This is a genomic window from Clostridia bacterium (assembly GCA_024653205.1).
Lineage (GTDB): Bacteria > Bacillota > DSM-521 > Neomoorellales > SLTJ01 > JANLFO01.
The window spans coordinates 1-57,413 of record JANLFO010000006.1 but is presented as its reverse complement, the minus strand read 5'-3'; the positions used below and the strand labels follow the sequence as shown (position 1 = coordinate 57,413).

The following is a 57,413-nucleotide window of genomic DNA, read 5'->3' as shown; positions in this document are numbered from 1 at the left end:
AGCCCCCGGATTTCCAGTTGCTGCCGGGCCCGGGTGTGGAGATAAGCGCGGACGGGCTGGAAGCCGTGGCCATCCAGGCAGGACGGCCCTACCTTCAACGGCTGCGCAAGGCGGTCCGGCTGGGGATATTGCCCGTGCTGGAGCATCCGGGCGACGTTGACCTCAGATGTGGCAATGTTTTCTTCCAGGGCGACGTGCGTATCCGGGGAAGCGTGCAGGAGGGCATGGAGGTGAAGGCTACCGGGCGGGTGGAGATACTCGGGCAGGTGGCTTCCGCCACCATTGAGGGTGGAGCCACAGTAGTGGTGGCCGGTAACGTCCTGTCCTCCGCGGTAGTCGCCGGCGGCAACGCGGCTTTCTTTGGCGAAATTCGCCCCCGGCTGGAAAACCTCCACCGCGAGGTCGCCAATATAGTCGCCGCCATGGAGCAGGTCACGGCCAACCCGGCGTTCAAGACCGCGGACCTCAAGGCAGGCATAGGCCCGCTCCTGCTTCTCCTACTGGAAAAGAGGTTCCAACGTCTGCCTCTCTTGGTTCAGGCCCTGGACAAGAGTATAAAGGCGCTGCCGCCGGAAATGCTCCCGGAGCCCCTGGCACCGTTGCTACGCGAGATGGAAAGCCATTTCATCGTTTCCCCTCTGAGTGTTAGGGAACTGGAAACCCTGCGGGATCTTCGAGAAAAGATAAAGGAATTCCTTGATCAGCCTTACTGGCACGCTCCCGGCGACGACGCCGACCTGGTGCTGCGCTACGCCCTGGGGTCCGTCCTGGTTGCCACCGGTAACATTAGAATTTTGGGCAAGGGATGCTACAACTGCTCGGTCCGCGCGGGAAAGAAAGTGATCGTCCGCGGGGCGTACCGGGGCGGCGAGATAAGGGCGGGAGGAGACGTGGCGGTAGGCGAACTGGGCTCTCCGGCCGGCATCGAGACTACGGTAGTCCTGCCGGCCAGCGCCGCCGCGCGCATCGGCCTGGCCAGGGAAAACGCGAGGGTTCAGATAGGTAGTTGCACTCACCGCTTTGACCGGGAGGAAACCGGCGTCGAGCTGCGCCTGGATAAGGAGGGGAGGCTTAGCGTGCGCTACCAGACCGCTCTTTCTCCGGACTGATCTGACTTTCGTATTTTCCCGGGCGCCAGGAGCGATCCCTACCTTGCCGGGCGCAAATCCGCTGTTGCCCTCGGCGCGTCCCACAGGAGATCGAACCCCAGGGCTGCGGCCAGCTCCCGCAGGGGAACCACTACGGCGGGTCCACTCTCCGCTGAGGTCAGGTAGAGCCGCCAGACGCTTTGGCCGCAGCTCACGTCCACCCAGGCGGTTACCTCCTCGCCGTAAGGAGCAAGACCCCCGGAGGCGGCCGCATCGGCCTCCCGGTAGCCCGGACGGACCGCAAACCACTCCACCCGGCCGCCCAGGGCGGCCACCGTGGCCCTGAGCGGCACCATTACCCGCCCCTGCCCGGGGTCCAGGTAGGCTTGGTGGTTGCCGAGGTCCAGCTTTTTCCCGTCCAGAGTGAGGGTGACCGCCCGGCCCCGGCGAACGACGCCGACTTGCGCTGCCGCCAGCGCCCTTTCCAGCTCCGGCGGAACCCGGTCCAGGCCGCGCAGGAAGACCGCCGTTTCCGGCCCCCGCCACTGCACGCGGTAGCCGAAGAAGCGCCCCAGTTCGGTCCAGGGCAGCCTCGCCGTGCCGCCGACCTGCCGCACGGTTCCTCCCAGGTCGAGCATGGTGCCGTTGACCCGGGCCTTATCGTCGCCCAAGGCCACGGTGAGGTTGAGCTCCGCCCGGCCCAGGCGCCACCGGCCGGGCGCGAGCTCGGTCACCGCCACCCCCAGCCAGTCCCGCAGGAAGCCCGGGCTGACGTGGGTAACCGGGCTGCCCCAGCGGGCCTCCCCGATCAGCAGGGGCTGATCCGCCGGAGAACTCCGGCGGCCCTCATGCAGCCCCTCGCCGGCGGTCCAGACGAACACGCGACCGCCACAGTACCCTACTGCCTGCGGTTCCCAGGCCTCTTCCGGCAGGATGCTGACCGGCACCATGGTCTGGCTGCCGCTTTGTACCACCAGCAACCACGCGCCGGGCCCCAGGCGGCCGGGCGAGCCGTCTAATTTGGTGCCCAGGGTTTCGGTCAGAGTAAAGGTGTAAGTGAAGCGGTCGCGCTCTACCGGCACGGTGGCGATCAGGATGGCCTCGGGCACCGGGTAGGGGTAGGGCGCCGAAGGGATGGTCATAGGCGAGTAGCTGGGCATAATCAGGATATGGGCTTCCTTGGCCCGGGCCACGTCCGAGCTAACCGTGACCGGCTGGCCCATCCGCAGTTGCGAGGCACTCACCCGTACCCCTTGGGCCGGCACGAAGTAGCTCAGGGCCAATTCTTCCAGTTCCCGGCTCACCTGGGGATCGGTTACCCGGTAGCAGCGGTCGCCGTCTTCCGGGCAGATAATGACCCCCTGGTAGAGAATCAGGGTGATGCAACCCCCGTCCCGAAGGGTCAGCCTTACCCGGTTCAGGAACCAAAGAGCGGGCTGGTTCTCTCCCAGTTCCTGGGCAAGAGTAGATTCCGGCCCCAGGGCGGCCAGGGCCTGCCGGTAGAGCTCCAGCAGGCGCTTAATCTTCTCCCGGTCCTCCTCCAGATCGGGGAAGAGCGGCCGGAACTCGGTGTCGGAGCGGGCAAAATCCACCCTTGCCAGGTCGCCCACCTCCGGCGCCGCCAGATCGGCCGCGCGCGCCGGGCCGCCGGGTGAAGCAAGGACGATGGATAACACTAACAGTACCCCTAACGTTAACGCCGCCTTTCTCGCCGCCACGGTAAACCCAAAGCTCCTTGTAGCCACAGCACCCGTCGCCCCCTTAGTCGGTGTTTGGTTAGCGGCGCCACAGCAGGCGCCGGAAGAAATCGCCCAGGCGACCCGCCCCAGGCGCGAACCCACCTTCGCTCTCGCCATCTTTGCCAGCACTGCGGCGCCTCCCAGCAGGTTGTTCACAATGGTTCCTACCACATTGACGCTTGCGGTCGCGCCGGGGGTTCCGGGTAGGTTTCGCTCACTAAATACCTTGCCTCCCGGGGATCGAAGCCGAACTTGGGCCGGGCCAAAACCACAAAAAGAACAACGGCCGCCGCTGCGTGCGAACCGGCCTTCGCTTTCACCATTTTGCCCACCCCGCCGGCACCTCCCAATAATTGCTTCCTCTGTGTTCTTGGACGGAAAGGCGTATAGACTTGTTCCGCAGGGAGCCCCTTCGGGCCGGCACCGAAGCAGTCTGCCCTCGCCAAATGAGACTCGGATATGCTCGTCGAGACTGAGGCGGAAGTTGTCTGGCTCCTGCCCGCCCGTTTTGTTAAAATGAAGGGGGGTGCAAGGGGTGCCCGGCAGGCTGCAAACCACGTTTGCACGTCTTTTGGAGGCCATAGTCCAGGCGGCGCGTGAAGTCTACGGCGAACGGCTGGTGTCTCTGGCCGTCTTCGGCTCCGTGGGACGCGGGACGCCGCGCTTCGATTCGGATATCGACCTGCTGGTGGTGGCAGCCGGCCTTCCCCGGGGCCGGCTGGCCCGGGTACGGGAGTTCTCCGCCGTAGAGGCGCGCCTGGCGCCGGCCCTGGCCCAAGCGGCCACCGCCGGGGTGGACACGGTGGTGAACCCGGTGTTCAAGACCCCGGAGGAAGTGGCGGCCGGCAGCCTCCTGTTCCTGGATATGGTCGAGGACGCCCGCCTCCTCTACGACCGGGACGGCTTCCTGGCCGGGTATCTCGCCCGGTTGCGGAAGCGACTAAAGGAACTGGGGGCGAAAAGGGTGCGCCGGGGCGGCGCCTGGTACTGGCTGCTCAAGGAGGACTATAGGCCAGGGGAGGTCTTCGAGATATGACCAACCGCACCCTGGCCCAGAGCTACCTGGAGAAGTGCAAGAAGCGCCTAAAGGTCCTCGAGGTCCTACTGGCCGAGGAGGCCTATTCCGACGTGGTGCGCGAGGCCCAGGAGGTGGTAGAGCTGGCGCTTAAGGGCCTCCTGCGCCAGATCGGGGTGGAGCCGCCCAAGCAGCACGACGTCGGCGGCCTGGTGGTGGAGTTCAAAGACCGCTTGCCGCCGGTGGCGGCCCGGCGGGCCCAGAAGCTGGCGACCATCTCCAAGTGGCTGCGCAAGGAACGCGAGTTCGCCTTCTACGGCGACGTGGACTTCATTCCCACCGAGGAGTACACCCGCCGGGACGCGGAGCGGGCCTACCGAGACGCCCGCCTGGTGGTAGAGACGGCGGAAGCGGTAATCGCCCCGGCTGGCAAAACCTAGGTGCCGCCCCGGCGGCGCTGCGCTGCCTTTTTCCACTCCTCCCGCGACCGGCCCTCAATGGTGACTTCAGTTTCAGGAAAGCCCCTCTTTGGATCTCCCTGCAAGTAGGCACCCCCCTCCCGGGATCGCGTACATCTCTTGGTGTGGGCATCATTGAGCGTGGCGGCTACGGCCGGAACCGACTTCGGTCTAACCGGCCGCACAGGCCCCTGCGAATCTCCCTTTGCCCCACCAAATCTTGCGTCAATTTCGGGCACAATGCTAAAATAGCGGCGTAAGATGAGATGCTATTCCCCAAGCACTAAGGCACCGGCGATCGGCCGGGAAGGGAGGCTGACCCCGGCGGAGGACTTTCTGGCCAGCTTTGGTCCTTACGCCCTATTTGCCGGTTTCGCGGCGTTAGGGATGGGCATCCCTCTGCCCATGCTGGTGCTTTTCGGCTCCCTCGGGCTGATGGTAGACAGGGGGGTCCTCAACCAGGCGGAGGCGGTAACCCTGGTATTTGCCGCCACCGTGACGGGAGACACGGCCGGCTACCTCCTCTTCTACTTCGGGGGCCGCATTCTGCTGAACCGGATCCTGAAGCGTTTTCCCCCCATACGGCCGCAGGTAGAGAAAGTAGAGAGCTGGTATCGACGGTACGGGCTCATCGCCATAGTGGTGTTTCGCTGGATAAACTGGGGCCAGGGACAGGTCATCTGGCTGGCCGGGCTCAGCCGCCTGCCCGCCCCCCGCTTTGTACCGGTGATGGCCGGGGTTAACCTGGCCTGGGCGACCGCCTGGAGCTACATCGGCCTCGGCTTTATCACCCTCCTGCAGAGACTGGCGCCCTGGTTTCTGGCCGGCGCGCTGCTGCTCGTCGCGGGCCTACTGCTGTGGCTCTACCTGGCATGGCAGGGCCGGCTGCCCGCGCCCGCCTGGCTACGCACGCTTCGGTCAGCCCTGCAGAACCTCGAGCCCTCGCTCTCCCACCCCGGTGAGCGGCGAGAATAACCTGCCCGCTTCGCATCCATGTTAAGGCCGAGAGCCTGCGAGATGCGGAGGGAGACAGAATGTCCAAGAAGGATCGCCGCCGAGGAAACTACCGGGAGCCTGAGACTCTTGCCGACACCCACCGGCCGGCAGGTCCGCCCCAGAGCCGAGAATCTGCCTCCCAAAAGGCACAACTGGAAAGCGAGAAGCGGCAAGGCACCCGCAAGGACGTTAAGCGGCAGATGAGCTACAAGACCGGCCGCGCGGAATGGGACGAAAAGGCTCAACTGGAGACCTCTCGCACCGCCGACCCCGCCCAGGAACTCCTGGATGCCGATAAGGACCTTCGAGGATACGGGCTGAAGGCCGAGGTCCGCGGCTCTCGCGCTATCATAAGCGGAGTGGTGGACACCCTGGCCGAAAAACAACGGGCGGAAGAGCTGGTGCGGCAGATACCCGGGGTGCAGGAGGTGGAAAGTGCGATCGCCCTGAGTACGGACGGGCCGATCGACGATCGCGCCGTGGCCCGCGAAGTGCGGCAGGAGTTGGCGGCCGCACCGGGAGTGGACCGTCGCCGCGTGGGCGCGGAAGTACACGCGGGCACCGCCGTGCTCAAGGGAACCGTTTACGATAAACAGGAAGCCCGGACGGCGGCCCGGGCCGCCGCCAAGGCCCGGGGGGTGCGCCGGGTGGTTAGTCACCTGCGGCCGCCCGAACCGGAAGACGAACTCGAGCACCTCTTCCACCAGCAGGTGCGCAACGACGGCGAGCAGCTGTAGTCTCAGTCCCGAGAAGGCCTTCCGGTAGCGCGGCAACCGGGGATGCGAATCTCTATTGACGGCACGAGGAAGGGGTACTATTATATTGTTAGATGTTTGGCTAAGTATCTAAGGGAGGCCTTCATGGTTCAGCTCAGCCTGGTATTCAAGTGCCTCTCCGACCCCACCCGCCGCGAGATCTTGAGGCTCCTGCGCCGGCGTGACCTGACGGCCGGGGAGATCGCGGAGCACTTTCCCATCAGCAAGCCGAGCGTCAGCCATCACCTGGGGATGCTTAAGCAGGCAAACCTGGTACTGGACGAACGGCGCGGCCAAAATATCGTTTACTCTCTAAACACTACCGTGTTTCAAGAGGCCCTGGCCTGGTTGCTGGATACGTTAGATAGAAAGGACTAGAAAACCGGGGGGCGCAGCGCGGCGGGTGTGCGAGATGGCGGCTCAAGAGCCCGGGTGCTTCCAAGTCCGAGGTTAGGAGGGGTGATCGAAATGGCCATCAATCACTATGATCGCGAGGGATACCGCGTCTCCTGGGAGACCGTAAAGCGGGACTGGCCCCTGTGGGCGCTCCTGGTGGCGTTGCTTGCCTTTGCCGTGTGGGCCTACCCGCAGCTTCCCGAGCTCATGCCCAGTCACTGGAACCTGCGCGGAGAGGTGGACGACTATGTAGGCAAGGCCTGGGGGGCCTTCTTCTTTCCCGCCCTGATTGCGGGCATCTACCTGGGGATGCTGCTCCTGCCTCTGGCCGACCCGCGGCGAAACAATTATGGTAGATTTACCGGCGTGTATACCTGGTTCCGTTGGCTTCTGGTGCTGTTTTTCTCTGCCGTATACCTGGTTACCATCCTTTACGCCCTGGGCTTCCCCATGGACGTGGGGCGGGTCATCCAGGTGGGGATAAGCCTTCTCTTCCTGCTCCTGGGGAACTTCCTGGGCCAGGTGCGGCACAACTACTTCGTAGGCGTGCGCACGCCCTGGACCCTGGCCGACGAAGAAGTATGGGCGAAGACGCACCGCTTCACCGGAAGGCTATTCGTGCTGGCCGGTTTGGCGGGCCTGGTCACCGTGTTCGGGGCGCCGCGATCGCTGGCCTTTGCCGTAACCGTGGGGGGGATACTGGCCGCGGCGCTGGCCGGCACGATCTATTCCTACCTGCTTTTCGCCGCCAAGAGGTCTTCCCCCTAGGAGCACCAGGGCGGCAGCCAGTGGCAGCTAGTTCGTTCACCCGGCAGGAGACCTGCACCCGGACAACGAATTGGAAAACCCGTCGTGGTACCCGTCTTGGCAGACAAGGAGGAAGAGCTCGATGCCTGGTCTGAACCACCAAGAACCCCCGCCGGGCCAGCCGCAGGTGTATCACCGACAATTGGTGGCAGGGCTCTGGGCAGTGCGCGATCGGGAGCTGGAGGTGCGGGTGCACCGTCTGGATGCCTGGTCCGAGCAGGCAGTTAGCGTAGTGGTGGGCATACGGGACTTTAGAATCCGGCGCGCGGCCCTGGCGGTCTACCGGGATGCCTCCGGCAAGGCCTTTGGCACCGAGGAGGTGCCGGAACTCTGCGGCATTACCGCCTACCTGGGGGCGGCCAAGGAATTCCGGCGGGCGCTCGCGGGCCGGGAACAACTCGATACCTGGGTAGATCTGCTGTTAGAAAGCGTGAAGGCCCTGCTCCAGGGTGAGCATTGCGTAGCCGTAAAGCGGGGGTATGCCTCGCTCGAAGCCTACGAGCGCTATTTTCGGGAAACGTTCTCCGGCACCTGCGTCTACTACGCCTTACCGCCGGAGCAGGTCCGGTCCTGGCCGGTCTACCTGGCGGGCCAGTGCCGCGATCGCTGTTTTTTCATACGGTCCCGCACCACAAGCCTATGGCTCGCCGAGGAACACCTGGTTACTTCTACCCTTGTAGATTCCTATCAACAGCTAATACTACGGCTGGAGCTGGAACCCGGTGGGATGGTCCTCCGAGCTAAGGCACACACCACCCGAGCTCCGGATCCCGCCTGCGGCCTGGCGGCGGTGCAGGTAAGCAGACTGGCAGGCCTTGACCTGCTGGCTCTGGACCGCCACCAGATCGGCGAACTGCTGGCAGGACCTCGGGGTTGCATCCACCTGGCCGATCTGGCGGTCGAGGCGGCAACCCTGTTGCGCTCGGTCCGGGAAATGCACATGCAGGCCGGAGCCGACACAGACGCCGCGAGACCAGAAGCTGGTATTGCAGCCCGGAGGGCAGACCGTCCCTGAGAACGCGGATTCCGGGCGGTGCTACCTTCGCCTGGCCAGGCCCCGCCACAGCAGATCCACCAGGGTCATGGCCATCTCTGCCGGATGCGGCCGGCCGGGCAGCGCTCCCGGCCGGCAGATCAGGCTGCCTCCGGCGCTCCAAAGTACGCCCATAAAGGCCCGTGCTGCTACCTGTTCGTCTACGGGGCGAAGCTCGCCCCTCTCCAGTCCCTCCCGGAAGATTTTCGAGAATAGCGCCACCAGCGCCCTTTCCTGTCTTTCCACCCAGCTCCAAATCTCCGGACCCAGGATTACCGGACTGTAAAAGGCAAGCCGCGCCAGTGCCCGGTGCTCAAGCAGCAATTCCAGGTGCGCCCGGGCCACGGCCCCGAGTTTTTCCTGGCTGCTGTGGGCGGACTCCAGGCTGGCCTTGAGCACCTGCAGGTGATATTCGCCCACGTGATCCAGCATGGCCTGAAACAGTTCGCGCTTGCTGCGGAAGTACTCGTACACGGTGCCCTTGCCGATCCCGGCCCGGAAGGCCACTTCTTCCACCTTGGCCTCGTAGTAGCCGCGGCGGGCGAAAACCTCCGCTGCCGCCTCCAGAATCTGGCGCCGTCTCTCCTCCTGCGGCCTGCGTGCCGCCACGGTACCCACCTCCAGGTCAGGCCGTACGCCGTCGCCTGAATCTCGCGCCCACATCCTCGAGCCAGCTATACGCTACCGGTACCACCACCAGGGTAAGCACGGTGGAGGTAAGCAGCCCTCCCACGATCACGGTGGCCATGGGGGCCTGGTACTCGGCGCCTTCGCCCAAACCCAGGGTCAGGGGCAGCATCCCCAGTACTGTAGTCAGGGCGGTCATCAGGATGGGACGCAGACGCCGGGCTCCCGCCACAAGAAGAGCCTCCTCGCGCTCCATACCCTGACGGCGCAGGAGGTTGGTATAGTCGATGAGCACGATGGCGTTGTTGACCACTATTCCCGCCAGGACTACCATACCCATAAAGGCGGTGATGTTAAAGCTGCGACCAGTTAAGAGCAATCCTAGTACCGCTCCCACCACGGAAAGGGGCAGGCTCAACATGATGGTAAAGGGATGAACCAGAGACTCGAACTGGGCGGCCATTACCATGTATACCAGAGCCACGGCGATCAGGAACGCTACCGTCAGCGTCCCGAAGGCTTCGGTCAACTGCTCCACCTGGCCGCCGAATTCCAGGCTGTAGCCGGCGGGAAGCTTGAGGTCCGCCAGGGCGGCATGCACCTGCTGGGTTACGCGGCCAAGATTATATCCGGCGGCCAGGGTACCACTTACTGTGGCCAGCCGAGATTGATCCTGACGCACGATGGTAGTGGGTCCCTGCCCCATCTCTATTTCCCCCACGCTGCTCAGGGGAACGCGTGCACCGGTGGGAGTCAGAATAAGCAAGCCTTCTAGAGAAGCCAGATCCGACCTCGCCTCTTCGGGCAGGCGCACCCTTACCGCAATCTCCTGTCCCCCTACCCGGTAATAGGTGGCCACCTGTCCCTGTATCGCCGCGCGCACGGTCGATGCCACCTGGGCCGGCGTCAGGCCGTAGCGGGCCGCCTCCGCCGCCCGCACCTTGACCACCGCCTCTGGCCGACCCTCCTCCAGGGAGCTCTTAACCTCCCGCGTGCCCGGTATCGATCGCACCCGCTCCGCTACCTGATCTGCTATTTTCCGCAAGGTATCCAGGTCGTCTCCCCGAATCTGGATTTCCAGCGGTTGCAGGTACTCGGAACTCCCCGTGCCCATGAGAGCATTGCCGGAAACCGTGATCCGGGCGCCTGCAAGGTCGGCCAACTGACGCCGCAGCGCCTCCGCTACTTCCTCGGCAGAGCGGCGGCGTTCATTCTTCGGAACCAGTTCCAGTTCGACCGTGGCGGTCTCCAACGCGCGCCCGCCCAGGCTGCCGCCCATCTGGCCATATGCGCTTCCCAGCGTGGTAGCTACGGTACGTACCTCGGGAAGGGACTGGGCCGCCTCTTCTATGCGCCGGGCTACCCGATCGGTTTCCGCCATGGTACTGCCTCGCGGCAGCTCAACGGTCACGTAGACAAGGCTCTGATCCATGGCCGGCAGCAGTTCCACCCCAACCACAGGAGTGAGCGCCAGGCTTACCACTACTGCCACCGCTGCGGCCAGTATCACCCGCCGGCGGTGTCCCAGGGCCCAGGCCAGGACTTTGACATAGCGCTCTTGCCAACGTTCAAGCCTCCTCCCCAGGCTACCTATCCAGCCGGTGGTCACAGCCGGAGAGGGGGAAAGCCGGGAGGCCAGGGTAGGCACCACAGTTATGGCCACCAGCAACGAAGCCAGGAGGGCAAAGGATACCGTGAGGGCCAGAGGGGAGAACAATTCGTGGGCCAATCCCTCGGTAAATACTATGGGAAGAAAGACCACCACGTTGGTCAGAATCGAGGCGGTTACCGCGTTTGCCACCTCGCCGGTGCCTACCACCGCCGCTTCCGCCGGCTGCCTGCCCTGTTCGCGGTGACGAAAGATGTTCTCCAGCACCACTATGCCGCCGTCCACCATCATGCCTACTCCCAGGGCCAACCCGCCCAGGGTCATGAGGTTGAGATTGAGGCCACCAAAGCGCATGAGGACGAAGGTGGTAATTATGGATACCGGCATGGCCAGAGCCAGTACCAGGGTAGAGCGCAGGCTGCGCAGGAAGAAGAAAAGGATTAGGCCGGCCAGGACGGCGCCTACTACCAGCTGATTAAGAACGTTGCTGAGAACAGTCTCTATGTACCGGGCCTGATCGAAGATGGTAAACACCTGCATGCCCGGAGGCAGCTCGCCTTCCAGTTCCTTCAGGGCGGCGCGCACCCCTCGGGCCACCTCCACCGGGTTGGCGTCGCTTCGCTTGTTGATTACCAGAGCCACGCAGGGCTGGCCGTTGATGCGGCTCGCCTGCTCAACATCGGCGAAGGTATCCTCGACCGTGGCCACGTCCGCCAGACGCACCACCGCTCCGGTACCGGTAATCAAAGGAACGTCCCGGATCTCCTCCCAGCCGGTGAACTCGCCCGTAACCTTCAGCAGGTACTCCTTCTCTCCCGCCGGCAGGTAACCTCCGGAAAGGCTGAGATTCGTGGCCTGAAGTGACTGCACCACCTGGGTAATACTGAGTCCCCGGGCCGCCAGAGCGGCCGGGTCTATTAGCACCGCAATCTCCCGGGTCCATCCGCCCACCACGTCGGCGGAGGCTACCCCTTCTACCCTCTCCAGCCGGCTCTTGATTTGCTCCTCCGCTATCGCCCGGAGCTGCCTCAGGTCCCCGCTTCCGCCCACTGCCAGCTGCATCACCGGCATGAGCGTGGGGTCCATCTTCAGCACCTGGGGATCCTCAGCCCCTTCCGGCAATAGGCCCTGGATCAAGTCGATCTTCTCCCGCATGTCCAAGGCGGCAAAGTCCAAGTCCGTACCCCAGGCAAGCTCCAGGATGATTAGGGAAATACCCCCGCTGGAATAGGAGTAGAGGCTCTTGACCCCGTTCACCGTACCCAGAGTCTCCTCCAAGGGCCGGGTCACCAGCTTCTCCACTTCCTCGGGACCGGCGCCCGGGTAACTGGTAGCCACCACGGCCACGGGGATTTGTAGCTGGGGAAGCAGGTCAAGTTTAAGCCCGGTGAGCGATACCGCACCCAGCAACAGCAGGGCCACCACTACCATCAGCACCGCTACCGGGCGGTTAACCACCCCGCGCAAAAAGCTCAAGACTGGTCCCCCCTGTCGGAGGCCACTACCCGCACCGGATCATTGCTCTGCAGGAATTCCTGGCCCCGCACCACTATCTGTTCGCCCTCTTGCACCCCGGAGCGCAGGGCCGCCCGGCCTTCACCGGTGGCCTCCACTTCAACCGGCCGCTCTACCGCCCGGCCTTCCTGCACCACGAAGACCACCGTGCCGTGGCCCCGGTCCACCAGGGCACCCAAGGGCACCAGCAGCCTACCGGGAAGCCTATCCAGGGGCAGCCGCACCCGGGCCGCCATGCCCGACTTTAAGGTGTGCTTGGGGTTCGCTACCTCCACCCTCACCCGGTAGCCGCCCAGGGTAGAAACAAGTCCAGGGCTCACCGCCACCACCCGGCCCGCCAGGGGTTCTGACCCGAGGGCGGGTACCACCACTTGCACTTCCCGGCCAACCTCAAGGTAATTAACCTCTTTCTCCCCCACCACTATCTCCAGCACCGCCGGATCCAGTTGCACCACGGTAAAGAGCGGTACGCCGGGGCTGACCAGGCTGCCCAGATCGATCGAGCGGGAGATAATCACTCCGGCGATGGGCGAGGTAATTACGTAATGACGCAACTGGGCACGCAGGGCGTCGGCCTGGGCCCGGGCCTGCTCCACCTGGGCCTCAAGCTGTCTTATCTGCTCTTCCCGGGGATATGCAGCTTCAAGATTAGCCTGGGCTACTTCGTAACCCATTCGGGCCTGCTCCCACTGCTGCTGGGAAACCGCTCCCTCCTGGTACAAGTAGTCAATGCGCTTCCAGTCAGCCTCTGCCTGGGCCAGCTGAGCTTGAAGGGTCCTAAGCTGCGCCTCCGAGGGCCCGGCCTTGGCCAGGTCGAGAGCGCTTTCTGCCACCGTTACCGCGGCTTCGGCAGCGCGCAGCTGAGTCTCAATGTCGGCGCTGTCCAGGCGCGCCAGCACCTGGCCCGCGCGCACCCGGTCACCTATGTCCACCAGAACCTCGTGCACCTGCCCCTGCACCTTGGCCGCCACGCTGAGTTCCTGGGAACCACGCACCTGCGCGGCGAACTCCACCTGCCGCACCAGGTCTCCCTGCTCTACGGTGGCCACCTCTACCGCCACCGCCTCCTCGCCCTTGCCAGCTTCGGTGGCAACGCCCCCGCCCAGGCCGCACCCCGCCGAGCCCAGGGCCAGGGCCAGCGCCAGTACCGCTACCGCCGTGCTCCGCCGAGCTTTGCGCCCGGGCGCCCGGCCCGACTCCGCTTTCCCCACGTGCAAGCTCCATCCCTCCTGGAATTCCGGCTGACCGGTCGGTCAGTAACCGAAACCAATGGTATCCGGCCGCCCACCGGCATGTCAATTGCCGCCTGGAGAAATGAGAAGCTCTCTGGCAGGCTGAACCGGGTCGTACACCCGGCATGAGGGGTGACTCTGCAAGTTTCTCCGTCGCAGGCATCGCCGGCTTGGGCACGCAGATTGCATCTCCGGCAGGCTCTCAAGTACCGGGCCGAACCGGTACGCCCGCCGGGTCACCGGCCGTGACTACCAGACGGCACCGGTTCAGGGCCGCTGCCACCTCGGCCCGGGTGGCAGGCGCCCGGGGAGCAAAAACCCCGCCTTCCCGCCCGCCGAGCAGTCCGGCGGCGGCCGCCCGTCCCACCGCTTCCCTGGCCCAGGCGGGCACCCGGTCGGCGTCGGCAAGCACTACCGGCGCCGCCGGGGGCGATAGCCCCTCTCGATCCGCAACCCGCAAAAGCAGGCAGGCCAACTCCGCCCGGGTTACGGGCTCGCCGCCCCGGAAGGTCCCGTCCGGATAGCCGCCCACCAGGCCCCTTTCCCGGGCGGCGGCCACCGCGGGCCGGGCCCAGGCGGGAATGGCAGGCACATCCCGGAAGTCGGGGCTCTGCCCGGGCACCACCTTCAGGTGGCAGAGGCGCGCTACCAGCGCCGCCACCTCGGTTCTGGTGATGCTTTGATCGGGCCGGAAGGTCCCGTCCGGGTAGCCGCCCACCAGGCCCGCCCGGGCCAGAGCCAGAACCTCGGCCTCCGCCCAGTGTCCCCGAAGGTCCTTAAATCCCGCAAAGCCCGGCCGGACCGCCAGCTTCTGCTGGCCCCAGCCGCCGTCCGCAAGATCCAGCCCCACCACCTGTACCGTCTCTTCCGGCGCCTCCAGGCCGAAAAAGGAGGCGAAGTAACCCCCTGCACTCACGGGAATCTGCTGTCTCGTCCCGTCCGCCCGATACAGATATAGACGGTCGGCGGTGGTGGTACCGCTCAGGATGAAGCCGCCTTCCTGGGAAGTTGACCGCACCTGCAGGAAGGGCTTGCTGCCTGCCCCGTCTTCTACCTGCAGTCCGGCAACCACCCGCTCCCAGGGCGAAGGTGCCGCCACCACCCAGACCTTTACCCTCTGTCCTGCTACCAGATCTTCGGGGCCCAGGTAGTACCCCTCACGGCTGACGAGCGCCGAGGGACTCAGACGGTAATGGCTGCCGTCGGCCAGACGGATCAGCCCCTCCCGGGAGTCGTAACCGGCAAAGTAGCCGTAGCGTTCCTCTACGGTTTCGGCCACATCCACCCGGGCCACTTCTCCTGTGTCGGGAGAAAGCACCAGACGCACCCAGGTGCCGGGCAGGAGCGCCGCTGCATCTACCCTCTGGCCCCAGCGAAAAATCCCGGCCCGGTCCAGGGGCAGGGCGCGAAACCGGTTGAGCGTGTCCACCAGGTAAACGGTGGGGGGCCTGACCGAGGCGTACAGCACCCGGCCGTAGAGCACCCGACTGTAGGCGGACAGACTGATCACCCTGCCTTCGTCGGGAAGCAGCACGGCGGTGACGTGATCGCCCGGCCTCAGGTCCTCCAACTTTGCCTCCTGGCCGTCCTTGTAGACCGGGCTGCCCGGAAAGTAGGTATAGGTCTTGCCCGATTCCAGGACGATCAGGCCGGTTTGCGCCTGCACTTCGCGCAACCGGCCCACGGCCAGGTCCCGCTGCACGGAAAGGTACAGGACCTCGCGCCCGTCGTCCGCCAGCATGAGGCGGACGAACTGGCCCGAGGTCAGGTCTTCCCGGCCGGCGGCCCGGGGAACGGCGAAGGGCGCGTCTCCGGCCGAGGCGTCTACCAGCCGGTCCACGAAACCTACCGGCGTGGCCGGGGGCAGGGAGTAGGCTGCCTCCCGGCCCAGCAGCCAGAGCTTCCCTCCCTCCGGATCCACCCGAGCCAGATACCCCTCCTCTTCCCGCCAGGAGATCCTGATCTGCCAGAGCCGCTGGGAAGAAGGGTTGAGGCTGGCGCGCACCCGTACGCCCACCGGAAGCTCGCTCAGGTCCTGGGTAGGCCTGCCGTTAACCAGCGGCGGCTCGGTGGCTTGGGGGTGCGGCAAGTAACCCCCATCCCGAAAGCGAGGGTCGGCCTCCATCAGCACCGTGCCACCGGGGCCGGCCGAAACCTGAACCGCACCTACCTCCCAGGTACGGGCGAAAACGTAGACCGTGCCCCCCACCCAGTAGAGGTCGGCTCCCGGCAACAGTTGTTCCGCGACCAGAGGCAGCACCTGCTCGTCCTTAACCACCACGCCCCGACGGGGCCAAGGCAGCACCTCCCCATCTGCCAGCACCAGCATCTCCCCTGCCTCCCAGGAAGAGAGGATGCTCCTCAAAGGAGCCTGTCCCCATACCAGGGCGAAATCCTGCCGGATCTCGCCCGCCCCGGGCACCGCGTTCTCCTCAAGCCGAGCTGCCCGTACGGTGATGCGGTATTCACCCCGCTGGGGGCGGGGCAAATATACCTGTTCCACGTTGTTAAGCCGGTCCGCTTCTCCCGGGTGCAGAAAGTGATTGCCGAAGTAGACCTGACCGTCCGGCGCCTCTACCACCAGGTCCAGGTCGTTCACCAGGGCCGGAACCCGACCGGGCTCTCCCGGAGGATCGGTCCAGGCCAGGGTGACTTTCAGGGGACCGTAGCCCTGTACCCGGTAGCTGTAGGTAGTGCTCTCGCCTCGGGCCAGACCGGTCTTTTCCTCCAGAAACCGAAAGGTCTTCTCTTTAAGACTTAGGACCGTTCCGGCCAGATCCAAAACGCCGAACCCCTCCCGACCGGGCCCCTCGGCCGTAACCCGGGCGCCGTTGATGAGCAAGGCTTTAAGCAAGGCGGCAGAAGGGTCTGCCAACCCCTGGGCCTCCTCGAGATACTCCCGCAGCAGACCCAGGCTGGCTCCCGCCACCGCTGCCGCCATGCTGGTGCCGCCCATCACCGCGTAGGCTTCGTTAGCCGGAAAGTTGCTTTCGATTAACCGCGAACGGGTAGAAACGATGGCTTGGCCGGGAGCCAGCAGATCCGGTTTGAGGCGCCCGTCTTCGGTAGGCCCCCGGCTGGAAAAGGATACCGGTCGCAGGGGGTCAAGCGCCTGCGGGTCTAAGGCCGGCCGGGGATTGGCGCTGGCCCCTACGATCAGGGCGTTCTTGGCGTTGGCCTCATTGGTGAGCGTACCCAAGGCGGGTCCGGCGTTGCCGGCGCCGAACACGGGCAGAAAATCGGGCTGAGAGCGGATAAAGGCATCGATTTGGGCTGTGGCTTCCCGATACTCGTTTAGCCCCCCGCCCCAGCCGTTGACGTGAACCCTGACTCCGGCCTGGTAGGCGGGGCCGAAGAGTTCTTTAAGGTCGGACGGAGGGCTAAGCTCGCCTTCGGTGTTCAGGAGCGCCTGGAAGTAAAGACCGGCCTCCGGTGCCAGACCCCGAAATTGGCCCTGCGAAGCCGTTCCCGTACCCGCCATGGTGCCGGCCATGTGGGTGCCGTGACCGTTAGGATCGTCCGGCACGGCTCTGCCCGCCAGGGATTGTAGCTTTACCACCTTGGACTTCTGGCTGCCGGAGGCTACCAGGTCGGGGTGAAGATCGGAGAGGCTACCCCCGTCCAGGCCGCTATCCGCCAAGCCCAGGATTTGGCCCCGGCCGGTGAGGCCGTTAGGAGCAGCCACCTCGGCCAGGCGAAGCGGCCGCACCCCGGTAACGTCCGCCGCCCGGTTATTGAGAAACTCCGGCCTCCCTGCCCGGACTGCGGCGCCCGCCGGTGCCTGGACAAGAGGGCCCAGAAGAAAGAAGGTCAGGCTCAGCGCGAGGGCGCCAAGCGTCCTCCTCAGCGCCGAACGCCGGGCCCACCCCTGTCTGATATCTTTCACCCGGCTCCCACCCTTCCTATCCCGGGTCTGTCCGGACCGGCCTAATTATATCACAAATTTGTGAACGCCTGGCCGGCCCCTAAAACACTCCGGCAGAAAGGTAGCGCTCTCCGGTATCCGGCAGGATGACTACTACCACCTTTCCCCGGTTCTCCGGCCGGGAGGCCACCGCCAGGGCCGCGCGCACCGCCGCCCCGGAGGATAGGCCTACCAAAAGCCCTTCCTCCCGGGCCAAACGCCTGGTGGTTTCCCGCGCCTCATCCTCGCCGACCGGAAGAACCTCGTCGATTATCTCCCGGTTCAATACCGGCGGTACGAAGCCCGCCCCAATCCCCTGAATTCCGTGTACGCCGGGCCGGCCGCCCGAAAGCACCGCGGACTCGGCGGGCTCTACGGCCACCACCCGCACCGTGGGCCGCCGGGCTTTTAGCACCTCGCCCACTCCGGTCAACGTCCCCCCTGTACCCACCCCGGCCACCAGAATGTCCACCTGGCCCTCGGTGTCCTGCCAGATCTCTTCGGCGGTGGTGCGCCGGTGAATGTCCGGATTGGCGGGATTGGCGAATTGGTTGGGAATGAAGCTGCGGGGAAATGCCCGGGCCAGCTCTTCGGCTCTGTCTATGGCTCCTTTCATGCCTTTTGCCGCCGGGGTCAAAACCAACTCGGCGCCGAAGGCCTTGAGCAAGCTGCGCCTCTCCAGGCTCATGTTCTCGGGCATGGTAAGTATGAGGCGGTAGCCCTTTACTGCCGCCACCAGGGCCAGGCCGATGCCCGTGTTACCGCTGGTGGGCTCGATGATCACCGTTCCCGGTCCAAGCCGCCCCTCGCGTTCGGCGGCCTCAATCATGGCCAGGGCGATGCGGTCCTTGATGCTGCCTCCGGGATTGACTGCCTCCAGCTTACCGCAAACCGTAACTCCCGGCGGGGCCAGCCGGTTCAGACGTACCAGCGGGGTACGACCGATAAGCTCCAGTACTCCGACGCCTATGCGGCGCATGCTTTGGTCCCTCCTGCCCTGCCTCTCGGCCCCTATAGGCCCGCGGATCCCCCGGGCCCGCAGCCTCACCGGCGACCCGGCCCGACTTTACCCTACCTTCCCTTTATACCAGATCGGGTAGGCTACCTGCCACCCTCCGAGCAATCGCCATGCTTACCAGCCGATCCAGTTCGCCCCGGATGCTGGACAGGGCTAAACATTTATTTAGCAGTGGGCCTGCTTGTGGTCTCCCCCAACGCAGGTTATACTCAATGATCCTGTTAAGGCCTTCCGGGGGGCTCTGAAGGGCTGTCCCCTGGTAGAAGGCTTAAGGGAAGCGCGCCGGGAGGAGACGGCCCGTGAAGAATTACGTGCTCGATAGCTACGCGGTACTCGCCTACTTCCAGGATGAGGCCGGGGCCGCCGAGGTGGAAGGGCTGCTGGCAAAAGCCGCGACCGAGGAAGTGGCGCTTTCCCGCTGCTCCAGGCCACCAGCATTTCTCAGGAGGCGATCTTTTCCGGCAAGGGCCGGAAGCCGAACGCCGCCGGGCAGGAGAGGTTGTCCAGTGTGAGTATCACCCTCTCTCCTTCCCGCGCCTTCATAAGCGCCTGGCAGTACCTGAGCTTCTCGGGCGTGCGCTCCTGCGTCAGCGCCTCCTGGGCCCGGTAGAAGTTGACCGCCACCGGTTGCGTGCCCAGCCCGAGAATACTTCGCATCTTTTGAGCCAGTTTCCGCACCGTCTGCCCCCTTTCTCAGCCCTATGAACTTACGCCCTAGAACCTACATTACGCCTGAACACCTACATCCTCCCCGCTGACCAGCCCACCCGAACCGAGGTGTAGCTGCGACCGGCTCGCCTCCCTTCCGTTAGCTTAGACATAGGTGGCGCAGGCACTAACCGGCAATGGCGCCGTAGCACAGGCCCAGCAGGGTGGAGAGCCCCACTACCAGAGCCACGTAGAGTACGGTCTTCCTGGCCCCCATGATCCGCCCCACCACCAACATGTTGGGCAGGCTTACCGCCGGCCCGGAAAGCAACAGGGCCAGGGCCGGCCCCTTGGCCATGCCCAGGTCGGTAAGGGCCTTGATGATCGGCACCTCGGTCAGGGTGGAGAAGTACATTAGCGCCCCTGCCACCGCGGCCAGCAGGTTGGCGGACAAAGTATTGCCGCCCACGTAGGCCACCACGCACTCCGGCGGCAGCACCGCCTTGATCATGCCGGCCACAAACACCCCGACAAGGAGCACCGGAAAGATCTGCCGGGCCAGCTTGGCGGTTTCCCCGAACCAGGTCTTGACCTCCTCCGGCGCGAGCCACTGCGAGGCAATCAATGCCAGGGTATTGGCCAGGGCGATCACCACCGCCACCTTCCCCCACCCCGGAGCCTTGGAAGTACCTACCAGCAGGATGGCCACCAACACCCCGAAGAAGGAGAGATAGAGCCAGGGGCTCTTGCTCACCGCCTCCACGCCGAAGACCGATTGCTTGGCCACCTTGGCCAGTTCCTCCCGCCGGAAGGCGGCGGCCATGGCCAGGCCGATGATTATAGAAAGCGCGATGGCCCCGGCTCCCCGGGCCACGCCCATGGAAAGGCCTATGGCCCGGGCGGTAAGCACGATGGCCAGAAGATTGATGGCCGGCCCGGAATAAAGAAAGGTAATGGCCGGACCCAGACCGGCTCCTTTCCGATAGATCCCGCCGAAAAGGGGCAGAATGGTGCAGGAACACACCGCCAACACTGTTCCCGAAACCGAGGCTACCCCGTAGGAGACGTACTTCTTGGCAGTAGGTCCGAAGTACTTCAGCACCGCGCCGGTACTCACCAGAGCGGCGATCCCCCCGGCAATGAAGAAGGCGGGAACCAAACAGCCCAGAACGTGGGCAGAAAGGTACTCGCCCAGCTCCGCAACGCCACTCCTAAGCATTTCCAATACTATCGCCATTTTCCCAGGCCTCCTTAGGAAGTGACAAGAATGTGCGTCTCATCTGGTAGTGCCGTGTTCGCCTATACCAGGTGTGCCTCTACCTAGAAACGCCCTTTAGCAAGACTGCTATATTCGTATCTACTTATATACCGCGCCCTACGATAGCTTCCTCTTTCGTCAACCTCCCGCCCTATGACTATGACCTCTACCTGCCTAGTGTTGAGCCTTCTACGGCAGAACTAGAGCCCTGTCCGACCTTAATCTTATCTACTTAATCTATTTCTTCCAGAATGGCAACCGTCGCCTTGGCCTGCAGGTGAAGTATACGCTTGGCAGTCTGCAGAAGCTCGTAGATTTCCGGGTAGTTGATGCGGTAAAGCACGCGCAGGCCGTCTTTGCGCGAGCTCACCAAGTCCTGGCGCTTGAGCACTGCCAGGTGCTGCGAAACGTTGGCCTGCTCCAGTTCAAGCTGCTCGGTAATCTCGCAGACGCAGCGCTCACCGTCGCGCAGGTACTCCAGGATGCGCAGGCGCGTGGGATGGGCCAGCGCCTTCAGAAGATCGGCCTGTAACTGCAAGGTACGCTCATTAATCGGCATGGGCCCCTCTCTCCCAAAAAGAATTAGCGTACAAGCTTCCGCCCATCGTCAACTATTTAATACTTTGGCACCCGAGGCCCGAGTCGGGCTCCCAGGCTAGAGGGCGTGCCCACCGAGAATTCCACGGAAGACATGCCCGAGCTGCCCGAAGGCCCGGTTCGGGCCCTCTGCCCCCCCGCTTCAGCTTGACCTTGCCGCCACCGGCCGCAGCTTGGGCAGCCCCTCCGGAGTGTAATACCTTCGAGAAAAGGCCAGGGCCACGTTAACCAGGCTGATCATCACCGGCACCTCGATCAGCGGCCCGATCACCGCCGCAAAGGCCTGCCCGGATTCGATGCCGAAGACCGCCACCGCCACGGCAATGGCCAGCTCGAAGTTGTTGCTGGCGGCGGTGAAAGAGAGGCTCGCGGTCTGGGCATAGTTCACGCCCAGGCGCAGGCTAAGGAAGAAAGACGCCAGGAACATGACCACAAAGTAGACGAGAAGCGGCAGGGCCACCCGCCCCACGTCCAGGGGAAGCTTCACGATGTACTCGCCCTTGAGGGAAAACATTACCACGATGGTAAAGAGCAGGGCGATGAGGGCCAGGGGGCTGATCTTGGGCACGAAGCGCTTCTCATACCACTCCCTCCCCTTGGCCGGCTCCAGGAACAGCCGGGTCAAAAGCCCCGCGGCAAAGGGAATGCCCAGGTAGATCAACACGCTGGTGGCCACCTCAGCTATGGTTACGTGCACCTCCATGCCGGCCAGGCCGATCCAGGTAGGCAGGACGGTAATGAAGATGTAGGCGTAGATAGAGTAAAAGATCACCTGAAAGATGGAATTGAAGGCCACCAGGGCGGCGGCGTACTCGGTATTTCCGCGCGCCAGACTGTTCCAGACGATTACCATGGCGATGCAGCGCGCCAGCCCGATGAGGATGAGCCCTACCATGTACTCGGGATAGTTATGCAAAAAGACTATCGCCAGGATGAACATGAGAATGGGGCCGATGATCCAGTTCTGCACCAGGGAAAGGGCCAGCACCTTGCGGTTACGGAAGACTTTGCCCAGCTCGCGGTAGTTCACCTTGGCCAGGGGGGGATACATCATAACGATGAGGCCGATGGCGATGGGAATGGAGGTGGTGCCTATGGACAGCCGGTCCAGGAAATCGGCCAGCCCCGGGAAAACGTAACCCAGCCCCACGCCTAACACCATGGCCAAGAAGATCCACAGAGTCAGCAAACGGTCTAAGAGGGAAAGCCTGGCAATCGTCGCTTCGCCCACCCATACCCACCCCCCTTATTCGCAGCCGCAAGCCCCGCCGCTCGCCTGACCGCTTGCCCGACGGCCGCGGAAGAAACGGCGCAGGTTATCCGGGAGTTTCCCCGGCGCCGGAGGCGGTCCGGCCGGTTCGCCGCCGTAGACCGCCCGCAGCAGGGCCTCCACCAACAGGGCTTTAGGCGGAACATCGTACTCCTTTCCTTGGTAAATCCAGACCCGGCAATCTACCTCGTCGCCGCAGAGGTCGCTACAGCAATCGCACCGGCTCTCCCGCAACTCCCCCACGAGGTCGCGGCCGTTCACCCGGATGGAGGGGGAACTGACCAGCCCCAGCCGCCGGGCTTGCTCCTCGGTCTGAACATGGACCTTGTGCACCTCCAACTCTATCCCCGTGGTGCGCAGGACTGGCCCCACCTCGCCCAGGGCCTCCTCCAGCACCCGCTCCGTTTCGCGGCAGCGCGAGCATTGCTCCCGGTCCAGGTAAAGGAACTCCACCCGCAGACGCCTGGGGCCTGCCTCCCGGGTGGCGACCGCGTCGCAACCTCCGGTGGCGGTAGGGCCGCAACACCCGCCGGCCGCCAGGGCGCTCAAGCTCCCTTGGCAGCAGGGCTCCGCCCCCTGGCCGCCCGGCGACGGACCCGCCTCCCCTGCCGAAGCCGCCCGCCCGCAGGTATCTAGGTGGGCTTCCAGGCTCTCCAGCAGTTCCTCCGCCTCCGGGAGCAGGCCGCACCGGCCGGCGTTACTGTAAATCTGGGTGTCCTCCCACCATACTTCGAAGATGCCGCCCTTACCTTCCACCAGTTGCACTTCTAGACCCAGGGTGGACTCAATGGCTGCCGCCATCCTGGCGGCGTGTTCGGCGTAGCCTCAAACCCGGCAGTAGACGATCTTTACTTTTGCCACGACAAATCCGCCTCCTCGCCCAGGGAGCTCTGTAGCCTATCTTCCTTGCCCACGTGCCCCGAGGTGCCGCTCTCCCTTGCAAAGCAAATCCAGCGCCTACCCTTCTTGCCTCGTTACTGCTGCTCGGCGGCTATCCACTCCCGAATCTCGTCGTGGCTGGGCACCCGGCCGAAGACCTTGACCTTGCCGTTGATCACCAGCCCGGGCGTCGTCAATATGTCGTACTCCATGATCTCCCGCAGATCGGTGACTTTGTGCACCTCGGCGCTGATTCCCAGTTCGGCCAGCACTTCCTTCACCCTGGCCTCCACCGCCTGACAGTTCTTGCAGCCCGGTCCCAATACCTTAATCTCCACGCTTGGCGCCTCCTCCTTGACCCCACAAATTCGCCCTCGGGACGAATAAGGAGCTTCGCAAAGATCTATGGCTTTATAACTATATAGACATGTACTACTCGTCGTTTCCCATTCTATCTGCCAGGGCCAGGTCCTGTCAACCCCGGCCGCACCCGGCGAATCCCCAGTTTGCCCTGCCGGCAGCCCTGGGTGGCTTCCCCTCGTACCGGTCGCCCGTCGACCGAACTACGGCGCGGGAAGGCTTACCGCGCAGGCACCCAGTCGGAACCCATCCGTGGCGCCAGCTCGGCCTCGGCCAGCCAGAGACCCAGGCGCCAGTCCTCCACCCTCGCCCTCCGCGAGTTCGGTACCCGGCAAGCCTTTAAGTGCTCGGTGGAACCAGGACCGCCGCGAGGGCAACCTGGGGATCCGCCAGGGGCGAACTGCCCTCGAGTTATCGCCATGCTGCTTGGGCACTTTGCCCTGGGCAGTCCCAGGCAGCCCTGCTCACTACTCCCGACGCAGGGACGAGCTAAGTAGATAAAGAAAGGGCAGGGAAAGCACTTCTAGGGCTCCGGCCAGGAGCATCACGTAGGGCGCACCCAGACCGTAGGCGACTCCCAGGGCGGTACTGCCGAGGAACCAGGACAGGCCGTAAACGGCGTTGAACAGGCCGTAGGCCAGGCCCCGCCGCTCGGGAGGTACGATTTCTGCGAGAGCGGCCCGCATCACGGTTTCCTGAACCCCCATAGCCGCGCCCCAAAGAACCACGCCCGGCAGAACCAGCGCGTAGGAGGAGGAGAAAACCAGGAAGGGAACGGGCAGGGTGAAGAGCGGCAGCAAGACCAGAGTGGCAAGGCCCCTTCGGTCAAACAGGCGACCGACGGGCAGGGCCACCAGGGCATCCACTCCCATGGCCAGGGCGAAAAGCAGGGGTATTTGCGCCTCCGGTACCACGGCCTGAACCTTAAAGTGATAGGAGACCAACTGAAAATGGGCGTAACCGGCAATGCTAAAGCCCGTGAAGAGCAGATAGAACCACAGGACCGTCGGCACTCTTCTTTCCGCCCTGTTATCGCCGTCTGTCGCGGCTTCGGGTTCCAGCCCCCGCGGGTCGGGATATAGGGCCCGGGAAAGGAGCAGAACCGCCAGGGCCGCCCCGGCCGGAGCCAACAGGGTCAGGAAGGCCGCCCGGTAGGCGGCAGCCCGAAAGTAGAGCACGGAAGCGACCAGCAGGGGGCCGGTCACCGCCCCAATTTGATCCATGAGTTCGTGCAAGCCGAAGCCCCAGCCGGTACCGACCCGGCGCGTGGCGTAAGAAAGCATGACGTCCCGCGCCGGGGTGCGCAGGGCTTTGCCGAGCCGCTCCGCCACCACCAAACCGGCGGCCACCTCCCAGCGGCCGACCAGGCCCAGCAGCGGCACGGCCACCAGGTTAAGTCCGTAGCCCAGAATGGTCATCGGCCAGTACTGCCGGGTCCGGTCGGCCAGGTACCCCGACAGGAGACGCAAGGCGTAGCCCACAAACTCCCCCAGCCCGCTCACCAAGCCGATGGCGGCCGGGCCGGCACCGAGTATGGAGAGAAAAGGCCCGGTAATGCTGTGGCCGCCCTCGTAGGTCATGTCCGCCAACAGGCTGACCAGACCCATCAAGAAGATAAAGCGCATGGCCACTCTTTGATCGCGCCGCACCGACGGCATCCCGTTCTCCCCCCTAACTCCGGCTGATCCCTACCGGGCTTTACCGACACGTTTGGTTGTCCCTTCGATTCGTGAGTTTCAACGGCAACCTGACGCCCGGGTGATACTTTCGCCATCCCGTTGAGCCAAGACCACCGGCGGAGCCGGGGTTAATTCGGCCCCCATGGCCCGATGGGCAGGGAGGCGAGGGGCTTCCTATTGCCGGCTGGCATTGCTTCCGGCCCGGATTTCCTCCAACTCGGCCGGGTTCAAGCCCCAAAGCTCCTCCGTAAGCCGGTCGATCTCCGCCTCCACCCCGGCCAGCCCCCGGGAGTCGCCCCGCGCCCTTAGGACATGGGCCCGCCGGGAAAGCTCCGCCAGGCCCCGGTGCACCGCGGACGCCCGGTCGAACTTCGGCACCCGGATGTGGGTCAAGAGATGTCCGGAGCCGAAGCTTTTCCCTCCTCTTTGGGAATGGGCCCGAGCGGCAAGGTTGAAAAGCGAGGAGTTAAGGAGGGCGCAAAGGTAGTGGGCCTCCTCGAGGTCCTCGGTGGATACAAAGGTTACCGTTTCCTGGGGAATCACGGGCTTACTTTCCTCGGGGGCAACCACCGCCGCCCGGATTTCCGAGGCGATTCTCGGCCAGACTACTTTATAGGGGGCGAAGGTGTAGGTCCCCACGTCGAACAGGGAGTAGAACGGCCCGGTTTCCACTACCCTATCTCCTTCCTTGCGGGTAAAGTAACGCCAGAAGGCCGCCCGCCGCCGCAGCACCGCCTCAAAGCGCTTAAGGTAGGCATAGGCGCGAGGGTAGCGGCGGAGCATCTCCTCCTCGGGAAGACCCCGGCGCCGCACCGGGTCTTGGACTACCAGGACATAGGCCGAAGGTGCGGCCCGCCAACGCTCCACCTCCGCGGCCCGCAGGAGGGGACAGAGCAGTTCACCCTCCACGACGGTGGTGATCCTCTCCACCCGACGTTTGGCCCCGCGGGTAACGTTGGTTATCCTCACCAGCCCGTCCGGTCCGGGGGCCACCACCTCCACCCAGTAGACCCCGTTGGCCCCACCGGTATTAAGGCCTTCGTGGGCCCGGTAGGCCGAGGGCCCCAGGATCTTGCGCAAGGCCCGCACCGCGCCCCGGCTCCCGGTGATCCAGGCCGAAGTGGGGTCCTCCGCGGCTACCGGCTCGGCCTCGAGCCGGTGCACCCGGACCCAGCCTAATACCTCCTCCAGAGTCAACTCCTCCGCCGGTTCTGCCGGGCCAACCTTCTGCCAGTAGTAGTAGGGCACGGGGTAACGGTTAGGCCGGCCTTTCTCCAGGAGCATCAGGCAAGTACGGTTATTCGCACCCTCAAAAGGGCGGAGCTCGGTGAGATCCTCTACCGCCTGCACCCTTACCGGGGTTCCGTCCGGCAGGGTGAGGCGGCGAAAGCCCTGTCCGGCCCCGGAGGTCTTAAAGGCCGACTGGGTAATGATAAAGCCCAGCTTTCCCCCGGGCTTAAGGTAGCGGTCCAGGGCCACGTAGGTGAGGAGCATGGAGAGATCCTTTTTGCCTTTCCCCAGGATGGCGTCCATACCGCCGTGGGGAAAGAGGCCGTAGTACTCCCACAGGGGCCGGGTAGCCGCCCGATAGTCTTCGGGCAGGCTCTCCCAGTTTACCCAGGGAGGGTTGCCTACCACGTAATCGAACCGGCCCTCCGCCAACCAAGGCAACGAGGAAGTAGCGGCTCGCTTGCTTCCCGAGGAATTTGGCCGAGTAGGGGGGAGTATAGCGTCTACCCGATAGACGGGGATCTCCACCTCTTCCCGGCGGCAGGGCAGAAGGTCGGCCACGGCCAAAAGGTAGTTGGCGCGGGCGGAGATCACCGCCAGGGGGTTGAGGTCCAAGCCCACCACGTTCCGAAGGATGGTTTGCAGGAGTTCACCCGGGGAAAGGTTACTTTTTAGCGCCTGCTCCCGTAGACGGCAAATCAGCAGTACCAGAAACGTACCGGAACCGCAGCATGGGTCAAGAAATCGTTTGTCCGTGAGGCCGGAGGCGCTGCCTTCCTCCAGGCGCTCCAGAAGACGGCAGGCCAGCCAGTCCGGAGTATAGTACTCGCCCAGGCCATGGCGGATGGCAGAGGGCACGAGTTGCTGATAAAGCCTCTTGAGGAAGTCCCGAGGGCCTTGCGATGCCGTCTCCGGGGAAACCAAGGAGTAGCCGGCCAACCTGTCCAGCATCCGGCCCAGGGCAGAGGCGAGCGCCTCATCCCATACCTCCAGGTACCAATGGAAAGGGTGGCCGTCCGGAAAAACCTTGAGGCGGAAGGCGCGGAAGACTCCGCCCTCGACGAGGTTTTTCCGAAGATAGGCCAGTAGGGCTTGGGGCGAGCAACCCGCCGCCTCCACTGGTTCCCGGCCCAGGTGAGGGAAGGCAAAGCAAGTGGCCGCCTGCACGGCCAGAAACTCGGCCAAGGCGGCAAAGTAAGTGTGAAGGGCAAAGAGAAACGCCGAAGGGTGCTCAGGCCCTTCCTCTAGGCCTAGCCTACGGCCGAGCCGAGCGAGGGCCGTGCCTTTTAACCTCTCCGGAAAAGCGCCGGCGGCGCCGAACTGCTTAACCCATTGCTCGAAGCTCCTCTTAACCGCGGGAGAAGAACTGCTGACCAGCGCCCGATAAAGACTCTTTAACGCCTCTTGCGCCACCGGAGAGCCGGCACCGAAATCGGCTGCCAGGGCTGCGGGTGTCAATAACTTGTCCGTATGAGCCCGGTCCGTTAGCTTGGCCAGCAAGTACCTCCCCCTTTACGGCCTCCTCGATGGGCAAAGTTCCTTGTCTCCTGGTTTCCCCATAGCTAGTAGATCCCCGGTCGGCCCTGCCGCGTTGCTCCCCCTGCCCCGGTTTCTACTTCACTTACCTCCAGCGTGACCTCCTCCTGTCGCCCGCCTCTTGCCACCCGCACCCGAATTCGTTGCCCGGCCTCTTTAGCAGCCAGTACCTCCTCCAGGTCCCCCGGTCGCCACACCGGCCGGCCCTCTACGCTTACAATTACGTCTCCGGGTCTTAAGCCCGCCCGGTCCGCCGGCCCCTCCGGCAGCACTCCCTTTATCATTAGGCCCCGTTCCAGGTCGTACCACTTGGCCACTCCGGAGCTAACCGCGGTGCAGCTCAGGCCCAGGGAGACCCGCCGCACCTTGCCGTCGCGGATGAGCCGCCCGATCACCGGCCGCGCGTCGTTGATGGGTATGGCGAAGCCCATTCCCTCTACCGCCGGCGCGGCGATCTTCACGCTGGTGATCCCGATCACCTCTCCGCGGGCATTCACCAAGGGGCCGCCGCTATTGCCCGGATTGATGGCGGCGTCGGTCTGGATCACGCGCAGGGTGATTTCCTCCCCGGGCCGGCTCTCCACGGAAATATCGCGATCCAAGGCGCTCACCACCCCTACGGTGACCGAACGGGCAAACTGTCTCCCCAGAGGATTACCCACCGCCGCCACCATTTCTCCCACCCGAAGGCGGCCGGAATCGCCCAAGGTCGCGCTCCGCAGCCCGGGCGCCCGAGCTTGGAGTACGGCCAAATCGGTCTGCGGATCCCCTCCCACCAGGCGGGCCTCGTATTCGCGCCCGCCGTCCACGGTTATCAATAGGCCGCGGAAGCCTTCCACTACGTGGTAATTGGTGACGATGTAGCCCTTCTGCCCGTCTATTACCGTGCCCGAACCGCTGACCACTACCGGCCGGCGATATAGGTCGTACCCCTTAAGATTGGTGACCCCTACCACCGTGGGCCCCACCCGCTCGGCTATGGTCACCGCCGGAGACTGCAGGGCCGAATTGGGAAGAGCCACCGGTTCGTATCCGGATGTGTCATCCCGGGTAGAAGGAGAATTTTCTCCGGTCGGTGCCCGTCCCAGCAGCGCCGGACCAAGGTAAGGGGTTAGAGCCAAGGCAAATACCGCGCCGGCCACGGCGGCCACCAGCGCAATGACCAGGTAACTTAAGAGCGCCGTCCGGCGGCGGGGGAAAGCCGATCGGAAATTATCCATGGTGGGTTACGCCTCCGATCCCTAGCTTTCCCCGCGCGAGCCAAGGGCATGTACCCTTTCAGGAGGTAAGCAGCTCCAAACGGGCACCGATGCCGGCCAACTTGGACCACCACTGTTCGTAGCCTCTTTCCAGACAAGAGGCTCCTGTGAGGGTTGTCACTCCCCGGGCCAGAAGCCCGGCCAGGGTGAGGGCCGCGCCGGCCCGCAGGTCGGGCACATGCACTTCCGCGCCCTGCAGGAGACTTCTGCCCACCACCACCGCCGTGGACCCCTCCACACGTATATTGGCCCCCATACGCTGTAGTTCCTGCACCACCTGAAAGCGGGTGTCGAAAACCGTCTCCACCACCACACTGGTTCCTTCGGCCTGGGAGAGGAGCACCAGCATAGGCGGCTGCAGGTCGGTAGGAAAGCCCGGATAGGGCATGGTCTTCACGTTCACGGCGCTCAGCGGTCCCTGCCGGGCCACCTCCAGTCCCCCTTCTTTCTCTTCCACCGTGGCTCCGGCTTCCCGTAGCTTGGCCACCACCGACTGCAGGTGAGTGGGGATGACGTTCTCTACCCGTAAGGGGCCGCCGCCCATTGCCCCCAGGATAAGGAAGGTGCCGGCCTCGATCCGGTCCGGAATAACCGCATAGGAACTCGGCCGCCACTCCGTAGGGCCCTCCACCCGAATCACGTCGGTGCCCGCCCCGCGGATCCTTGCTCCCATGGAGTTCAGGAAATTGGCCAGATCAACTATTTCCGGCTCCTTGGCCGCATTCTCGATCACCGTGGCCCCCCGCGCCTGGCAGGCGGCCATCATCAGGTTTTCCGTGGCCCCCACGCTGGGAAAGTCGAGATAAATCCGCGCCCCGGTCATTTCCGAAGCCGTGGCCCGTATGACCCCGTGCTCTACCTCTAGCCTTACCCCCAAGGCGGCCAGCCCCTTAAGGTGAAGGTCCAGCGGGCGCGGGCCGAGGTTACAACCTCCGGGGAAGGGCACCTCGGCCTGGCCCCGGGCGGCCGCCAGCGCTCCCAGGAAAAGGCTTGAAGCCCGTATCTGCTTGGCCTCGGGCAGAGGAACCTCGGTGCCCAGCCCCGAGGGCACACGCAGAGAAAGGCATCCGGCTCCTACCCATTGGGCTTCCACGCCCAGGGCCTGTAATATGGCTATCATGACTTCCACGTCCCGGATGGCCGGTACGTTCTCCAGACGGGTCATCCCCGGTGCCAGGCAGGCAGCGGCAATAATCGCCAGGGCGGCGTTCTTGCTTCCGCTGACCCGCACTACCCCCTGTAAAGGCTGACCGCCTTCTATCCTGCAACGCACCACTTACCACCCCTTTGCAAGACCCCGTTGCCCTCTTTCCGCAAGGGCCACCCGCGAAAAGCACCGGCATGTAATACGGCTCGGCTTCGGGCCGTCCGTGGCCTTCGGCCCGCCTCCGCCCTCGCTCTCACCGAAGTTCGGTACCCGGCACGCTTTAGGCACTCGGCGAAACCAGGACTGCCGCCGGAAAACCGGGGATAACTCAGTGTCTTGCTTTCTTGACAGTGCAAACCCGCCTCTGTTATAAACAGTGAAGGTGGGAGGGAGGGGGTAACCTTGGAGCGCCTGCGTCGGCAAATCCTCCGCGCCTTGCTGCACGGCCCCGCGACCTTCTGGCAGTTGGTCAGCCTCCAGGACGGGGATCTGGCCGCTTTTGCCGGCACCTTGGAGGAGATGGCCCGTCAGGGGCTGCTCGAATACACAACCGACGGGGCCCTCGCCTTGAGCCCGGAAGGCCGCCGGCAGGCCTCCGGCCTGCTCCCCCGCCAGGAATGGGAATGCCCCGCCTGTGAGGGAAAAGGCATGGTGCCCCGCGGCCTGTTCGCACGGGTCTTGCCCGAATGGGAGGCGCTCGCCGCCTCCCGGCCGGCGCCGTCCCTGAACTTTGACCAGGGCTACATCGGCGCCCGTGACGCCCTGGCCCGGGTGCTGTTCATGTATCGAAGGGCAGACCTGGAAGGTCGGAGCCTGCTTTTCCTGGGGGATGACGATCTCACCAGCCTGGCCGCCGGACTCACCGGGCTGGCCGGAGAAATCCGCGTGCTGGAGATCGACTCCCGCCTGGTGGAATTCCTGAACCGCACCGCCCGGAGCCGCGGGTGGGCCAACTTCCGCGCCGAGACGTACGACGTCCAGGAACCCTTGCCGGAGAATTACTGCCGGCGCTTCGACGCCGTGCTAACCGACCCGGTGGAAACCCGTCAGGGGTTTCTCCTGTTCCTCTCCCGCTGCGCCGAGGCCTTGACCGGCCCGGGCGCGGCCGTGTACTTCGGCCTCACCAGGCTGGAAACCGATCTCGTGAAGTGGCACGGCTGGCTCCGGGCCCTGCTGGACATGGGGCTCACCCCCACGGACCTGCTCCCCGCCTTCCACCGCTATGAGTTGGAAAACACCTCCTTCGTGGCCGAAGAGTATCCTCAGGCCCGGGCCTTCCTACCCGACCGTCCTCCTTCCGGGCCTTGGTACCTTTCCGCCCTGATCCGGCTGGAGGTGACCGATACTCCCCGACCTCAATACCAGGGCCCGGTGTACCTGGGCGCAGCTCTATACCGGGATTAGCTTAAGCTTGCCAGATGCTCCGCCAGGCGGGAAAGCCCCTCGGCGGTGCCGCCTAGCTGCTGGGTGTTGGCGGCTACCTGGCGGGTTACCGCGGCCTGCCTCTGGATCACCTGGGACATCTCTTCTGCGGCCCGGAGAATGCCTACCACCGACCCCTCTATATTCTGCAGGATGCTGCCGATCTGATCGGCCGAAGCGGTGCTATTTTCCGCCAGCTTACGCACTTCTTGGGCCACCACGGTAAAGCCTCGGCCGTGCTCTCCCGCCCGCGCCGCCTCGATGGCCGCGTTCAACCCCAGAAGCTTGGTTTGTTCGGCCACCATACGGATGAAGTTCAGGATCTTGTCTGTCTCCTTAAGGTGGTTGCGTGCCTGGTTGGCGGTCTCGTTGAGCTGTTCGCTCTGCCGGGCCAGGCTCTCCGCTCCGGCGGCCATCTCCTCGGTGGCGGCTACCAACTGCTCTACCGCCTGGGACAAAGACTGGGCGGTATTTGCCAGCTCTCGCGCCCGGCCCTCCAGCTCCACCAGCATTCTCTCCCGCGCCTCCACCAGGGTGCTCATGAGCCAGGCCGCCCGAGCGTCTACCAGGGTCACATCCGGCGGGCAGTCCTGTTTCACCAGAGAAAGCACTTGTTCCCGGCCGGTAACCTCAAAGACTACTTCCAGGCCGGGCTGGGCCAAAAGAGAATGAAAATCCTCGAACACCGCCAGGCCCATCTGTCGTGCCAGAATCAATCCCGGCGCCTCCGGGTTGATGTCCGCAATCCCTACCACGCGCACATCGGCCATGCCCTGCAGGGCCTGCAGTATTGCTCGACCCCCGTGGCCGCCGCCGACGATGCCTACTCCTAGCACCCCCATTAACCACCGCCTCCTATTCGGTTAGTCGGAACGAAGGCCTCGCGCCTAGATTCTTTTTGTCCGGGCAGGCCCCAACTCCTTCCGCGGCCCCAATTTTTTCTCCCCCAAAGACGGTTTGTGGTACAATAGGAGCAAGGCTCTGGAAAGGTGGTGGAGAAGCCTGATGAAGGAGAAAGTGGAAGCCGCGTTGGCGAAAATCCGGCCCTCGCTCCAGGCCGACGGCGGCGACGTGGAACTGGTCGGCGTCAACGACAACGGAGTGGTTACCGTTCGTCTCACCGGTGCCTGCGGCGGGTGTCCCATGGCTACCCTGACCCTGAAGCAAGGTATCGAGCGCACCCTCAGGCGGGAGGTTCCGGAGGTAACGCAGGTAGTGGCCATCTGAGATGCGAGGCGGCCCCGGGAAAGGATGATCTCACCCGGGGCCGTTTTCGTCTCCCGGGCCGGAAAGGAAGAGCTTGCGGCAGGTCGGGCAAAACTCGTAAGGGCCTGGAAGCTGGGAGCGGAGCATTTCCTCCTGCCAGTGGGGGTTAAACAGCCGGCAATAAAGGTCAGAGCAGAAGGGATCGCCCCGCAGGCGGTAGGCCACGGCCTGGGCCAGAAACCCTTTTAGGACTTCCGTGAGGCGGGGATCGTCGTAGTCGAGGTAACTCTGAGGATCCAGAGCCGCGTAGGCGGCCAATTCCGCGCCGGCCAAACCCAGCAAGTAACCTTGCTGCCTGGCCAGATAATACGCCCGCGGCTTGGCCGGGCCCTCTACGGCTCCGGAAGTGGAAACAATGCAGGGGTAACCGAAAAGCACTACCCGGCAGTGATACCGGCCGCCGGGATCCGGGGTGGCCAGCAGCTGATTGGTCAGTACCAGGTGTAGGTGCTTCCGGGTACGCTCCTCGGGCGCGATCAGCGCCCGAAGGACGGCCATGACCCTCAAACCCTCGTAAAGAATCCCCATCGCCCGGCCGGCCGGATCGGTAAGGCGGCGCCGCTCGTAGGCTGTTTCCGGAGGCAGGGGCGGTTGGCGCCGGCGGCCGGAAGGACCCAACCTGGCCTCGGCCCAGGCCGAGGCCAGATCTTCCAGTCGCGCCTCCCTGTCTGTCTTCGGCAGCCTTTCCAGCCAGTAACGGACGAATTCCGGCCGCAACTCTACTTTCGCCCAGGGACAGAGGGCGGCCAGGTAGGCGGCCAGCTCTTCTTCTCTAAGGTTCTCTACCCGCGGTTCGGCGTAAAGCAGGATGCGCATCGCAGCTCAACTCTTCCGGGCCAGAACCTCCTGCACCACCCGGGCGGCTTTCTGCCCGGAAAGCAGCATGGCGCCGAAGGTGGGGCCCATGCGGGGAAGACCGAAGGTGGTGGAAACCGCCATGCCCGAAACCACCAAGCCGGGGAGCACCTCGCCCGTGTGTTCCACTATTAGGTCCTCGGAGCGGTCCACCCACATGGCGCCGAAGCCCACGGTCTTGATCATGCCCCGCTCCTCCGCCTTTTTCACCACCACGGCGTCGTGGCCCGTGGCGTCTATGACCACCCTGGCCTCCAGGGCCACCGGGTCCACGCAGGTGATTTCCCGCGGCAGGGCACTGATGGGCGTCCAGTTGATCACCACCCCGCCGATGCGGCCGTTCTCCCGCACCACCAGGTCGTCAAACAGGGTCATGTTGGCCACCTTCACCCCGGCATCGCAGGCGGCGGCGATAAGCTTGGAACAGGCATGCGGCCCGTCGGCGACGTAAAGACCGCGCACCGCCTCCTGGTAGGGCACTCCCAGCTCGTCGAGCAGGCGGTGGGCCGGGGCCCGCAGGGTGACCTTGTTCATGAGGTAGCCGCCGATCCAGAAGCCACCGCCCAGGTAATTGTTACGCTCCACCAGCAGCACCTTGCAGCCTTGGCGGGCCAATTCCCGACCGGCCATCAGGCCGCTCGGTCCCGCTCCCACGATAATAACGTCGCTTTCCGCGTACTCCTGGAACTGCTGCAGGTAACCGCCTACAATGGCCCGGGTGACATCCTTTTCGCTTACCGCCTCGAAAATAGGCATGAGATTATCCTCCCCAAAAACGAATTAGGCCGCTCCGGTAGAGAGCGGCTGCGATTTACCGCTTTCCCTACGCTGGCATTACCCAGGTCAGGTTCCAGGGGTCAGTGCCAAGGCACTTTCTCAGCCCGCAAGGGCTCCCCCAGCGGTTGCACGTTCATTGTAGCACGGCCGGCCGGAAAAGTAAACCTATGCAAAACACTAATGAACAGGCCCACCTTCTTGTGCTTGGGTCCTTCGCCCAGGGCCCGCGCCAAGCCCTGGCAGAACTCCAGGGCGTGACCGTGAAGAGGGTAAAGTAACCGGGCCGAGAGTGAGCGGGGTAATCGCCCAGACCACCCGTTCTGCCCTGCCAAAGCATCCTTTACAGGACCCGTTCGATGGTGCCGCCGCCCACTACCAAGTCCTCTTGATAATAGACTACGGCCTGACCGGGAGTAATAGCCCACTGGGGCTCGGCAAACTCCACCCTGGTTGCTCCCCCGTGGGACTCTAACCGGGCTCGGGCCGGGGGAGCCATATGGCGCACCTTAGCCTCGATTTCCAGCGCCGGCGGGGGGAGATCAAAGGGGATAAAGTTGTTGTCGCTGGCGGTAAGCGCCCGGCGGTAGGCCAGCTCGGCCGGCCCCACTATCAGGGCGTTGCGCTCCCGGTCCAACTCGAGAACGTAGGCCGGGTAGCCCAGGGCCAGGCCCAGGCCCCTCCGCTGGCCAATGGTATAGTTGGCCAGACCCCGATGTTGGCCCACCACTTTTCCTCGGCAGTCTACTATCGGTCCCGGCTTCAGCGCCTCGGGAGCCCGGGCGCGGATGAACTGGCGGTAGTCTCCTACGGTGACGAAACAGATTTCCTGGCTTTCCGGTTTGTCCGCCACCCGCAAGCCTAAGGCCCTGGCTTTAGTGCGAACTTCTTCCTTGGTAAGCTCGCCCAGCGGAAGCAGGGTATGGGCCAGCTGCTCCTGGGTAAAGGTGTAGAGGACGTAGGTCTGGTCCTTGCGCTTGTCCCTGGCCCGCCGTAACAAGTAGCGACCGCGGTCCGGGTCGTACTCCCGGCGGGCGTAGTGGCCCGTAGCTACGTAATCCAGGCCCAGGGCCCGCGCCTTGCTCAGGAGGGCCTGAAACTTTACTTTTCGGTTGCAGGCAATACAGGGATTGGGGGTGCGGCCGGCCAGGTACTCGCGGACAAAGTAATCGATCACCTCTTGCTCAAACACCGAGCGGAGGTTCAGCACGTAATGGGGGATCCCCAACACCCGGGCCACGCTCCGAGCGTCCTCGACCGCAGCCAGGGAGCAGCAACCGGTTTCCCCGGGAGGCAGGGGTGCATCCACCGGCCAGATTTCCATGGTTGCCCCCACCACCTCGAACCCCTGTTCCTTCAGCAAAGCGGCGGCTACCGCGCTGTCTACTCCGCCGCTCATGGCCACCATCACCTTGCGGCGTTCCTCCATTAACTGTCCACCACCCGCGTGCCTCGATAATCCCTGATTGCCGCCCGCAGCCAAACGGCGGACCGGCTTGCCAACCGCGCGTCAGTCATGGAATGCAGGCCTGTTCCCCAGCGATCGGGCAGCCAAGTCGTTCCGGATGGGAATAGGCGGATAGACGTTTACCGCGTGTACGACCCACAAGAGCGATACCCAGACCCCAAGCCAGTGAAACCGCCCTCCCTGTGGGCGTACGCAGTGAAACAACAACGGGGACACGCATCTTCGCCGCCTTGAGCACCATCTCCGATGAAATGCGACCGGTGGTCAGAAGTAGCCGATCTGCGGTTGATAGCCCCCTCAACATACACTCGCCCTGGATTCTATCCAAAGTGTTGTGTCGGCCGATATCCTCGGCCACAACCAGCAGGCTTTTTCCGTCGGCCAGCGCTGAAGTGTGCACCCCGCCACCTGCCCGGTAGAGCTCCATTTGCTTCAGGAACTCTCTCATCAGTAATAACACTTCCGTTGGTGAAACCACAAGCTCCGAATCGACCTCCTGCCCAGGAGTCTTGAAAACTGCACCGCCACCGCACCCCGTGGAGAGGGTCCGCCGGGTGGGCAACTTTTGCTCGGGGTTCTTCAGTCTTACATCGGCCAGAGATTCGTCCTCACATACCCGCATGGTTGCCACGTCCTCAATGCCGGAGATGATTCCTTCGTTGTAAAGGAATCCAAGGACGAGGCAATTGAGTTTGGTTGGAGTGCATAGGACGGTAACGAGTTCCTGCTGATTTACATAGAGTGTCAGCTCCATCTCGTAAGGGACGTGAACTGAACCTGTAACCCATCCCTCCTCCGAAAAGCGGGCGCATGTTACTTCCTCTAGACCTCTCATATCCGATAGGCCAATGGTTTCCCTGTTCATCTTCCCAATCACCTCATAAACAATTGCCGTGAGGATCAGCCTGCTGTCCCCAAGATTAGTGGTGCATTTATCCCGTCTGGCTATCCCTAAAAAGCCAGGTGCTGAGGTAACGCTCCCCGGTATCGGGCAGAACAACCACAATCAATTTGCCCTCGTTTTCGGGCCTCTCTGCCACCTGCAAGGCGGCCCAGGCGGCAGCACCCGAAGATATGCCCGCCAGAATTCCTTCTTCTCGTGCCAGGCGCCTGGCCATCAGGCCCGCATCCTCGTGGCGGACCCGAATGATTTCGTCAACAAGCTCTACCCGCAGTACTTCGGGCACAAAGCCGGCACCGATGCCCTGGATCTTGTGCGGTCCCGGCCGGCCGCCGGAGAGCACGGGGGAATCTGCCGGTTCCACGGCGATGGCGCGAAATCCCGGCTTGCGGCTCTTGATAACTTCCGCCACGCCGGTAAGCGTTCCTCCCGTCCCCACCCCGGCCACCAGGATGTCCACCTGCCCCTGGGTGTCGCGCCAGATCTCTTCCGCCGTAGTCAACCGGTGGATCTCCGGGTTGGCGGGGTTGCGGAATTGCTGCGGCATAAAGGAATTGGGGGTCGCGCGCGTCAATTCTTCCGCCTTTCTTACCGCCCCTTTCATTCCCTCCGCTCCGGGCGTCAATACCAGTTCTGCCCCCAGAACGGCCAAAAGCTGCCGACGCTCCAGCGACATAGTATCGGGCATGGTCAGAATCAGGCGGTATCCTCTCGCCGCGCACACAAAGGCCAGGGCTATGCCGGTATTGCCGCTGGTCGGCTCGATGATCACCGTGTCCTTATCGATCAGACCTTTCTCTTCTGCATCCAGGATCATGGCCACGCCGATGCGGTCCTTAACGCTTCCGAGGGGATTGAAGGATTCCAACTTCGCCAATACCTGCGCCTTTGATCCGGCCGTAATCCGGTTCAGCCTGACCAAGGGAGTATTTCCGATGAGCTCGGTGCTGTCCCTGGCGATGCCCCGGGTGATTTCCGGCAGCTCGATCCCCTTATACCTCATCCTTCTGGTCTGCCCTCCCTCTCCGTTTAGGGGTGAACGGCGCCTATCCCTCGCTCTCGGCCACGCCGGCTACTCCCTCCCCCTTCACTTCCTTATAGACCCCAGCACAGGCGCCTTCCCGTCCTGCCGGGGCAGTCTGAACCCAATCCAAGTTGATCGGTTCCACCCTGCGGGGAACACCTATGCAGATGCTGCCAAATCCCTTACCGCGGCCACCGCCTGCTCGATTTCCTCAAGGGTGTTGAAGTAACCCGGGCTAAAGCGAATGCAACCCGCAGGGAAAGTCCCTATGGCCTGGTGCGCCCAGGGAGAGCAGTGCAGCCCAGTCCGCACCGCAATACCGTAAACGTGGTCCAAGACCGCGCCCGCGTCCGCGGGATCCCAGTGAGCAAGGTTAAAACTCACTACTCCGGTGCGCCGGCACGCTTCCGCCGGTCCGTAGAGCTTAACCCCGGGGATAGACCCCAGTCCCTCCAGCAGGCGGCCCACCAGCGTCTCCTCATGCCGCCGGACCTGGGCCAATCCCACCCTTTCCAGGAATGCCACCCCCGCTCCCAGGGCGGCTATGCCCACCGTGTTCGCAGTGCCGCTCTCCAGACGATCCGGGTAGGCCTCGGGCTGTACCGGGCTCTCGGAGCGGCTACCGGTGCCCCCTTCCCGCCAGGGCGAGAGCGGGATTTCGTCCTTGAGCACCAGGATGCCCACCCCGGGCGGGCCCAGCAGGCCTTTGTGGCCGGAACAGGCGAGCAGGTCGATCCCGTCTTTCTCTACGTCTATGGGAAGGTGGCCGGCGCTCTGGGCGGCATCGACCAGCAATAGCAAGCCGTTCTCCTTAGCTATCCCGCTAATCTCACCCAGGGGTTGGATGGTTCCCAGTACGTTGGAGGCATGCTGGACCACAATAAGCCGGGTATTGGGCTTGATGGATCGGCGTAAGGCTTCAAGGTCGACAACACCTTCAGAATCAACGCCCACCCGGGTGAACTCTACCCCCAGCCCGGCCAGGCGATTAAGAGGCCTGGCCACGGAATTATGCTCCAGGCAGCTCGTAAGCACGTGATCACCTGGTTGGAGCAATCCCTTGAGAGCCATGTTGAGGGAATCGGTGGCGTTGAGGGTGAAGACCACCCGTTCGGGGGCCGGTGCGCCGAAGAAACGCGCTATGCGAGTTCTGGTTTCCAGAACTACCCTTTCCGCCTCCCTCGCCATACGGTGACCCGCCCGTCCCGGATTGGCCCCCGCCTCGCGCAGAAACCGTTCCATCACCGTGTAAACTTCTTCCGGCTTTGGCCAGGAGGTAGCCGCATTATCCAGATAGATCATCTTGCTCACCTCTTAGGCGCCGACAAAGCGGGCGTAGAGCGTCTTGGCCACCATAACATCGTCCGTGCCTTTGACTATGGCCCGGCCGTCGCCGAAAACGACCAACTGGTGATTGGCGGTTCGAAAAGTCACCAGAAACCCATTAGAGGAAACCTCGCCCAGCGGTTGAAGCTTTTCCGCCAGGGCGGCGAGATCCACCGCCGCCGGGCGGTCGGGAACCACCTGAACCGCGTTGCGGCCGCAAAGGTTGGTCGTCCGCAGACCAACTTCGCCGGCCAGATAGCGGAAACTGCCCTGGACGCAGACCGAACAGGCAGGATTCCTGGCTGGAGACGAAGTGATATAGGAGTTCTCCCACAAGTCAAGTATAATCAGTTCACGGTTCACAGCGTCCCTGGCGCCGGTAAGTAGCTTAAGCGCTTCGGCCGTCTGCAGCGAGGCGATCACATTGGGCACGGGATTGATAATGCCGGCGGTATCGCACGTTTCTCCCGGGTGGACGGTGCTGGAAGGGAACACGCACTCCAGACAGGGCGTTTCCCGGGGGATAACGGTCATGGTCATGCCCGTGCTGCCGACGCAGGCGCCGTAAACCCAAGGAGTATTAAGCTTTACGCAGGCCTCGTTAATTAGATAGCGGATCTCGAGGTTGTCCGTGCCGTCAAGAACGAGGTCCATCCCCGCCATAAGCTTTTCTATGTTGGTGAAGTTTACGTCCTCGACCACGGCTTCACAATGGATTTGGGAGTTAATCTGTCTCAGCTTGTTGGCCGCGGCCACCGCTTTAGGCAAGGCCAGGGCGGCATCCTGCTCGTCAAAAAGGATTTGGCGCTGCAGGTTAGACTCCTCAACAAAGTCCCGGTCGACAAGCCGCAGGCTTCCTATGCCGGCCCGGGCCAGATTGTTGGCCAGAGTGCTGCCAAGCGCGCCGAGACCGACGATCAACACCTTACTCTTTGCCAGCTTTTCCTGGCCGCGAGGACCGATCGGCGGAAAGAGAATTTGCCGGGAGTACCGCTCCCTGGTTTGCTCCATGGCTCCTTTTCCTCCCCAAATGCAGGTGATCTGAAGGCGCCCACGCTTGAAGCGGGGTACAGTCGTCGCCTAGTACCGAAGGGGCGACATGGCGCGCAAGCGTTCGACTATGGGGGGCAGAATCTTCAAGACGTACTCCACGTCCGTCTCCTGGTTATCGCGGCCGAGCGTCAGGCGTAAGGAACCCTGGGCGATCTCGGGCGGCAGTCCCATGGCCAGAAGCACGTGAGAGGGCTCGAGGGAACCCGAAGTGCAGGCCGAGCCGCTGGAGGCGGCCACCCCCTGGAGGTCAAGGCTCAGCAGCAAGGATTCGCCCTCAACATACTTCACACAGACGCTGGCGTGGTTGGGCAATCGCCTCTCACGGTGGCCGGTGATTACCACCTCGGGGATACGCTCTGCAACGCCTTCTAAGAGCCGGTCCCGAAGGGCGGAGAGCCGCTTGCCCTCGGCAGCTAATTCCTGCTTGGCCAGGGCGGCGGCTCTTCCGAAACCTACAATCCCGGGAACGTTCTCCGTGCCCGGCCGCCGGTTCCGTTCCTGACCCCCACCGTGGAGAAGGGAGTTCAAGCGTCTCCCCTTCCGGACGTAAAGGGCGCCCACCCCCTTGGGGCCGTAGATCTTGTGCGCCGACAGGCTCAACAGGTCTACTCCCAGTTCCTCTACGTTAACCGGGATTTTTCCGGCGGTTTGCACGGCATCGGTATGGAAGATAATGCCTCTTTCCCTGGCCAGTCGTCCGATCGCGGCTATGGGCTGGACAGTCCCCACTTCGTTGTTGGCATGCATGATGCTGATCAGGATGGTTTCCGGACTAATGGCGGCGGCCACTTCCTCCACGCGGACCAGGCCTTCCCCCGTGACCGGCAAGTAGTTAACCTTGAAGCCCTGCTTTTCCAGATACCGCATAGTATCCAGGACCGAGTGGTGCTCGATACCGGAAGTGATAATGTGCCTGCCTTTTGCTGAATTGGCGTATGCCGCCCCGATGATGGCCAGGTTATTTGCTTCCGTACCACCGCTGGTAAACACTATCTCCTCTGGTCTGGCGGAGACAAGCCGGGCCACTTCCTCCCGCGCCTGCTCCACGGCCTTCTTGGCCTCTTGCCCCCACTGGTGGAGGCTGGAAGGATTGCCGTAGGCCTCCCTCAGGTACGGAAGCATGGCTTCTACGACTTCCGGTCGTACCGGCGTGGTAGCACTATGGTCAAGGTAGACTCTGCGCATGGATGATTGCCTCCCGATCTCGCCTTAGATCCGCCCGCAATCCCCCACAAACCCATTAACCACCCCCGATGGCCACCGGAATGATCCGCAGTTGATCGCCGTCGGCCACCGCGTAATCGAGTTCTTCGGGATAGGTGCTCTTGTCGTTGCAGTAGATCTCTACCCAGTTCCGCAGCCCCCCGCGCCGGTCAAACAAGGCTTCTTTCATGGTCGGATAACGCCGGACCAGGGCGGCCAAACATTCTTTAACCTTCCGCCCCTCCACCTCCACGGTTTCCTGACCATCCGTTAGGGGTTGGAACAGGGGATGCACGATTACTTGCACCCGCAAGATTATCCCTCCTTAAGTATTATGATCATTTTAGTAGACTCTTCGTCAGCACTTACCGGCTCATGGTTCTTGCGTCTGTGATGCCAGGGCTAGTGACGGGACAGATAATCCTCGATGGCCTTTTTCAAGGCATCGGCGGCGAGATTGGAGCAGTGCATCTTCTCGGCTGGCAATCCGCCCAGGGCTTGGGCTACCGCCCGATTGCTGATTTGCAGGGCCTCCTCGATCGCCTTACCTTTCACCATTTCCGTAACCATGCTGCTGGTGGCAATGGCGGCGGCACAGCCGAAAGTCCTGAACCGGATCTCCGCGATTACTCCGTTTTCTACCCGTATTGAGATTCGCATCACGTCTCCGCATACCGGGTTTCCCACCTGCCCTACACCGTTGGCGCCCTCTACTTCGCCGACGTTGCGCGGGTTTAGAAAATGATCCATTACTTTCTCCGAGTACTGCATGTCAGTACCTACGCTCCTCCTCGGATTTGGCCCCTTCAGTTGAGGCACACATATCCGCTAAAGTGACCGAATCCAGGACCTCCGCAATGGCACCCCGAAGGCGGGCCCAGATCAGCCGGGCTACGCAATAGTCGGCCCGCTGACAGTCCTCCGGCTGCTCCTCGCTCACGCAGTCTACGGGAGCAATGGGGCCCTCCAGGGCCCTAACCACGTCCCCCACCGTGATCTCTCCCGGCGGTCGGCCCAGCATGTAACCTCCACGGGAGCCGCGTACGCTTCTCACCAGGCCGTACCGGCGCAGGCCCAGAAAAAGCTGTTCGAGATACTGTTCCGACAGACCCTGACTTTCGGCCACGTCCTTCAAACGGACGGGCCCTTCTCCGTAACGGCGGGCCAGATCGTACACCGCCCTCAACCCGTACCGGCTCTTCGTGGAAAGCTTTAGCATGCCGAACACCCCACGCCTTCATTATAACTAAGTTTATCAGTTTGGTCAAGTTTTTGCTAACACCAGCAAATTCATTAACGGGCTCGGTGAAACCAGAACTGCCGCCCAAAACCGGACGACTCAGCGTATTTCGGGTTCCTGAGCCCTCGCCAGGCGCTCCCATATCGGGCGCAGACGGGCATAAGTGGTCTCCAGGAATTCGGGCAGCACCCTGGTCCGGCCGATTACCGGCATGAAATTCGCGTCACCTTCCCAGCGCGGCACTACGTGCCAGTGCAGGTGTCCGGGCACTCCGGCTCCGGCCACCCGCCCCAGGTTAACCCCCAGGTTGAATCCGTGCGGACGGTAGGCCTCCTTGAGGGCCGCCACCGCCCGGGTGAGAAAGCTGACCGTTTCTTGCCATTCCTGGGGAAGAAGTTCTTCCAGTTCCCCCACGTGCCGGTAAGGCGCCACCATCAGGTGCCCGTTGTTGTAGGGGTAAAGGTTCAGGAGCACATATGCGTGGTCGCCGCGGGCAAGAAGGTAGTTGGCGGCATCGTTCCCTTCCCGGGGTTTCTGGCAGAGAATGCAGCCTGGCGGCTGCTCCTTGCCCACGTATTCCCCCCGCCAGGGAGCCCACAGAAGTTCCATGTTTTCACCCCCGCCCATTGTACACCATGGGCGGTGGTTTGGAAAGAAAGAGGCGGCGCTTCCGGCCGCCCCTATGCCCACTAGCCCGCAGACTCCAAATCGATAACCTAGAGTACGTCAATCTTCCAGTTCATCCCGCTGTTGTTGTCCCAGTTATTGGCACTATCCTTGAAGCAGAAGTTGATCTCCCGATCACCCTGAACCAGGACGTTCGCCCGGCAAGTTCCGTCGGGCTGCCAGGCCATGGCCGTGGTCCCTACGTTCCTCCACCCGTCAAAGCCGTAGTGCAGCCAGACGTTGTCCGCCCCGCTGTTGACCAGCAGCCCCTTGTAACTGATGCTCACGTACTGCCCCCGGCGAACCGGTACGGGCTCTACGGAAATCCTGGGATCGCTCACATTTTCACCTCCCAAGCCGGTCATCTCACACCTTTAACTTGGGACGGCCGTACTCAAAGTATAGCTAGCAATTTCTGTTACCCTGCCCACCGTTTGAAGCCCGTCTCCAGTTCCCCGGGTTCCAACCCCAAGCCGGCGCGCAAGGCCTGGGAAAAGGTTTCCCCCCGCCCCAGGGCCGCCAATAGACCCCGGATTGTTTCTGCCCCGAAATTTCTCGTCAGGTACTCCACCAGACCCAGGGACTGCCGGTAGGCCAGTTCCTGGTCCGGCAGGCGATCGAAGTCTTCGTCCAAGGCCGGCAAGGCGTACCACCCCGATCCGGGAGCCGCGATCTCGTCAAGCCTAACCTCCGCACCGGTTACGATTCGCTCGGCCTGCTGCGCCAGGCCTTCGCCGAGCCAGCGCGGGCAGTTGCCTCCGGTACGACAGTCAATCAAGAGGTGGGCCAGTTCGTGGGCTACCGGCCCTTCTCGGCGAAAGGCCAGGGCCCTTTGCTGCGGGTCTTCAACCCGGAGCCAGGCCGAAGGGGAAAGGATCCGTATTACCCCGGCCCAGTAAACGCCCATGGCGCCGTCCTCCGGGCCCCAACCCAAGCCTTCGCGCAAGCTCTCCCGGTCACGATGGACGAGCAGAAGGATGGGCAAGTCCTCCCGTACCTTCAGGAAGTCCCTTACCAAACCGTACTGCTCTTCGGCGGTGGCCAAGACCAGCCGGGCAAGGGACGGATCGGTGCCAGGCTCGTAACGCAGTTCAAATCCCTCTCCGGTCAGGGCTGGCCAGTGGGCCGTCTCCCTCGCCGCCTCCCACCGATAGAGACGCCGAAACCAACCGTAGAGGACCGCCTGCAGGCGGTTGGGATAGGCCCCCCGGGCCAGCACGGCCTGCCGGACCGCCCACAATGCCGCTGTGGCCAGCAGTAGCCCTCCCACTACCGAAGGCCAGGCCAATAGCTTCTCCCCCTTTTCCTCTCCCGTAACGCCCTTCCGTAAGGCTTATGACGGCGGCAAAGCGGCCGGTTACGCCCCGGTCGCGCCGAAAACTATAGAACCAGTACCGGTGGCAGGAGGTGCAGGGTGCGAACCGGCTTATCTGCTCCCGGCGCAGGCCGGCCTGCAAGAGCAGCTGCACGTTGGCCGCGCCCAAATCCACCCGCCACCGATCGTCATCCCGCACCGCCCAGGTGCGGGTATCCGGGCCTAACCTCTGCCTCAGGGCGGCCACTACTTCTTCCCCCACCTGATAACAGCAGGGCCGTATGTGCGGGCCCACCACCACGCGCAGGGCGGAAATCCTCACGCCGAGGGCTGCTTTCAGCCGCTCGACCGTGGCCACCGCCACTCCGGCCGCCGTTCCCCGCCACCCGGCGTGGGCTACCCCCACCGCCGCCGGGCGGGGGCAGTAAAACAGCAGAGGAACGCAGTCGGCAAAGTAGGCGGTCAACACCGGCCCGGCCGCGGAGGTTATCAGGGCGTCGGCCGCGCCGAGCTCCGCTCCCCGCTCGCTTCCCTCCCCAATCTCCCACCCATCAACCATCACCACTTCGGCGCCGTGAACCTGGCGGACCCAGGTCCAATTCTCCGGCCCTACCCCCAGGTCCCGGGAGAGGCGCCGGCGGTTCTCCCACACCGCCTCCGGTCGGTCGTCGGTGGTAAGACCCAGGTTAAGCTCGGCATACGGCCCCCGGCTTACCCCGCCCCGCCGGGTCGAGAAGGCGGCCAGGACCGGCCCGGACTCCCATTCCAGCACCCGGAAGAACTCCGCCTTTTCTCCCCGGACCCGCCGCACGGCGGCCGGCCTTAGCTCACCCAACCCCTTTCCCCAGAAAACGCAGGCCATACCCGAATCCCGTCCTCGAATTCCGTCCGTGCTCCTGCCACAGTTGTCGCCCCGCCGGGCATCTCGGCATCCCGGAGCGCAACCCCGGCGGGAGCGAGGCTCCGGGCCGGGTGACCGGGGCGCATTGCGCCGCAGGTGCGCTCTCGGGCGGGGTCCCGCCGGGAGGTATAGGCATTGACCTTTCCGGCAAGAATATGGTCCTGAGGTGATGGAAAACTTTATGAGCCGATGTAGGTGGGCCCTGGCCATCGTACTGGCGGGCACTTTTTTGATTTCCCTGCCGGCCACTGCGGCACAGGGCCTATACACCGTGCGACCCGGCGACACCCTCTGGGAAATTGCCCGGAAGTACGGTACCGAAGTCCAAACTCTTAAGGAGCTGAACGGTTTAAGCGCCAACCTCATCCGCCCCGGTCAGGAACTCAAGTTACCTGCCGAGGCCGAAGAGCGGTCGGAAAACGCGAGGTTGTACGTGGTACGGCGCGGCGACACCCTGTGGCACATTGCCCGCCGCTACGGAACCACGGTACAAGCCCTGAAGGACGCCAACCGGCTGGCCACGAACCGCATCTATCCCGGCCAGCGCCTGCGCCTGCCTCCTCCGAAGGAGACAACCGGGATTAACGACCCCGACTTTTACTGGCTGGTGCGGGTGATATCGGCCGAGGCCAAGGGCGAGCCCCTGCTGGGGCAGATCGCCGTAGGCGCCGTGGTTCTGAACCGGGTAAAGAGTCCTCGCTTCCCCGACACCATTACCGACGTAATCTTTCAGCCCGGCCAGTTCACGGTAGTGGCCGACGGGTCCATATACCGTGAGCCGGTGCAGAGCGCCTATACGGCAGCTCGCCTGGCACTTAGCGGCTACGATCCCACCGGCGGCTCCCTATACTTCTACAATCCCAAGACTGCATCCCGCTCCAATTGGATCCGCACCCGGCCGGTGGTAAGGGCGATCGGCCGCCACCTATTCGCCTCCTAAGCAAAATCGGGCTAGCACCCTTTTGGGGGCCTCCCCTTCCCGGGGGGCCCGTTTTATTAGGACCCCTCCGACAGATAGTGCTCGGCCGCCGCCGCTGCCAGGGCGGCATCGCCCACTGCGGTGGCCACCTGCCGCAAGCTCTTGGCCCGCACGTCGCCGGCGGCAAATACCCCCGGCAGGGAGGTTTTCATTTCCCCGTCGGTGAGGATGTAACCGTTCTGGTCGAAGTTCAGGCCCTGGTTGGCAAAAGGGGCGGTGTTGGGTTCGCTGCCGATGAAGACGAACACGCCGTCCACCGATTCTTCGAACCGCCGCCCGCTCCTCACCTCCAGCAACTCCAGGCCCTCCACCCGGTCCTTCCCAAGAATCCTCCCTACCACCGCATTCCAGATAAAGCGCAGCTTGTTGTTCGCCCGCGCCCGTTCCTGAAGCGCGCGGCCGGCCGCCAAACGGTCCCGGCGGTGGATCAGCACTACCTCCCGCGCCCACCGCGTCAGGAGTAGCGCCTCCTTGACCGCCGCGTCGCCCCCGCCGACCACCGCCACCTTCTGATCCCGGAAGAAGGCCCCGTCACAGGTGGCGCAGAAGGAAACCCCGCGGCCGAGCAACTCCTCCTCGCCGGGCACGCCCAGCCGGCGCTGCCGCCCTCCGGTAGCCACTATGAGCGCCCGCGCCCGGTATTCACCGCCGGAGGTCCAGAGCGTCTTGGGTGAGGTGCCAAGGCTTACCCGGTCCACCGCCTCCAGGCGGATTTCGGCGCCGAATCGCCGGGCCTGTTCCAGGAACTTGTCCATCAGTTCCTGGCCGCCTATGCCTTCGGGAAAGCCGGGATAGTTCTCAATGGTATCGGTCAGCGCCGCCTGTCCTCCCGGAAGCTGGGCTTCAAAAACTACGGTTTTCCAGCCGCCCCGGGCGACGTAGACCGCGGCCGTAAGCCCGGCAGGCCCGCCGCCCACTATCGCCACATCGTACACCATATGCACCCTCTCTTGCCTCTCCGTCTGGTTTTTGCGATCTCCCCGAGGCAAGAATACCACCCTCACCTTTTCGGGGCAACCCCGGCGCCCTCTGGCACTTTTCCCCGTCCGTCCCGTACCCTTGGCAACACAACACTCGGTGAGGGAGCACGGCGCCTTCAAAACGACCGGGGAGGAAACCTGCTTCCTCCCCGGTCCGGTATGGCTATCCGGTCTTCAGCCCGGCCGTCACAAGTAGTTATAGGGGTTGCGCGGCGAGCCGTCCACCAGCACTTCAAAATGCAGGTGCGGACCTGTTGCCCGCCCGCTCTCACCCACGCTTCCGATGCGTTGCCCCCGCTCTACCGCTTCCCCAACCTCAACCGCCACACTGGACAGGTGCGCGTACCGCGTCACCAGACCGCCCCCGTGGTCGATCACTATCATTCTTCCGTACCCGCCCTCGTAACCGGCGAACACCACGGTCCCGGCCGCCGCCGCCCGTACCGGAGTTCCCGAAGGCGCGGCGATATCCAGCGCCGGGTGGAATTCGCGGCCTCGGTAGCCGTAGGTGGAAGTAATCCGACCGGAAACCGGCCAGCTCAGGACAGCAGGCGCCTCGCCGCGCGAGGCCACCACCAGCCGCTTGGTCCCCCGGGCAATCACCTTGGCCACCGGCTCCCGGATCACCCGGCGGTCAACCTCGCTGCGGGACACGGTCATCCCGTTGCGCTCCACAACCCTGTAGGTGACCGCCCGTACACCCGGTTGGCCCTCCTGCCGCACCTTCTCCTGCCCGCGATACAGAGAGCTATCCTGCCGGATTTCCACCGGGTAGGGAATGCGTTCTTCTTCCTGAACCTCTCGGGTAACCACGTAGTGAAGAGGCGGTTCAACCCGGACCAGCCGCAGCTCGTCCCCTATCTGCAAGAAGTCGCCCTGAAGCTGGGGGTTGGCCGCCCGCAATTCCTCTACCGAGGTGCCGTGGGCCCGGGCTATGCTCCACAGCGAATCGCCGGCCGCTACCGTATACCTGGCGGTATAGGGAACCCCCTCTCGTAGCAACTGTACCGCCGTTTCCGGGGCCACGACCTCGCTGGTCAGGACCTCACCGGACTCAACCTTCACTTCTTCTTCCGTATCTACCTCAAGCACCTTGCCCTCGCCGGCCAGGTAGGCTTCCTTGACCTCGTCCAGCACCTTCTCCGCCACCTGCCGGTCCCTTACCCAGGCCACGATCTTGCCGTCCACCCGAATGGCCGCCGCTTGCACCGTAAACGCCAGCGCCCGGCGCAGGGCCTCCTTTAGCTCGGCGGGACCGGCTACCTGGGCCGCCGGAACCCTGACCGGCACCAGGCTAAGTTCCCGGCAGTTCTCCGGCTCTACCCAGCCCTGGGCGGTCAATTCCCGTTCCAGTTCGGCTACGGCCTGCTTTACCTCCGCCTCGGAGCCCACTACTCCTACCGTGCGCCCTGCTACTTCCACGGCCACGGCATTCGGCCGTGTGAGGAGCGACGCCAGCACGACCAGAGCAAGAGCGGCAACCAGAGCCACACCAGCGATCCTGAGGCGGGGGTATCTGATCAGCAGCTGCGACCCCACCCGGACTCTGTTTGCCCAGCCCTCCTGCGCAAAGAACGACCGGCCTTTGTGCGCCCAGTTTCGAGCGGTGGAAGCTGCCTTACGGGCCCACTGTCCCGGGCCGCCGAGAGGTGGAGGGGAAGACCTCTTCCCCTTGGATTTTCCCTTTCCTGACCCGTTGCCTTCGCCGGTCCGTCCGCCGGGCCTGCGTCCCGCGGCCCTAACAAGAGGAGCGGTCTTTCCGGCACCCTTGCGACTCTTCCCGGGTCGCGACCGCCCCCTAGGTCCGCTCCTCCATCGCAACCACCTTCCCTCCCCCGGAAGTAGCAATTCAGAGCCCGCCTCCGAAGTGGCGCGGCTTACAAAAAAGAATGACGTTTAAATTATATTTTAGCCCTCCCGGGCTGTAAAGTCGGCCCGTCCGGCGTTTTTGCCCACGCATTGAAGGTACAGGGCGCATTCCAGCCGTTTCCTCACCAGTTCGCAGCTCAACGGGTGCGGTTTTTGCAAGTCGCCGTAATACAGCCAGCTGGCCGCGTGACATCCTCCTCCGCAGAAATAGCGGGCCCAGCAGGAACGGCATTCCTCCCGGCTCAGAACGTTGAGGCCTGCAAACCGGGCTTGAAGCTCCCGGTTCACCACCCCCCGGGCCAGATCGCCCAGGAGAAACTCAGCCTGGCCCACAAATTGGTGGCAAGGATAGAGGTTTCCGGAAGGGCTAACCGCCAAATACTGATGGCCGGCACCGCAACCCCGGAGGCGTTTGGGCAGGCAAAGCCCGGGTTCCAGATCAACCTGAAAGTGGAAGAACAAGAACTCGCGGCCTTGGCTCTGTTCCGCCAGGCATAATTCTACCAAACGGTCGTATTCGCTGACCAGGATGGGATAATCCTCCGGCCTCAGGGCGTAATCCTCCTCCGGAGGGGCCACCACCGGCTCCAACGAGATGCGGCGCAATCCCAGCTCCAGGAGATGGGCGGCATCCCGCGAGAAGTCCGGGTTGAAGCGGGTAAAGGTACCCCGGATGTAGTAGTCCGGAGAAGGATCAGGGCCGCCTCGCGAGGACACCGCCTCCAGAATGCGCGGCACGACGTAGGCGTAACTTCCCCGGCCGTCAGGCAGGCGGCGGAAACGGTCGTGCACTTCCTGCCTTCCGTCAAGGCTCAGGATGAGCTGGACCCGGTGGCGGTTCAGGAATTCGAGCTTTGCCCGGTCGAGTCCCAGGGCGTTGGTGGTAAGGGTGAAGTGCAGGTTCTTTCCCTGCGCCCGGGCCGCCACCTCGCCGTATTCGATTGCCTTCCGCACCACCGGGAAGTTCAGCAGGGGTTCGCCGCCGAAGAAATCGACTTCCAGATCTGCCCCCGGGGGGGACTGGGAAAGAAGATAATCCACCGCCGCAAGCGCTATTTCCGGCGGCATGAGCTCTGCCTCACCGCCGAAGCGCCCCTGGCCGGCGAAGCAGTAAGTACAGCGAAGATTGCAGGCATGGGCCACGTTCAGGCAGAGCGCCTTGGTCCAGGCAGGGGCGAACAGGGCTTCTCGCTCCGCCTCTCCGCAACTCAGGCGCGCCAGCGGATCTGGGCCCAGAAGCCAGCCCCGGCGGTGAAACTGCTCGAGTTCCGCCCAGGCCTCTTCCACTTCCGCGGCCGAACGGCGGGCAGCCACCTCCTGCCGCGCCACCCCGGCTCCTCTTCCGGCGGTCAGGGCTTCCAGCAGGTCGAAGGCCAGAGCGTCGAGCTCGTAAACCGCCGCCGTATTGGCGTCCAAGAGAAAGGCCCGGTCGCGGTACCGGAACCAATGCACGTCCTCGCGCCGGGCCAGCCGTTCCCACCAGCTTCCCTCGCTAGCCTTCATGGCTCGGCTTCTGTCTCTCCGGAGCGGCACACATCTGGTTACCAACGGTGAGCGAGGTCTTACAGGCCGACTGGCAGGACACCCCGCAGCGCTGGCAGTCCGGCAACACCGGGTTGGCCAGTAAGGGCTTTACCAGCAGACGCACATGCTTCATGGAAGCTCCTCATCCCTTTCCCAGGCAGTGCTTTAATCTACCGTACGCCCATAATTATAGCCCCTGGGCCCTGCCCCTGCCAATCCCCCGCTCCGCTGATGTATCCAGGAACCCGTCAATGGCGCCGGCGAGGGCACAGGTCGGCCCACCCACGGATTAGCCTCGGTCTGCCGGCGAGTTCGCCAGTTCCAGAAGCGGCATCCTGCCCTCCGCCAGCCTTCGCAGTTCGCGCAAAATGAACACGGCGGTTATGATGGCCGAGCCGATATCGGCCAGCGGGGCCACGCGCCATATGCCCTCCAGCCCCCAGATCCGAGGTAAGATCAGGAGCAGGGGAATGAACAGAAGTACCTGGCGGGACAGGGTCAGCAGGGTGGAATGGACCGGCTTTCCCACGGCTTGAAAGTATCCCGCACTTATGACCTGGAAGCCCGCGGTGGGAACCAGCAGGAAGAACCACCACAGCACGTGGGCGCCCAGACGTACCAGTTCCGGGTCATCGCGACTGAACAGGGAGAGCAACTCCTCCGGCCAAATTCTGGTCACCAGGAAACCCGCAAACACCACCCCCGTGGCTCCCAGGATGGCCAGTTTCAGGGTTTCCCGTACCCGGCCGAAGTGGCCGGCGCCGTAGTTGTAACCGACAATGGGCTGGGCCCCCTGCGCCACACCGATCACCGGCATGAGGAGGAAGGTGCCCAGGCTGAAGACTATCCCCATGGCGGCGATGGCCAGGTCGCCGCCGTAGTAGGCCAGGCTACGGTTTAAGATCACCTGCTGCACGCTGTTGATCCCCTGCATCACGAACTGGGGAATTCCCAGGGAGGCTATGCCCAGGCATACCCCCATCCGGAGGCGCAGGTTGGGCAGGCGGAGCTTTAGCAGGCTTCTCCCGCGCAGGTAATAGCCCAACGCGATCGCCGCTCCTATACCCTGAGAAATCACCGTGGCCAGGGCAGCCCCCCGAACCCCCATTCCCAAGGGGAACACCGTGAGCCAGTCCAGGAATATGTTGGTTCCCGTGGCCACCATGGTTATAAGCATGGGCACGGACGGATTGCCCTCGGCACGGATCATATGACTCAGGCCGAAGCCCACGCTCATCAATGCATTTCCGGCCAGAATGACTCGCATGTATTCCGCGGCATAGGGCATTATGGCCGGGCCGGCCCCGAAGGCGGCCAGTATTGGCTCCAGGTACCTCAGCCCAAAGAGCGACAGCCCCGCTCCGGCCGCCAGCAATAGCACCAGGGCGTTGCCGGCGATGAGTTCCGCCGCCTCTTTTTTACCTTCTCCCAGCCTCAAGGATATGGAGGCGGTCGCTCCCAAGCTGATAAGGGCGGAAATCGCCATGGAGATGATCATTATGGGGAAGCCCACGGTTATCCCGGCAATGGCCAGCGAACCCACGGCCTGCCCCACAAACATCCGATCGACAACATTATATAGGGCGTTCACCAGCATGGAGGCTATGGCGGGCAAGGAAAACTCGACCAGCAGCCGCCCCGGGCGCCCCCGCCCCAATCGGTCGGACCGGTTCACCCACACCCACCCCCTGTCTCTAGAGTTTCCTCATGATCCCTACCGCCACTTCCAGGCTGGCTATAAGCCGCTCTATTTCGGCCGCGTCCGCATCCTTTAGATTCTGCATCAGGATGGCCTGGTGGGCCTCGATCGTCTTTTCCATATGTCTCCTTCCCTCAACCGTGAGGGATACCAGGGTCTGACGGCGGTCTCGAGGGTTTATGCTGCGCCGGATCAAACCCCTTTGTTCTAAAGAATCCAATAAGCTGGTCAGGCTGCCTTTTTCCAGGTCGAGCTTGGAGCTCAGCTCCGTGGCCGTGCGGACGCCCTCGTGAAAAAGAAGCGCTACCAGCTTCATCTGGTTCTTCTTCAGCCCGCCGGCGGCATCGTATTTGTGCCACGCCCGGAAGAACTTCTGGTGGCCCAGGGCCATTAGCTCCACCAGCAGGCGGTGTAAGCGGCGCGCCGCCTCTGCCTCCATAGGGAATCCTTCCTTCCGGATAAGGTTCGATTTCTTACTATAAGTATCCTAATCCTCCCTGTCAACCCGCAGAGTCCACCGGGTGACCCGGCGTGCGGCAGGAAAGCGCTACGGACGGCAAAAGGCACCGCCGCTCGGCTGGAGGCACCCGCGCCCTTTCGCGACCGCAGGCGGCAGTGGCCATTCCCCTGCCCCGGCAGGTAAAATAAGGGTATGATAAACGTGTTTGCCCTCAACGGGGACGAAGTCCGGCGCTCGGCGGCCGTTCTGCTGGTAGGCCTGAAGGGCGTCCGCACGGCAGGGCTGGAGTGCGGCGCCTGCGGGCACGCACAGTGCCGGGAACTACCGCCACCGGGAGGCAGGCCACTTCGCCGGTCCCACGTGCGCCTGGCGGCTGGTAGATCTGGGAATTGCGGTGGGCTCGGCGGTCAAGACCGCGAGCCTGCACAACGTGGATAACCGCATTATGTACACTATAGGGGTGGCCGCCCGCAAGCTGGGCCTCATAGAGGCCGAGATTGCCGTAGGCATTCCCCTGTCGGCCACCGGGAAAAACATATACTTCGACCGCTTTGATCCCGTGCGCGAGCACGCCCGCTAGCCAATCGACGCCAGACAAAGCCCAGGCCGCCCAAAAAAGCGCGGCCTGGGCTTTCGACCGTGGCGGTACTAGCGCATGAGATCGGGCAGGAAGGTGGCCAATTCCGGGAAGACCATGATCAGAATAGTGGCGCCGATGAGGGCCAGCCAATAGGGTGTAGTCCCCTTGAAGACCGTCTCCGACCTCATCTTGGTAATCGCCGCGGTTACCAAGGAGATTATGCCTACCGGAGGAGTGAGGAAGGCCAAAAGGGCAAAGAGTATGGAAACAACCCCGAACCAGATGCCGCTGTAGCCGGCACCGGTAAGCAGCGGGTAGAACAGGTTGGTAAATATTATCAGAATAGCCATCTCGTCCATCACGAAACCGGCGGCGAAGTAAATGATAAACACCAGTAACAGGAGCAAGGTAGGGCTCACTCCCGCCAACGCCTCCTTGATCAAGAGCGGGAGATGGCTGATGGACATGAAGTGGCCGAAGATGACCCCGCCGACGATTACCAGCATCAGCATGGCTACGACCTTGACGGTTTCTCTGAAGGCTTCTATGAAGCTGCGCCAATTCATCCGCCGCGTGAAAAGGAAGTAGAGCAGGGAGAGAAAGGCTCCCATGGCCCCGGCTTCCGTAGGGGTAAAGACGCCGCCGTAGATACCCCCGAACATCAGCAGGAAAATGGCCGGGATGGGCCATACCAGTTTGGTGACCGCGAGCTTCTCCTGCCAGGTGCTGCGGTACGCTTCCGGGGCCACCGCGGGGTTTAGCTTGGCCCATGACCAGGCCACCAGGCCGAGCAGGCCGGCGGCGATCAGCCCGGGTATGATCTCGGCAATGAGCAGCTTGCCGATGGGCTCCTGGGTAATGACGCCGTAAATCACCATCACCGTGCTGGGCGGGATCAGGATTCCCAAAGTGCTGGCAGAAGCCACCGTACCGGCGGCGTAGTCCTCCCTGTACTTGTGGGCCAGCATCGGCGGAACCGCCACCGTGGCCATGGTGGCGGCGCTGGCGATGCTCGAGCCGCATACCGCCGCAAAGGCGGAGCAGGCTCCTACCGTGGCCACGGCCAGACCGCCGCGGATGTGCCCGAACCACGCGTTGAAGGCGCGAAAAAGGTCCTTCCCCACGCCGGTGGTACCCAGGAACAGCCCCATCAAGACGAACATGGGGATAACGCTGAGGCTGTAGCCCTTGGCGGTTCCGAACACGTCCGTGCCCAGCTTGGCCAGGGCTATATCCGGCCCGGTAAGGTAGGCGTAACCGGTTACTCCGACGAACAACAGGGCAAAGGCGATGGGAAAGCGCAAGACCAGGATAAGGAACAGTAAGGCGACGAAACCTAGCGCACCGACCAGTTCAGGACTCAACCTCGATCTCTCCCTTACCCAATCTTCTGGCCGCCTGCACCAGGTCCCAGGTCAGGCTCAGGCAGAACACCAGGGCTCCGGCTGCCGTGGCCAGTACCCAGGGAAACAGCGGCTGACGCAGCACGGTAGTGTACTGGCCGGTCTGTGCCAGGCGCTGCGCGTAGGCCAGCAGTTCCCAGAAACAGAGGAAAAAGGCGGGTACCGACACCACATACAGCAGGAAGTCGATCAGCCGGCGTACGAGGCTCGGAAACCGCTCGAATAGGAAGGTGATGGTAACATAAACCTTCTCTGCCTGGCCGTAGGCCAGAGAGGTAAACACGGCCACGGCCAGCAGCACCTCGGTCAGCTCGAAGGTACCGGTAATGGGCCGATTGAACAGAAAGCGGCCCAGGACATCTCCCACCGTCAGAAACATGATGGCCCCGGCGGCCACCGCACTGACCCACAGGGCCCCGTGGGTACACAGGTCAACCACCCGCTTAAAGCGCCCCACCTTGGGACGACCCTCCTCTCTGGAATCACCAGATTCCCGGCCCGGGGCCGCAGGCAAGGCTCTGGCCCCTCCTACCTGCCCCGGGCCGGCAGCACAGTCCAACTTCCGCGCCCTAACAACACCTACCCGCACACTGCGGAGGCGGGTGTCGTGCCGATCCGTTCCACCCTACTTTACGTTTTCGTACTTGGCCGCCAGGCTCTTGGCCGCCTCGTAGACCTGCCGCGCCGGCAGGCCTTTGGCTTCCATATCGCTCAGCCACTTTTCAATCAGGGGATCTATGGCCGCGTGGAACTTCTGCATTTCCTCCGGCGGCAGGGAGCTAAGGGCAATATTCGATTCCTGGGCTACCTTGCGGCCGTGTTCGTCCTCGGCCACGTAAAGCCGGCCGATCTTCTCCGGGAAGCTCTTGAGCGTCTCGGTCATCACCGCCTGGTCCTCCGGCGACAGCTTGTTCCAGGAGTTCTGGTTCATCACCATGTGCAGCGGGGTGGCGTACATGTTCATCTCCACTACGTACTTGATTACTTCCTTCAGCTTGAAGGAGTACAGAGTGGAAGCGGGCAACACCGTGCCGTCGACTATGCCCTTACCCAAGGCATCATAGGCGTCCGATACCGGCATGGTCACCGGCACCGCACCCAGGGCGGCCAGGACGTCGTTATAGATGGTGCTGGGAGCGCGGATGCGCAGTCCTTTGAGGTCGGCCAGGGTTTTTACCGGCTTGTTCACCAGGAAGTGCCCCAGATCGGTGGTGCCGTACCAGAGCACCTTGAAATCCTTGTACTCTTGCTGAAGCCCGGGCTGGGTCTGCATTAATTCCCAGGCCACGAGGTTGGACTGCAGCGGCGACTTGAAGAGGAAGGGGAATTCGAGGATGCTGGTGAGGGGGAACCTTCCCGGGGTGTAGGCCGGCAACACCAGCCCGATGTCTACTGCCCCGGACAGGGTAGCATCCACATTCTCGGTCGCGCCTACCAGTTCGTTGGCCGGATAGACGTAAATCTTCACCCGCCCGTTCGTCTTTTCCGCCACTTCCTTGGCCCAAGGTTCCAGTACCTCGGTGTGCAAGGGATGCGCAGGAGGCATGAAGTGTGCGAGCTTCAGGTCCACGGTTTTGGCGGGCTGCGCCTCGCCACCGGCCGGCGGGGTGGCCGCTTCCTTCTGGGCGCAGCCGGCGATGGAGAAGGCTAAGGCAAACAGCACGACAACGCACCACGTCGGCACCTTACCTCTGGACACCCGTCTGAACCAGGACACCGCCGACAAGACCTCCTTCCTCTAATAAAGAGGGATTAAGATTTTGTTAAAGATATCACTAATAACTTCTATCACATCTGGGGACGAGATATCAAGCGTCAACTTTGCCGCCATTCTGGTTTTGACAGTAGCCTGTTAACGATCCAAAGCGATTTTTCACTCTCTTTTGCTCTTTTGGCCGGCAACTTCGTTTATGATGCCAAAGTCCAACAACTGGCTCCCAATCGAGTAGGAGGGGGCGGCTAGCCCCCGTCCTCTCACACCACCCGGCATGCGGGTCCGCACCGGGCGGTTCGCCAAGCTTGACGAATGTTATGGTAACGTGCGGTCAAACTCATCAGGCCCCGGGCTTCCCAGTAGGTGTTGCCCAGGGCTCTATTCATCGGCCCATGGGACATCCGCCACGGCCCTTTACGGGCGTTGGCGAAGTGGTGAACCACCTCTTCTGGTAGGCCCAAAGCGCGCAGTTCGCGGTAGCGGGTGCGGACTCGCTTCCACTGCTTCCAGAGGCACATCCGCAGGCGGCGTCTCATCCAGCCTTCGATGCTCTCAAAGACGCTGGGTGTTTCAGCCAGGGCGAAATATCCCATCCAGCCGCCCATATAGGCGTTAATCCGCTTAATTCGCTCTTCCATGCTAACGGGTTTGCTCCGGGAAGTGAATTCCCGGATTTTATTCTTGACCCGCTCGATGGTTTGCGGAGCCAGGCGGACGAGGACTTTTCCCTGGTTCT

The 57,413-nt window shown here is 63.4% G+C and carries 52 protein-coding genes, 4 pseudogenes and 1 riboswitch (1 of these 57 running past the window's edge); of the genes and pseudogenes, 13 read left to right on the top strand and 43 right to left on the bottom strand.

What is annotated here, in order from left to right; genetic code table 11:
* Positions 1-1,109, top strand: partial view of a FapA family protein gene (locus NUV99_04605; protein MCR4419400.1) — the 3' portion only. 670 nt of this gene lie to the left of the window's left edge; 1,109 of the gene's 1,779 nt are visible here — the last part of the coding sequence; its start codon lies off the left edge, out of view; its stop codon occupies positions 1,107-1,109.
* A gap of 38 nt (positions 1,110-1,147) precedes the next feature.
* On the opposite strand, the gene NUV99_04600 is transcribed toward NUV99_04605, so the two are convergent.
* Complete coding sequence (locus tag NUV99_04600) at positions 1,148-2,833, bottom strand: copper amine oxidase N-terminal domain-containing protein (protein ID MCR4419399.1); 1,686 nt, start codon at positions 2,831-2,833, stop codon at positions 1,148-1,150.
* Positions 2,834-3,362: 529 nt separating this feature from the next.
* Here NUV99_04600 and NUV99_04595 point away from each other — a divergent pair.
* The 7 genes from NUV99_04595 to NUV99_04565 all read left to right on the top strand — a co-directional run bounded on the left by NUV99_04595 (position 3,363) and on the right by NUV99_04565 (position 8,269).
* Positions 3,363-3,863: a nucleotidyltransferase domain-containing protein gene (locus NUV99_04595; protein MCR4419398.1), complete on the top strand. Its 501-nt coding sequence runs from the start codon at positions 3,363-3,365 to the stop codon at positions 3,861-3,863.
* Positions 3,860-4,282, top strand: coding sequence for a HEPN domain-containing protein (locus NUV99_04590; GenBank protein MCR4419397.1), 423 nt, complete (start codon positions 3,860-3,862; stop codon positions 4,280-4,282). The genes NUV99_04595 and NUV99_04590 overlap by 4 nt, the downstream gene beginning before the upstream one ends.
* A 279-nt stretch (positions 4,283-4,561) precedes the next feature.
* Positions 4,562-5,275, top strand: a complete 714-nt coding sequence (locus NUV99_04585) for a VTT domain-containing protein (GenBank protein ID MCR4419396.1) — start codon at positions 4,562-4,564, stop codon at positions 5,273-5,275.
* A 59-nt stretch (positions 5,276-5,334) separates the two neighbouring features.
* The gene (locus NUV99_04580) at positions 5,335-6,033 is read left to right on the top strand and encodes a BON domain-containing protein (GenBank protein ID MCR4419395.1); all 699 of its coding nucleotides are present in this window, start codon (positions 5,335-5,337) and stop codon (positions 6,031-6,033) included.
* A 123-nt stretch (positions 6,034-6,156) separates the two neighbouring features.
* Positions 6,157-6,429 carry an autorepressor SdpR family transcription factor gene (locus NUV99_04575; protein MCR4419394.1) on the top strand — a complete coding sequence of 91 codons (273 nt, stop codon included), beginning with the start codon at positions 6,157-6,159 and terminating at the stop codon, positions 6,427-6,429.
* Between the two features lie 90 nt (positions 6,430-6,519).
* Positions 6,520-7,215: an SdpI family protein gene (locus NUV99_04570; GenBank protein ID MCR4419393.1), complete on the top strand. Its 696-nt coding sequence runs from the start codon at positions 6,520-6,522 to the stop codon at positions 7,213-7,215.
* 121 nt (positions 7,216-7,336) lie between these two features.
* The gene (locus NUV99_04565) at positions 7,337-8,269 is read left to right on the top strand and encodes a DUF2889 domain-containing protein (GenBank protein ID MCR4419392.1); all 933 of its coding nucleotides are present in this window, start codon (positions 7,337-7,339) and stop codon (positions 8,267-8,269) included.
* Between the two features lie 21 nt (positions 8,270-8,290).
* Here the strand turns inward: NUV99_04565 and NUV99_04560 are convergent, their stop codons facing one another.
* From NUV99_04560 to NUV99_04545, 4 genes are all read right to left on the bottom strand, one after another.
* Positions 8,291-8,896 carry a TetR/AcrR family transcriptional regulator gene (locus NUV99_04560; GenBank protein ID MCR4419391.1) on the bottom strand — a complete coding sequence of 202 codons (606 nt, stop codon included), beginning with the start codon at positions 8,894-8,896 and terminating at the stop codon, positions 8,291-8,293.
* Between the two features lie 16 nt (positions 8,897-8,912).
* A complete protein-coding gene (locus NUV99_04555; protein ID MCR4419390.1) occupies positions 8,913-11,999 on the bottom strand; it encodes an efflux RND transporter permease subunit in 3,087 nt (1,028 codons plus the stop codon).
* Complete coding sequence (locus tag NUV99_04550) at positions 11,996-13,249, bottom strand: efflux RND transporter periplasmic adaptor subunit (GenBank protein MCR4419389.1); 1,254 nt, start codon at positions 13,247-13,249, stop codon at positions 11,996-11,998. Before NUV99_04550 ends, NUV99_04555 begins: the two co-directional genes overlap by 4 nt.
* A 223-nt stretch (positions 13,250-13,472) precedes the next feature.
* A complete protein-coding gene (locus NUV99_04545) occupies positions 13,473-13,862 on the bottom strand; it encodes an S-layer homology domain-containing protein (GenBank protein ID MCR4419388.1) in 390 nt (129 codons plus the stop codon).
* Positions 13,863-13,879: 17 nt separating this feature from the next.
* Here NUV99_04545 and NUV99_04540 point away from each other — a divergent pair.
* A pseudogene (locus NUV99_04540) lies at positions 13,880-14,044 on the top strand (response regulator).
* Here NUV99_04540 and NUV99_04535 read toward each other — a convergent pair.
* The 12 genes and pseudogenes from NUV99_04535 to murA form a co-directional block, all read right to left on the bottom strand.
* Positions 13,986-16,955, bottom strand: a pseudogene (locus NUV99_04535) (S8 family serine peptidase). The pseudogenes NUV99_04540 and NUV99_04535 sit on opposite strands and share 59 nt — an antisense overlap.
* Positions 16,956-17,235: 280 nt before the next feature.
* Complete coding sequence (cysK, locus tag NUV99_04530; protein MCR4419387.1) at positions 17,236-18,153, bottom strand: cysteine synthase A; 918 nt, start codon at positions 18,151-18,153, stop codon at positions 17,236-17,238.
* 480 nt (positions 18,154-18,633) lie between these two features.
* Complete coding sequence (locus NUV99_04525) at positions 18,634-18,870, bottom strand: DUF169 domain-containing protein (protein ID MCR4419386.1); 237 nt, start codon at positions 18,868-18,870, stop codon at positions 18,634-18,636.
* 157 nt (positions 18,871-19,027) lie between these two features.
* Positions 19,028-20,077, bottom strand: a complete 1,050-nt coding sequence (locus NUV99_04520) for a permease (GenBank protein ID MCR4419385.1) — start codon at positions 20,075-20,077, stop codon at positions 19,028-19,030.
* A 253-nt stretch (positions 20,078-20,330) separates the two neighbouring features.
* Entirely contained in the window at positions 20,331-20,651 is a 321-nt protein-coding gene (locus NUV99_04515; protein ID MCR4419384.1) for a metalloregulator ArsR/SmtB family transcription factor, read from the bottom strand.
* 186 nt (positions 20,652-20,837) lie between these two features.
* Entirely contained in the window at positions 20,838-21,911 is a 1,074-nt protein-coding gene (arsB, locus tag NUV99_04510; GenBank protein MCR4419383.1) for an ACR3 family arsenite efflux transporter, read from the bottom strand.
* Between the two features lie 30 nt (positions 21,912-21,941).
* The gene (locus tag NUV99_04505) at positions 21,942-22,766 is read right to left on the bottom strand and encodes a DUF2703 domain-containing protein (GenBank protein MCR4419382.1); all 825 of its coding nucleotides are present in this window, start codon (positions 22,764-22,766) and stop codon (positions 21,942-21,944) included.
* A 173-nt stretch (positions 22,767-22,939) separates the two neighbouring features.
* Positions 22,940-23,182 (bottom strand): thioredoxin family protein, encoded by a 243-nt coding sequence (locus NUV99_04500; GenBank protein MCR4419381.1) that lies wholly within the window; start codon positions 23,180-23,182, stop codon positions 22,940-22,942.
* A gap of 489 nt (positions 23,183-23,671) precedes the next feature.
* Positions 23,672-24,862 carry an MFS transporter gene (locus NUV99_04495; GenBank protein MCR4419380.1) on the bottom strand — a complete coding sequence of 397 codons (1,191 nt, stop codon included), beginning with the start codon at positions 24,860-24,862 and terminating at the stop codon, positions 23,672-23,674.
* A 195-nt stretch (positions 24,863-25,057) separates the two neighbouring features.
* Positions 25,058-27,613: an SAM-dependent methyltransferase gene (locus NUV99_04490; GenBank protein MCR4419379.1), complete on the bottom strand. Its 2,556-nt coding sequence runs from the start codon at positions 27,611-27,613 to the stop codon at positions 25,058-25,060.
* A gap of 62 nt (positions 27,614-27,675) precedes the next feature.
* The gene (locus tag NUV99_04485; GenBank protein MCR4419378.1) at positions 27,676-28,869 is read right to left on the bottom strand and encodes a trypsin-like peptidase domain-containing protein; all 1,194 of its coding nucleotides are present in this window, start codon (positions 28,867-28,869) and stop codon (positions 27,676-27,678) included.
* 58 nt (positions 28,870-28,927) lie between these two features.
* Complete coding sequence (murA, locus tag NUV99_04480) at positions 28,928-30,184, bottom strand: UDP-N-acetylglucosamine 1-carboxyvinyltransferase (GenBank protein ID MCR4419377.1); 1,257 nt, start codon at positions 30,182-30,184, stop codon at positions 28,928-28,930.
* 273 nt (positions 30,185-30,457) lie between these two features.
* On the opposite strand from murA, the gene NUV99_04475 reads away from it, so the two are divergent.
* Complete coding sequence (locus NUV99_04475) at positions 30,458-31,459, top strand: bis-aminopropyl spermidine synthase family protein (protein ID MCR4419376.1); 1,002 nt, start codon at positions 30,458-30,460, stop codon at positions 31,457-31,459.
* On the opposite strand, the pseudogene NUV99_04470 reads toward NUV99_04475, so the two are convergent.
* Positions 31,456-31,878, bottom strand: a pseudogene (locus NUV99_04470) (methyl-accepting chemotaxis protein). The gene NUV99_04475 and the pseudogene NUV99_04470 sit on opposite strands and share 4 nt — an antisense overlap.
* A 604-nt stretch (positions 31,879-32,482) precedes the next feature.
* Here NUV99_04470 and NUV99_04465 point away from each other — a divergent pair.
* A complete protein-coding gene (locus NUV99_04465; GenBank protein MCR4419375.1) occupies positions 32,483-32,704 on the top strand; it encodes a NifU family protein in 222 nt (73 codons plus the stop codon).
* 30 nt (positions 32,705-32,734) lie between these two features.
* On the opposite strand, the gene NUV99_04460 is transcribed toward NUV99_04465, so the two are convergent.
* The 15 genes from NUV99_04460 to pgeF all read right to left on the bottom strand — a co-directional run bounded on the left by NUV99_04460 (position 32,735) and on the right by pgeF (position 45,430).
* Positions 32,735-33,559: a hypothetical protein gene (locus tag NUV99_04460; protein MCR4419374.1), complete on the bottom strand. Its 825-nt coding sequence runs from the start codon at positions 33,557-33,559 to the stop codon at positions 32,735-32,737.
* 6 nt (positions 33,560-33,565) lie between these two features.
* Positions 33,566-34,354 (bottom strand): sulfide-dependent adenosine diphosphate thiazole synthase, encoded by a 789-nt coding sequence (locus NUV99_04455; GenBank protein MCR4419373.1) that lies wholly within the window; start codon positions 34,352-34,354, stop codon positions 33,566-33,568.
* Positions 34,355-34,400: 46 nt separating this feature from the next.
* Positions 34,401-34,505, bottom strand: a riboswitch (TPP riboswitch).
* A 210-nt stretch (positions 34,506-34,715) separates the two neighbouring features.
* Positions 34,716-35,801: a tRNA 2-thiouridine(34) synthase MnmA gene (mnmA, locus tag NUV99_04450; protein MCR4419372.1), complete on the bottom strand. Its 1,086-nt coding sequence runs from the start codon at positions 35,799-35,801 to the stop codon at positions 34,716-34,718.
* 85 nt (positions 35,802-35,886) lie between these two features.
* Positions 35,887-36,705: a formate dehydrogenase accessory sulfurtransferase FdhD gene (gene fdhD, locus NUV99_04445; GenBank protein MCR4419371.1), complete on the bottom strand. Its 819-nt coding sequence runs from the start codon at positions 36,703-36,705 to the stop codon at positions 35,887-35,889.
* A gap of 67 nt (positions 36,706-36,772) precedes the next feature.
* On the bottom strand, positions 36,773-37,744 hold the full coding sequence (gene cysK, locus NUV99_04440; GenBank protein ID MCR4419370.1) for a cysteine synthase A: 972 nt from the start codon (positions 37,742-37,744) through the stop codon (positions 36,773-36,775).
* 180 nt (positions 37,745-37,924) lie between these two features.
* On the bottom strand, positions 37,925-39,067 hold the full coding sequence (locus NUV99_04435; GenBank protein MCR4419369.1) for an aminotransferase class V-fold PLP-dependent enzyme: 1,143 nt from the start codon (positions 39,065-39,067) through the stop codon (positions 37,925-37,927).
* A gap of 12 nt (positions 39,068-39,079) precedes the next feature.
* Positions 39,080-40,102: a ThiF family adenylyltransferase gene (locus tag NUV99_04430; protein MCR4419368.1), complete on the bottom strand. Its 1,023-nt coding sequence runs from the start codon at positions 40,100-40,102 to the stop codon at positions 39,080-39,082.
* A gap of 69 nt (positions 40,103-40,171) precedes the next feature.
* On the bottom strand, positions 40,172-41,329 hold the full coding sequence (nifS, locus tag NUV99_04425) for a cysteine desulfurase NifS (GenBank protein MCR4419367.1): 1,158 nt from the start codon (positions 41,327-41,329) through the stop codon (positions 40,172-40,174).
* 55 nt (positions 41,330-41,384) lie between these two features.
* A complete protein-coding gene (locus NUV99_04420; protein MCR4419366.1) occupies positions 41,385-41,654 on the bottom strand; it encodes a MoaD/ThiS family protein in 270 nt (89 codons plus the stop codon).
* Positions 41,655-41,749: 95 nt separating this feature from the next.
* The gene (gene nifU / locus NUV99_04415) at positions 41,750-42,118 is read right to left on the bottom strand and encodes a Fe-S cluster assembly scaffold protein NifU (GenBank protein ID MCR4419365.1); all 369 of its coding nucleotides are present in this window, start codon (positions 42,116-42,118) and stop codon (positions 41,750-41,752) included.
* A 1-nt stretch (position 42,119) separates the two neighbouring features.
* Positions 42,120-42,566, bottom strand: a complete 447-nt coding sequence (locus NUV99_04410) for an Rrf2 family transcriptional regulator (protein MCR4419364.1) — start codon at positions 42,564-42,566, stop codon at positions 42,120-42,122.
* A 120-nt stretch (positions 42,567-42,686) separates the two neighbouring features.
* Entirely contained in the window at positions 42,687-43,196 is a 510-nt protein-coding gene (locus tag NUV99_04405; protein ID MCR4419363.1) for an HIT domain-containing protein, read from the bottom strand.
* A 107-nt stretch (positions 43,197-43,303) separates the two neighbouring features.
* Positions 43,304-43,594: a carbohydrate-binding protein gene (locus tag NUV99_04400; GenBank protein ID MCR4419362.1), complete on the bottom strand. Its 291-nt coding sequence runs from the start codon at positions 43,592-43,594 to the stop codon at positions 43,304-43,306.
* 77 nt (positions 43,595-43,671) lie between these two features.
* Positions 43,672-44,298 (bottom strand): hypothetical protein, encoded by a 627-nt coding sequence (locus NUV99_04395; protein MCR4419361.1) that lies wholly within the window; start codon positions 44,296-44,298, stop codon positions 43,672-43,674.
* 46 nt (positions 44,299-44,344) lie between these two features.
* Positions 44,345-45,430, bottom strand: coding sequence for a peptidoglycan editing factor PgeF (pgeF, locus tag NUV99_04390; protein MCR4419360.1), 1,086 nt, complete (start codon positions 45,428-45,430; stop codon positions 44,345-44,347).
* Positions 45,431-45,650: 220 nt separating this feature from the next.
* Here pgeF and NUV99_04385 point away from each other — a divergent pair, with 220 nt between their 5' ends.
* Positions 45,651-46,409: a LysM peptidoglycan-binding domain-containing protein gene (locus tag NUV99_04385; GenBank protein MCR4419359.1), complete on the top strand. Its 759-nt coding sequence runs from the start codon at positions 45,651-45,653 to the stop codon at positions 46,407-46,409.
* A 56-nt stretch (positions 46,410-46,465) separates the two neighbouring features.
* Here the strand turns inward: NUV99_04385 and trxB are convergent, their stop codons facing one another.
* The 6 genes from trxB to NUV99_04355 all read right to left on the bottom strand — a co-directional run bounded on the left by trxB (position 46,466) and on the right by NUV99_04355 (position 52,959).
* Positions 46,466-47,386, bottom strand: a complete 921-nt coding sequence (gene trxB, locus NUV99_04380; protein ID MCR4419358.1) for a thioredoxin-disulfide reductase — start codon at positions 47,384-47,386, stop codon at positions 46,466-46,468.
* 228 nt (positions 47,387-47,614) lie between these two features.
* Positions 47,615-48,919, bottom strand: a complete 1,305-nt coding sequence (locus NUV99_04375; GenBank protein MCR4419357.1) for a peptidoglycan DD-metalloendopeptidase family protein — start codon at positions 48,917-48,919, stop codon at positions 47,615-47,617.
* 417 nt (positions 48,920-49,336) lie between these two features.
* Positions 49,337-50,800: a thioether cross-link-forming SCIFF peptide maturase gene (gene scfB, locus NUV99_04370; protein MCR4419356.1), complete on the bottom strand. Its 1,464-nt coding sequence runs from the start codon at positions 50,798-50,800 to the stop codon at positions 49,337-49,339.
* Entirely contained in the window at positions 50,790-50,954 is a 165-nt protein-coding gene (gene scfA / locus NUV99_04365; GenBank protein MCR4419355.1) for a six-cysteine ranthipeptide SCIFF, read from the bottom strand. The genes scfB and scfA overlap by 11 nt, the downstream gene beginning before the upstream one ends.
* 156 nt (positions 50,955-51,110) lie before the next feature.
* Entirely contained in the window at positions 51,111-52,496 is a 1,386-nt protein-coding gene (locus tag NUV99_04360; GenBank protein MCR4419354.1) for an MATE family efflux transporter, read from the bottom strand.
* A 19-nt stretch (positions 52,497-52,515) separates the two neighbouring features.
* The gene (locus NUV99_04355) at positions 52,516-52,959 is read right to left on the bottom strand and encodes a MarR family transcriptional regulator (protein MCR4419353.1); all 444 of its coding nucleotides are present in this window, start codon (positions 52,957-52,959) and stop codon (positions 52,516-52,518) included.
* Positions 52,960-53,214: 255 nt separating this feature from the next.
* On the opposite strand from NUV99_04355, the pseudogene NUV99_04350 reads away from it, so the two are divergent.
* A pseudogene (locus NUV99_04350) lies at positions 53,215-53,560 on the top strand (DUF2148 domain-containing protein).
* A gap of 68 nt (positions 53,561-53,628) precedes the next feature.
* Here NUV99_04350 and NUV99_04345 read toward each other — a convergent pair.
* The 4 genes from NUV99_04345 to NUV99_04330 form a co-directional block, all read right to left on the bottom strand.
* Positions 53,629-54,924 carry a TRAP transporter large permease gene (locus NUV99_04345; GenBank protein MCR4419352.1) on the bottom strand — a complete coding sequence of 432 codons (1,296 nt, stop codon included), beginning with the start codon at positions 54,922-54,924 and terminating at the stop codon, positions 53,629-53,631.
* Positions 54,914-55,420, bottom strand: a complete 507-nt coding sequence (locus NUV99_04340) for a TRAP transporter small permease (protein ID MCR4419351.1) — start codon at positions 55,418-55,420, stop codon at positions 54,914-54,916. The genes NUV99_04345 and NUV99_04340 overlap by 11 nt, the downstream gene beginning before the upstream one ends.
* Positions 55,421-55,588: 168 nt before the next feature.
* Positions 55,589-56,680, bottom strand: coding sequence for a TRAP transporter substrate-binding protein (locus NUV99_04335; GenBank protein ID MCR4419350.1), 1,092 nt, complete (start codon positions 56,678-56,680; stop codon positions 55,589-55,591).
* 257 nt (positions 56,681-56,937) lie between these two features.
* Positions 56,938-57,413: group II intron reverse transcriptase/maturase (locus tag NUV99_04330; protein ID MCR4419349.1), on the bottom strand; the 476-nt coding region annotated here is incomplete at its 5' end.

Excerpts from the sequence above, each read along its gene's own strand:
- NUV99_04585 (MCR4419396.1), top strand. The coding sequence starts at position 4,562 with ATGAGATGCTATTCCCCAAGCACTAAGGCACCGGCGATCGGCCGGGAA.
- NUV99_04410 (MCR4419364.1), bottom strand. The coding sequence starts at position 42,566 with ATGCTAAAGCTTTCCACGAAGAGCCGGTACGGGTTGAGGGCGGTGTAC.
- nifS (MCR4419367.1), bottom strand. The coding sequence starts at position 41,329 with ATGCGCAGAGTCTACCTTGACCATAGTGCTACCACGCCGGTACGACCG.
- NUV99_04590 (MCR4419397.1), top strand. The coding sequence starts at position 3,860 with ATGACCAACCGCACCCTGGCCCAGAGCTACCTGGAGAAGTGCAAGAAG.
- NUV99_04455 (MCR4419373.1), bottom strand. The coding sequence starts at position 34,354 with ATGCCTATTTTCGAGGCGGTAAGCGAAAAGGATGTCACCCGGGCCATT.
- NUV99_04485 (MCR4419378.1), bottom strand. The coding sequence starts at position 28,869 with ATGGATAATTTCCGATCGGCTTTCCCCCGCCGCCGGACGGCGCTCTTA.
- NUV99_04495 (MCR4419380.1), bottom strand. The coding sequence starts at position 24,862 with ATGCCGTCGGTGCGGCGCGATCAAAGAGTGGCCATGCGCTTTATCTTC.
- NUV99_04565 (MCR4419392.1), top strand. The coding sequence starts at position 7,337 with ATGCCTGGTCTGAACCACCAAGAACCCCCGCCGGGCCAGCCGCAGGTG.
- cysK (MCR4419387.1), bottom strand. The coding sequence starts at position 18,153 with ATGCGCCGCATAGGCGTCGGAGTACTGGAGCTTATCGGTCGTACCCCG.
- NUV99_04430 (MCR4419368.1), bottom strand. The coding sequence starts at position 40,102 with ATGGAGCAAACCAGGGAGCGGTACTCCCGGCAAATTCTCTTTCCGCCG.
- NUV99_04580 (MCR4419395.1), top strand. The coding sequence starts at position 5,335 with ATGTCCAAGAAGGATCGCCGCCGAGGAAACTACCGGGAGCCTGAGACT.
- fdhD (MCR4419371.1), bottom strand. The coding sequence starts at position 36,705 with ATGAACAGGGAAACCATTGGCCTATCGGATATGAGAGGTCTAGAGGAA.
- NUV99_04575 (MCR4419394.1), top strand. The coding sequence starts at position 6,157 with ATGGTTCAGCTCAGCCTGGTATTCAAGTGCCTCTCCGACCCCACCCGC.
- scfA (MCR4419355.1), bottom strand. The coding sequence starts at position 50,954 with ATGAAGCATGTGCGTCTGCTGGTAAAGCCCTTACTGGCCAACCCGGTG.
- NUV99_04355 (MCR4419353.1), bottom strand. The coding sequence starts at position 52,959 with ATGGAGGCAGAGGCGGCGCGCCGCTTACACCGCCTGCTGGTGGAGCTA.
- NUV99_04505 (MCR4419382.1), bottom strand. The coding sequence starts at position 22,766 with ATGGCGGCAGCCATTGAGTCCACCCTGGGTCTAGAAGTGCAACTGGTG.
- mnmA (MCR4419372.1), bottom strand. The coding sequence starts at position 35,801 with ATGGAGGAACGCCGCAAGGTGATGGTGGCCATGAGCGGCGGAGTAGAC.
- NUV99_04460 (MCR4419374.1), bottom strand. The coding sequence starts at position 33,559 with ATGCGCATCCTGCTTTACGCCGAACCGCGGGTAGAGAACCTTAGAGAA.
- scfB (MCR4419356.1), bottom strand. The coding sequence starts at position 50,800 with ATGAAGGCTAGCGAGGGAAGCTGGTGGGAACGGCTGGCCCGGCGCGAG.
- nifU (MCR4419365.1), bottom strand. The coding sequence starts at position 42,118 with ATGCAGTACTCGGAGAAAGTAATGGATCATTTTCTAAACCCGCGCAAC.
- NUV99_04405 (MCR4419363.1), bottom strand. The coding sequence starts at position 43,196 with ATGGAACTTCTGTGGGCTCCCTGGCGGGGGGAATACGTGGGCAAGGAG.
- cysK (MCR4419370.1), bottom strand. The coding sequence starts at position 37,744 with ATGAGGTATAAGGGGATCGAGCTGCCGGAAATCACCCGGGGCATCGCC.
- NUV99_04570 (MCR4419393.1), top strand. The coding sequence starts at position 6,520 with ATGGCCATCAATCACTATGATCGCGAGGGATACCGCGTCTCCTGGGAG.
- NUV99_04465 (MCR4419375.1), top strand. The coding sequence starts at position 32,483 with ATGAAGGAGAAAGTGGAAGCCGCGTTGGCGAAAATCCGGCCCTCGCTC.
- NUV99_04520 (MCR4419385.1), bottom strand. The coding sequence starts at position 20,077 with ATGGCGATAGTATTGGAAATGCTTAGGAGTGGCGTTGCGGAGCTGGGC.
- trxB (MCR4419358.1), bottom strand. The coding sequence starts at position 47,386 with ATGGTGTACGATGTGGCGATAGTGGGCGGCGGGCCTGCCGGGCTTACG.
- NUV99_04385 (MCR4419359.1), top strand. The coding sequence starts at position 45,651 with ATGAGCCGATGTAGGTGGGCCCTGGCCATCGTACTGGCGGGCACTTTT.
- pgeF (MCR4419360.1), bottom strand. The coding sequence starts at position 45,430 with ATGGCCTGCGTTTTCTGGGGAAAGGGGTTGGGTGAGCTAAGGCCGGCC.
- NUV99_04435 (MCR4419369.1), bottom strand. The coding sequence starts at position 39,067 with ATGATCTATCTGGATAATGCGGCTACCTCCTGGCCAAAGCCGGAAGAA.